The organism is Rhizobium sp. LARHSG275 (assembly GCF_052871115.1).
Genome location: NZ_JBIXJN010000034.1, coordinates 1 through 46,539, shown reverse-complemented (window position 1 = coordinate 46,539; position 46,539 = coordinate 1). Strand labels below are relative to the sequence as shown.

Sequence of the window (46,539 nt, the reverse complement as noted above, 5' to 3'; positions counted from 1 at the left end):
GCAAACCGTCTCGCGCAGCACAATGCGACGGAGCAGCACCGCCCCCCTTTATCGAGACGACGATCTCCAAACCGGCCCAACGAAAAATCATGCCCTACATCCATCGGCGACGCTCCCAAATCAAAACATCGCCAAAACAATCATACGGCCCGCAGTAAAGGAATCCGACCCCCGCAAACCGAGTCAATCCGTCGCACCGACTTATGTATATGCCCTAGCGCTACCCGAGGGCAGAACGGTGATACAATTTCTGTATCAGGACCTGCCGGCGTCCAAACGGTCGTGGTGGCTGATCGTCGAAAAGCATGGTGAGGTCGATCTGTGCTGGTACGATCCGGGATTCGACGTTGACCTCTATGTTTCGACCGACCTGCACACCATGACCGAAATCTGGATGGGGCTGGTCACGGTCGAGAAGGCCGGAGCGAAGGTCGCCTTGACCGGCGACCATGATATCGCAAAGAAAATGCAGACATGGCTGGGGCTCAGCCCCTTTGCGATCGAACCGAAGCGCGCGGCCTAGCAGAGGCGAGTGCTCCCCCCTGCATATCAGGCGTGAGGCATAGACTAAGCCACTGAAATATCTCCACTATTCCGATAGTGTGTATATGACATTGGTTTTAGGGGGCCGAATGGTGCCCAGGACCGGAATCGAACCAGTGACACGCGGATTTTCAATCCGCTGCTCTACCAACTGAGCTACCTGGGCTAACCTGCTTCCAATGGTTCTTTTCAAGAAAAGAACCGCGGGGCCTTGGTTCACCCCGGAAGCGAGCGGGGTTATAGCATCTTGTTCGCCCATGGCAAGCGTCAAATGACTCTTTTTTGACGGTCTTGCCGGCTTTGCGGATTCATGAGGAAAAATAAGAGCTTCGCGGGCGGAATTCTCTAGTTTTCCTCATCCGGATAGTCGGCCTTCGTCTCATCGTCGGCAACCGGAATGGCATAGGCGCCGGTCAGCCAACGGGAGAGATCGGCCTCGCGGCAGCGGTTGGAGCAGAAGGGGTAATGTTCGCGGTGGGAAGGTTTGCCGCATTCGGGGCAAGGGCGGGTCTTGCGTAGCGGTTCGACCTTGGCGGCGGCTTTCTTGTCTTCAGGCATATCGGTCCGTCCTAAAGCATGTCGCGTAAAAGTGTGTCGCGGTTTTGCGACAACGACATGCGTAAAAACAAAGCCTTAAAGCGCGACGCGCGGATCTGAAAGATCGTGGCGCGCTTTAAGCATCGGCCGGTCGGGCTTAGCCCTCGGGCCACCGGCTATGCACATCGAAGCCTTCGCCGGTCAGAAGCAGAATGGTTTCATAAAGCGGTAGGCCGACGACATTGGTGTAGGAGCCCACCATCTTCTGCACGAAGGTGCCGGCAAGGCCCTGAATGCCATAGGCGCCTGCCTTGCCGCGCCACTGGCCGGAGGCCAGGTAGTTCTCGATCTCGAAGCCGGAGAGACGCTTGAAGCGCACCTTGGTCTCGACGATCTTCTGACGGATCTTTCGATCCGGCGTCACCAGGCAAACGCCGGTGTAGACCATATGGTTGCGTCCCGACAAAAGATGCAGCGAGTTCAACGCCTCATCGGCGAACTCAGCCTTGCCGAGGATGCGCCGTCCAACGGCGACCACCGTATCGGCAGACAGGATATAGCTGCCCTTCCAGGTGATATCGCCCTTGATGGCGGCAAGGGCTGCTTCCGCCTTCTCAGCCGAAAGCCTGCGGGCGAGCGACCGCGGATGCTCCGATTTCTTCGGCGCCTCGTCGATATCCATCGGCATCAGGCGCGAGGGCTCGATGCCGGCCTGGTTGAGCAGGTCGACGCGACGGGGCGAGCCCGAGGCCAGAATGAGCTTGTATTTCAGCGCCATGGAACCTCGACCATCGGCAGACGGGAGTGGGGCAAGCTTATTTGAAACGGTAGGTGATACGGCCCTTGGTCAAATCGTAGGGCGTCATTTCCACAAGCACCTTGTCGCCAGCGAGAACGCGGATGCGGTTCTTGCGCATGCGACCGGCGGTGTGGGCGATGATCTCGTGTTCATTTTCGAGCTTCACGCGGAACGTCGCATTCGGCAGAAGTTCGGTGACAATTCCCGGGAATTCGAGGACTTCTTCTTTAGGCATATAAGTGTTTTCTTCCTGTGAGTTGAATAGGCAGCGCAGCGCGCGCCTTGAAATTTGGGCGGAAACTACACAATCAACGAAGCTTTGTGAACCTTGTTGATCAGGCTTTCCTTTATTTGTTTTCATGCCGATTGCGCGGCAATGCCATTTCGCTTGAGTAGCCGGCTTTCGATGAGGCCGGCCAGGTGATCGCGGACCTCGCGATAGCTTTGCAGAATCTGCTCGCGCGTTCCGCTCGCAACCGTTGGATCCATGGTCGGCCAGTAGATGACATCGACCGCACTCGACCGCGTCAGTTCGAGTGCTGCGTGATGGGCCTGCGGCGACAGCGTGATGATCAGATCGAAATAATCGTCCTCGAGCTCTTCCAGCGTCTGCGGCTGGCGGCGCCCGAGGGAAAGCCCGATCTCCTCGAGCACTGCATCCACGAAGGGATCGCGCTCGCCGGCGCGAACGCCAGCGGACCTGATATAAGTATTGGCGGGCAGAATACCACGGGCGATCGCTTCTGCCATCGGCGAGCGGATGGCATTCATCCCGCACATGAAGAGTATGGCGCCTGGCCGCTTTCCCTCTTCGATGTCGACGGCGCGCTCCATCGCCGTCATCCGCGCCAGTAGAGCACGCAGACCAGCGTGAAAAGGCGCCGGGCGGTATCGAAATCGACCTCTATCTTGCCGGCCAGCCTATCCTTCAGCGTCTGCGAGCCTTCATTGTGGATGCCGCGCCGGCCCATGTCGATCGCCTCGATGCGGCTCGGCGTCGACGAACGGATCGCTTCGTAATAGCTCTCGCAGATCATGAAGTAATCCTTGACGATCCGCCGGAAGGGCGTGAGCGACAGGATATGGGTGGCGACGCCGCCACCCTCTTCGGTGGTGATGGCGAAAACCAGCTTCGAATCGACCAGCGAGATGTTCAGCCGGTAAGGCCCGCCGGCATGGCCGAGCGGCTCGAACCTGTTCTCCTCGATCAGATCGAAGATGGCGACGGCGCGTTCATGCTCGACGTCGGGCGTCGAACGGCCGATCGTATCGTCAAGGACGACGTCGCAAAGCCGGAAATCGCCCTTCGCCATGCCCTCACCTTTCGAGGTTGAGGCGGATCGCGACCGATCGCGCATGGGCATCTAGGCCTTCGGAAACGGCAAGGGCGATCGCCGCCGGGCCGAGGGTGCGGAGCTGCTGCGGGCCGAGACGCAGGATCGAGGTGCGCTTGACGAAATCGAGCACCGAAAGACCGGAGGAGAAGCGCGCCGACCGCGCCGTCGGCAGCACATGGTTCGAACCGCCGACATAATCGCCGATCACCTCAGGCGTATGGGCGCCGATGAAGATCGCGCCGGCATTGCGAATGCCGTCGAGCAGCCGGTCCGGATCGGCGACGGCGAGTTCCAGATGCTCGGCAGCGATACGGTTTGCCAGCGGAATGGCCTGTTTCAGATCGGCAACGAGGATGACCGCGCCGAAATCGCGCCAACTCGCTGCCGCCGTCTCGGCCCTGGTCAGCGTCTTCAGCTGGCGTTCGACCGCCTGCTCCACCGCTTTGCCGAATGCGGCATCGTCGGTGATCAGGATCGCCTGGGAACTAACGTCGTGCTCAGCCTGCGCCAAGAGGTCGGCGGCGATCCAATCCGGATTATTGTCCTTGTCTGCAATGACCAAAACCTCGGAAGGGCCGGCGATCATATCGATGCCGACGGTGCCGAAGACATGGCGCTTGGCGGCGGCGACATAGGCATTGCCGGGGCCGGTGATCTTGGCGACTGGGGCGATCGTCTCGGTGCCGTAAGCAAGAGCCGCGATCGCCTGGGCGCCGCCGACACGATAAATCTCCGTGACGCCGACAAGCTTGGCGGCGGCAAGAACCGCCGGGTTGACGGCGCCGCCGGTGGCGGGAACGGCGATGACGATGCGATCGACGCCGGCGACCTTGGCCGGCACGGCGTTCATCAGCACTGAGCTTGGATAGCTCGCGGTGCCGCCCGGAACATAGAGCCCGACCGCTTCGATCGCCGTCCATCGCGAGCCGAGACCGACGCCCATATCGTCCTCGTAGATATCGTCCTTCGGCAGCTGCCGGCGATGATGGGATTCGATGCGCAGTGCCGCGAGCTTCAGCGCCCCCAACACTTCCGAAGGCACCGCCTCGACGGCGGCGTCGATTTCCTCTGATGTGACGCGCATCGGGATTTTGGCGTAATCGATGCCGTCGAATTTCAGCGAATATTCGGCCAACGCGCTGTCGCCGCGAGCTTTGATATCATCGATGATGGCGCGAACGACGATGTTCACATCCTCGGAGACTTCACGTTTCGTCGTCAGAAAGGCGGCAAAATGCTGCTCGAAACCTTCCGATGCCTGATCCAGCCAGATTGCCAAGGCCGATATTCCTTCTCAACTCGAAACTGCGATGTTCAAACTCAAGGCGTCAAGCACTAGCGGTGGCGAGGCTTGGCGACAGCCGCCCAGGCGCCGCCGATATCGGCCATCTGGACCTCGATGCATTCGACATCGAGCGCAATCGACGCCGTGCCCGACAGCGCCAGCTCGACCGTACCATCAGGCCCCTCGCCCTTCTTTTCGAAGCGCAGCGCCAGCAGCGACAGCACCTCGTCGCGTTTTCCGCGATCGATGCCGAGCGAACGGACGGCAAGCACGCGCTTGAAAACAAGGGCTGTGCGGCGGCGCTCGAAACCCCTGCGCTTGCGCTCGGCACCTTCCCAGACGAAACGATTGACGGCAAGCGCGAACTGCGCGTCGCGCGGCGACCAGTCGATGTCGCCGACCTTGAAGACGCTGTCCTGCATATGCGCGGAAATGATCGCAAGATCCTCGTCATCGAGCGCAACAAGTTTCAGGTCGGTCATTCCGTCTCATCCCATTGGCGGCCAAGGCCGGGCACCGCCGGAATGGCGATGCGTCAGACAAGGGAAATAAGGCGCCGCGGCCAATTACGCAACCAGGATAAAGGGCGCCTTAGCACCCTCTCCTCATTCGCTGATGCGCTCGACGATGGCGCCGCAGCGGGTCAGCTTTTCCTCGAGCCGCTCGAAACCGCGGTCAAGGTGATAGACACGGGAGACCGTGGTTTCGCCCTCGGCGGCAAGACCGGCGATGACGAGCGAAACGGAGGCGCGCAGATCGGTCGCCATAACAGGCGCGCCGCGCAGGCGTTGGACACCCTCGATCTTCGCAGTCTGGCCGGACAGCGAGATCCTGGCGCCGAGGCGGGCAAGCTCCTGCACATGCATGAAGCGGTTTTCGAAGATGGTCTCGGTGACATGCGAGACGCCGGAAGAACGGGTCATCAGCGCCATGAACTGCGCCTGCAGATCTGTGGGGAAACCCGGGAAAGGATCGGTGACGATATCGACCGGTCTGATGCCGGCGCCGTTGCGCTTGATGCGCATGCCGTTGTTGGTCGACGAGATTTCCGCACCGGCGCGGCGCAGCGTTTCAAGCGCGGTTTCGAGCAACGCCATGTCGGTATTTTCGAGCACGACGTCGCCGCCGGCCATGGCGACGGCCATGGCATAGGTGCCGGTCTCGATGCGATCCGGCAGAACGCGATGGCGAGCGCCGGAGAGCGAGGTGACACCTTCGATGGTGATCGTCGCCGTGCCGGCGCCGGTAATTTTGGCGCCCATGGCGTTCAGGCAGTTGGCGAGATCGACGACCTCAGGCTCGCGGGCGGCATTGCCGATGACAGTCGTGCCGCGGGCAAGCGTTGCCGCCATCATCACCACATGGGTGGCGCCGACGGAGACCTTCGGGAAGGTGTAGCGTGCGCCGATCAGGCCGCCGGCAGGCGCCTTGGCGTTGATATAACCGGCATCGATCTCCATGGTCGCGCCGAGCGCCGTCAGGCCCTCGATGAAGAGATCGACGGGGCGCGTGCCGATGGCACAGCCGCCCGGCAGCGAAACGCGGCAATGGCCTTCGCGCGCCAAGAGCGGCCCGATGACCCAGAAGGAGGCGCGCATCTTCGAGACCAGTTCATAGGATGCGGTGGTATCGACGATGGTGCGGCAGGTGAAATGGATCGTGCGCGCATAGGAGTCTTCCTGGCGCTCGCGCCGCCCGTTGACGGCGACGTCGACGCCGTGGTTGCCGAGGATGCGCATCAGCAGCTCGACATCGGCCAGGTGCGGCACGTTTTCGAGCGTCAGCGTGTCGCTGGTCAGAAGCGAGGCGATCATCAGCGGCAGTGCAGCATTCTTGGCGCCGGAAATCGGAATGATGCCATTCAGCTCATTACCGCCGACGATTCTGATACGATCCATGTGCGCTTACGGGCAGCGCCCGCCTTTCCTGAAAGTTCTGCCTTGAAATAAGGAGTGAGGTGTTTAGGGGATTTATCGACACGCTTCAATTCGCGACGGACGGAACATTACGATTCGTCCATTTTTGCGGCGGGCAGTCCATTTGTTTCGTCGGCTTGGCCGGAACGGCGGGCGCGGACCTGCTGTTTGCGTCTCCCCAGATTTTCCCTGAGCTTTTCGGCGGCGCGTTCACGGCGCAGTTTCGCCTGTGCCTCGATCGCCTCTTTACGGCTCTTCTGGCCGGTTTCGGTCTTGTCGTTCATGTGAGCAGAATTAGCTGAATTCGCGCCAATCCAAAAGTCCCTTGCATCTCTATCCACGCGAAGTTTGATTTTGCGGCTTGCGCTTGTCGTCAAGCTGTGGCAATAGCCGCCCCGTTCCCGCAATTGAGCCGCTCGGCTCCGCGGTCTGGTCCTGCTGCCGTAGCTCAGTGGTAGAGCACACCCTTGGTAAGGGTGAGGTCGGTGGTTCAATCCCACTCGGCAGCACCAGTTTTCCAGCAGGTAGTCCACATTGTTTCGTCTGCGCTCGTCGAAGCTCAATGACAAGTGGGAAGCAGTAGGCTCCGATGAGCACAATCGGGAATTTCGGTTACGTCGAGATAATAAGGCATGGACAGCGACAACTCCCACCGTTCAAGCAGATCGACAGTTACCTTCGGAACTCCGTCAGATATACCTTCCACATACCATTGCTCTAATGACTCTGCTAACAGCAAACTTGCGCGAAAGGCAGCTATGTCTATCGCACACACAATGCGGCAGATGGCACGGTCCATATATTTCCGCTGCATTCTCGGAACAACCTCAGTAGAAATACGCGTCAGGAAAGCATCTTCGGCTGATATCGCTGCACCGTGCGCGAGAGCCGGCGTAGATAGCGCCGAGCAGAGAAAAGCAGCCTGGATCAATTTTCGATCTAAAACCATGTCGGAGCCCCCTCAGCTTGCCGAACATGGTAGCGACGGCAGCGCGCCGGCGCTATACAACTTATTTGCGACCGGTAAAAATTCCTCTTGGCCTGCGTGCGCACGCAACCTCACCCGCAGGCAGACATTTCGTCTCATCAGCAATCAACGATTCACTATTGTTGACCGCAAAAATCACGCTAGAGTAACTATCGCAAAGTCTCCCCGGAGGAACTGGGAGATGTTGCGCTTCTTTTCTGTCGAAAATCGTGGAGGAGTGTCGATGGCAACTGAAAGATGGAACAGCCCGGTCAAGGTTGGTTTCGAAGATGCCGATGCGCGAACGGTCAATGGGCCGTTCGATGCGCTGAAGTGCCTGGCGGATCTCTGGCCGAGTGTGCGCGGGCTTCACTACATCAAGGCCCGCAGTGCCTGCCGGGCGGCGCTCGACGGGCGCAAGAGCGTGGAAGAAGCAAGAGCCGAGTTCCTGGCGGCCGCCGAAGAAGCGAAGCTGAAGCTGCATTAGCAGTTCGGCAAGGAATTTCGGCGATTTTCGCCTTCTGGCGCGCAAGCGTGCCGGAACGGGACAATGCTTTAATTTTGGGCTTTAATTTTGGTTTAACCCTGCAACAAATGCGTGCCGGGTTTTGGTGCAAAGGGCGTTGCGCCCGGTACAGGTGTATTCATAGAAGACGACCAGCCATCATGATGATGGTTAGAGGCTCGTCACCTCTGCGGAAACGCAGGCGAGCCTCGTCCGAGCAAAACGGACGCCTCAGCAGTCCGCGCCGCCCTCACTCTCCACTTCGATATAACCGACACCGATGATCGTGCCATCCGATGCGCGGATGAAGGACGGCAAATACTGAGGCTCTGCCGGCGTGCAGGCGATGGCCCCGGTATATTCGTTGAGGGCGATCTGGTCCTTCGGCAAAGCGGAATAATTTGTGCCGGTTTCCAGCGAGGCGTAGGCGGAGCCGGCAAAGACACTGCCTGAAATCAAGGTGATTGTCCAAAGGCGAAGAAGCAACGACATGAGGGTCTCCAGCGTTTAGATCCGGCATTTCAACACGCGGGAGAGCACTTGGTTCCCTTTATGCATCGCAAGGACAGGTGAGCAGAGGGCCGGGGCACCATCTTACGATTTCAGCGTCGCAGCAGGCGGCTGCGCACATAGCCTCGGCCGACGACGCTCTCGGCAATCTCGATCGCCCGCTCGACATCACCCCGCCGGCGTATGAAACCTTCCAGGATGACATATGAGCCCGATATGTCGACGATGATTTCCGCCACTTCGATATCGTCGGCGGCATGAAGGGCGCTCTCCACCGAGGCGCGTGTCGCCGCGTCGCTGTGATCCTGACGGCCGGATTCCTCATGGTTCGTGAATGCTGCAAAGCCGAGCACAGTGGCCTCTCCTGATGTCAGTTGATATCCGTTAACGCCTCGGCAAAGCATTTCGTTGCGGTGCGCTGGGCTATTTCCCGTCGACCCTGGCATGGACGATCCTTGGCGAAAGGCGCCGCGGCTTCCATATCTGGCTGCAGTCGAATGTGGGATGATGACGATGAAAGCGCTTCTGCCCGCCTTGTTTGCCGGGGCATTGCTTGCCGGCTGCTCCTCGGCCGATAGGCCGGCGCTGGAACCCATTCCGGGCAGCATCACCTATGGCGGCCAGCCGCGAACCAAGCTCAGCAAATCGCCGGTCGGCAGCGTCGTCTACAACCAGTTCTACAACGGAACCGGCCAGCGCGTTGAGGAAACCTATATCCTTCAGCCCGACCGCAGCCTGAAGCTGGTGCGGCGCGAGATCGGCCCGGATTTTCCCGACTGAGATTTTGCCAGCGCGCCAGATCGCTTGACAGGGAGGGCAATAGCGAACATTCAAGGAACATCTAATCTTTCCCCAGTGATTCTGCGGGAGCCCGACCGGACGGCTGGATGTATCTCGAAAAGCTCAATCCGCAGCAGCGCATGGCCGTCGAGCACGGCACGCTCATCGACGGCAGCCATATTGCCGGGCCGCTGCTGGTCATTGCCGGCGCCGGTTCCGGCAAGACGAATACATTGGCGCATCGGGTCGCCCATCTCATCGTCAAAGGCGCCGATCCCCGCCGCATCCTGCTGATGACTTTCTCGCGTCGGGCAGCCGCCGAGATGGCGCGGCGTGTCGAGCGCATCTGCCGCGATGTGCTTGGTGCAAATGCCGGCGTCATGGCGGATGCGCTTTCCTGGTCCGGCACCTTCCACGGCATCGGCGCGCGGCTGTTGCGCGATTATAGCCAGCAGATCGGCCTCGATCCGGATTTCACCATCCACGACCGCGAAGACAGCGCCGATCTGATGAACCTGATCCGGCACGACCTCGGCTTCTCCAAGACGGAAAGCCGCTTTCCCACCAAGGGCACCTGCCTTGCCATCTATTCCAGGGCAGTGAATTCGGAAACCGCGCTCGACCTCGTGCTGCGGGACGTCTTTCCCTGGTGCGCGGCGTGGGAGAAACAGCTGCGCGAACTTTTCGCCTGTTATGTTGAGGCCAAACAGAGCCAGAACGTGCTCGATTACGACGATCTGCTGCTCTACTGGGCGCAGATGGTCGGCGAGACTGTCATTGCCGAGGATATCGGCAGCCGCTTCGACCATGTGCTGGTCGACGAATATCAGGATACCAACCGGTTGCAGGCCTCGATCCTGCTGGCGCTGAAGCCCCAAGGCCAGGGGCTGACCGTGGTCGGCGACGATGCGCAGTCGATCTACTCCTTCCGCGCGGCGACGGTGCGCAATATCCTCGATTTTCCCGCCGCCTTCAGCCCGGCGGCCAATATCGTCACGCTCGATCGCAATTACCGCTCGACGCAGCCGATCCTCGCCGCCGCCAATGCCGTTATCGATCTCGCCTCGGAGCGCTTTACCAAGAACCTCTGGACCGAGCGGCAATCCTCCGAGCGGCCGCGCCTGGTCACGGTGCGCGACGAGGCCGAGCAGGCGCGCTACATCACCGACATGGTGCTCGACAATCGCGAGGAAGGCCTCACGCTCAAGCAGCAAGCCGTACTCTTCCGCGCCTCGCATCACAGCGGGCCGCTGGAGGTCGAGTTGACCCGGCGCAACATTCCCTTCGTCAAGTTCGGCGGGCTGAAGTTTCTCGACAGCGCGCATGTGAAGGACATGCTGGCCGCCCTTCGCTTCGCGCAGAACCCGCGCGATCGGGTGGCGGGCTTCCGGCTGATGCAGATCCTGCCGGGCGTCGGGCCGTCGACGGCGCAGAAGACGCTCGACCTGATGGCCGAGGATGCCAGTCCGATTTCTGCTCTTGCTGCCATGCCGGCGCCGCCACGCTCGGGCGAGGACTGGACGATGTTCGTTTCGATGCTGCAGGAGCTGAAGACCGGCAAGGCCGGCTGGCCGGCGGAAATCGGCCTGGCGCGGCAATGGTACGCGCCGCATCTGGAACGGCTGCACGAGGACGCAGCGACGCGGCAGGCCGATCTGCTGCAGCTCGAACAGATCGCCGGCGGTTATGCCTCGCGCGAGCGTTTCCTGACCGAACTCACCCTCGATCCGCCGGATGCGACCAGCGACCAGGCAGGCGTGCCGCTTCTCGACGATGACTACCTCATCCTTTCCACAATCCATTCCGCCAAGGGCCAGGAATGGACGAAGGTGTTCATGCTTAACGTCGTCGACGGCTGCATACCGAGCGATCTCGCCGTCGGCACCACCGCCGAAATCGAAGAGGAACGCCGGCTGCTTTACGTCGCCATGACACGCGCCCGGGATGGTCTCGACCTCGTCGTGCCGCAACGCTTCTTCACCTATGGGCAGAACTCGCAGGGCGACCGGCACGTCTATGCCTCCCGCAGCCGCTTCATTCCCGCGACCCTGCTGCAGTTCTTCGAGGCCTGCAACTGGCCGCAGGGGAAATCGGAGGCCGCTCAAGCGCAGGCGCGGCAGGTGCGCATCGATGTCGGCGCCCGCATGCGCGGCATGTGGCGATAACTGACTAGCGTTCAGAGTGAAAGCGGCGGCTCGGCCGGTTTCAGGAATTCCTCGAGCCTTGCTGACTCCACGGCCTCGACTGATGCCGGCGACCATTTCGGATTGCGGTCCTTGTCGATGACGGCGGCGCGGATGCCCTCGAAGAAATCCGGATTATCCAGCATCCGCAGACAGGCGCCGAGTTCGCGGCCGAGGCATTCTGCAAGCGAGGTACTGCGGCGGCCGGCTCTCAGCAGCCGCAAAGCGAGCTTCAGGCTGGTCGGTGAACGCGTCAGCAGCACCCGGCGCGTCTCGGCGGCGAATTCACCCTCCTCCTCGGCGAGTGCTGCCAGGATCTCCTCGACGCTGTCGAACCGAAATGCGCGATCGATCGTCGCTGCGTTCTGCTTGAGCCGCCCTTCTCCCGCGGGCTCCGAAAGCGCCTGCAGCGTGGCATCGACATCGCCGGATGAGCTGGCGCGCGGCAGGCCGGAGAGAGCGTCGACCACCTCGCCGAGCCGCGACGAGGCGATCTGAAGGTCAGCAAGGCGGGCGTGGATCGCATCGGCCGCACCAATATCGAGCCCTGTCAGGCCGAGCCATGTTCCGGCCTCGCCCGGCGCACGGGGCAGCAGCCAGGTGGCACCGACATCCGGGACATAGCCGATGCCGGTTTCGGGCATGGCCAGCCGCGTGCGCTCGGTGACGATGCGGTGGCGGCCGTGCGACGACAGACCGACGCCGCCGCCCATGGTGATGCCGTCCATCAGCGCGACATAGGGTTTGGGATAGGCGGCAATCAGATGGTTGAGGCGAAATTCCTCGCGCCAGAAGGTACCTGCGAGGCCATCGCCGGCGCGGGCGCTCTCATGCAGGGCGCGGATATCGCCGCCGGCGCAGAAGCCGCGTTCGCCCTCTCCCGTCATCACGACGCATGCCACCTCGGGGTCACCGGCAAAATCATGAAGGGAAGCAGTGATCGCACCGATCATCGGCAGGGTCAGGCTGTTCAGCGCCCGCGGCCGGTTGAGGCGGATGACGCCCGCAGTCCCCCGCTGTTCAATGATGACTTCGCCTTGCATGGTTCACCTCATTGTTACGACCATGAATAGACGACGACGTAGCTTCGCTCCAGTCGATTCAAGTCCGGTCGGGAGATTGGTTCAGGCAGACAGCGAATTGCGGGCGGAGGCTTCGGCCTCGCACCGGACGGCGTAATCGATGGCAAGTTCCAGCGGCAGCGGCCGCGAGAAATGATAGCCCTGCGCCAGGCGAACGCCCATCGCCTTCAATCCCTCGGCAATCTCTTCGCTTTCGACGCCTTCGGCGACGGAGGCAATGCCAAGATTCTGGCAGAGATTGGCGACCGAGCGCGTGATGTTCATGCAACGGGCGTCGCGATCGAAATTCATCACGAAAGACTTGTCGATCTTCAGCTTGTCGAAGGCGAGACGATGAATATGGCTGAGGCTCGAATAGCCGGTGCCGAAATCGTCAAGCGCGATCGAGATGCCGGCAGCGCGCAGCATTGATATCACCTGGTCGGCGGCGTCGAAATCGGAGAGCAGCGCCGTCTCGGTAATCTCGAATTCGATGCGCCTGGGATCGATGCCGGAGCGGGTGATCATGGCAAGCAGCGCCATCGAGGTCTCGTGATCGCAGATATCGCGCGCCGAGAGATTGAAGGACAGCCTGAGATGCCGTGGAATGATCGCCAGCGCTTCGAGCGCCTTGGCGAAGAGGATGCGTGTCATGCGGCCGATGACTGCCGTGCGCTCGGCAGCGGGGATGAAGGCGTCCGGGCTGATGCGGCCGAAGCGGGCGCTATCCCAGCGGGCAAGCGCCTCGTAAGCGACGACGCGGCCGCTCTTCAATTCGACGATCGGCTGATAGTCGAGTTTCAATTCCTTGGCGAAATCGTTCGCCTGCAGTTCGAGTTCGATCAGGTGGCGCTGCGTCAGGATCTTCTCGTGCTCGGCCGAGAAGAATTCGACGCCGCTGCTGCGCTTGCTCTTGACCTGGTAGAGGGCGAAATCCGCTTTCTCGTAGAGATCCTCGGCGGTATATGTGCCGATATCGGGATAGACGATGCCGCAGGAGCCGAAGACGCGGACCGAGCCATCGGGGATTTCGAAAGGGTCGCGGACGGCAGCACAGAGCGCCTGACCGAGATCGGCGATCGCCTGGCGTGTCATCGAGCAGGGGAAGATGATCCCGAACTCATCGCCGCCGAGACGGGAGACGATGCCCTCTTCGCCGACCCGCGCGACGAAGCGGCGGGCCGTCTCCTTGAGCACGAGATCGCCGGCGGCATGGCCGAAGACGTCGTTGACGGGCTTGAAGCCATCGAGATCGAGAATGCCGAGGACGGGCGGCGCGGACGGATTCTTCTGCAGCCGTTGTTCCAGCGAGAGAAAGAAGCTGCGGCGGTTGGCAAGGCCGGTCAGCTGGTCATGCAGGGCGTTGCGGCTATTGACGCGGTTCAGTTCCTCGGCTTCCGCCTGCTTCTGCTTCAGCTCCTCGGTCAATTGCACGAGACCGACGAAATTCTGGAAATAGCTGTTGATCACTCTGAGGAAGGGCAGGATCAGGAAGATGCCGCTGATGGCCGTCGCGACAAAAACGGGATTGCCCGAGAACAAGAAGGTCGCAATCATGGCCGAGAAGGTGATGACCGTGGTCAGCGCCGCCGCCATCGGCAGGTGCATCAGGCAAAAGATGCAGGAAATGCCTGTCACGACGAGGAAATAGGCGATCTGCCCCTGCTGGGAGGCATCGCCATATTGGTAGAGCGCGATCGCCCAGCCGCCGAAAGCAACAGCCAGCATGCCGGCCCCCGATATCGTCACCTTCATCAGCCTGTAGGCCCGCTCGGCGGTCACATCTTCCTTGCCCCGGATCTCCCACCAGCAGAGACGGAAGACACAGACGACGCTCAAGACCACCGGAATGTAGAGCGAGAGCCAAAGGGGGGCGGATTTGAGGTGGGTGATCGCCACCGCAAGAGCGTTGATGATCAGCAGGACGTAGAGAATGGGGATCTGCGACGACAAGGCCCGGAACTGCGCCGTCAGAAGCGTCGGATTGTCTTTTTGCAGCTGCAATGAGGCCAGAAAGTTCTTCATCTTCTCCTTTCCGTCGGCCAGAGCCAGCCAGAGAAAGCTTGATTTTTCCTTATTCACGTCGCGGCATGCGATCCCCGCAGGCGCGGGGACGGTAAACATGCTTCTGACATCAGAACGAAGCGGCGGCCAGTGCCCGGTGGATGCTATGCAGGTCGTCGACACTCTTGTTCGACAGGAACAGTTCCCAATCGAGCGAGCTCTGGACGATGGTTTCCAGCGAATCGTATCTGGGCTTCCAGTCGAGCACCTGCCGGGCGAGCGAAGCGTCTGCGACGACGCTTGCCGAATCGCCGGCGCGCCGCGGCGCCATGTGGATCTTGAAGGAATGCCCGTGCAGGCGGGTGACCATGTTCAGCACGTCGAGCACGGAATAGCCGCTACCATAACCGCAATTGGCAACGAGCGAGCCCTTGTCCCTGCGCAGGTGCTGCAGCGCTTTCAGATGCGCATCGGTGAGATCGCTGACATGGATGTAGTCGCGCACGCCGGTACCGTCATGGGTGGGATAGTCGATGCCGTAGACATTGACGCTGTCGCGCCTGCCGAGCGCTGCCTCGCAGGCGACCTTGATGAGGTGCGTGGCGCCTGAAGTCGACTGGCCGGCGCGGTGATGCGGGTCGGCGCCGGCGACGTTGAAATAGCGCAGCGCGACATAGTTGAAATCATAGGCGGCGGCGGCATCGCGCAGCATGAACTCGGTCATCAGCTTCGACTGGCCGTAAGGATTTTCCGGATTGAGCGGGGCCGTCTCCTTCACCGGCAGGTCGGTCTTTTGTTGACCGTAGACCGCCGCCGTCGAGGAGAAGACGAAGTTACGGATACCGGCCTTGACCGAAGCGCTCAGCAGCGCCCGGGTCTTGCCGGAATTGTTGTCGTAATAGGAGAGCGGATCTGCGACCGAGACCGGGACGACGGCGGAGCCGGCGAAATGGATGATCGCCTCGATGTCGTTTTCGATGAAGACCTTTTTCAATATGTCGGGATCGGCAATGTCGCCGAGATAGAAACGCGCCGCCGGCGCCACGGCCCAGCGAAAGCCCGTGGAGAGGCGGTCGAGCACGACCACGTCCTCGCCCGCATCGAGCAGCGCCCAAACCATGTGACTGCCGATATATCCGGCCCCGCCCGTCACCAAAACCGCCATGTCCCGCGTCCCTGCTTTCGTTTTTATAAGCAGGGGCATCAGGCGCCGGTTTTTCTTTCCAATTTTCTTATCGAACGGCCATTGGACGGCCCTTGAACGGGTATGTTTGGAGTCGTGGTTAGAGGCCGATTTCGGGCTTTGCTAGAGTTTTATCGATCCGGCGATTCCGGCACAAAATCGCGGCATTCGCGGCTGATGGCTGCCCCTCATCCGCCTGCCGGCACCTTCTCCCCGCTCGCGGGGCGAAGGGGGATCGCCGCAACCTCTCCATTTCTCGCTCCCTTCTCGTAAAGCACGTCCCCTCGCCCCGTTTACGGGGAGAGGGTTAGGGTGAGGGGCGGCCCTCGCCGATCTCCTGGGCCCTGGATGAAGACGATGTCAGAGCTTGAGAATATAGTCGCAGAGGCGCTCGGCCGCGATGGCCACCTGCGCGGGGTCGCGCAGGAAACAGGCGCGCAGGAAGAGTTCGCCGCCTCGGCCGAAAGCGGTTCCGGGGGCAAGGCCGACGCCAGTCTTGTCGACGATATCGAGCGCTGCACTGCGGCTATCGGCGACGCCGTCGATCTTCAGGAAGGCATAGATCGCGCCATCCGGTTTCAGCGTCTCGACGCGGTTGGTGGCGACAAGCGCATCGCAGAGAATATCGCGGGAGCGAGCCGCCTTGGCGATATTGGCAGCGACGAAATCGTCGCCTTGATCAAGGGCCGCAACGGCGCCCTTCTGCATGAATTGCGCCACACCCGAAGTCGAATACTGGATGAGATTTTCGAGCACCTGGCCCATCTCAGGGGGTGCAACGATCCAGCCGACGCGCCAGCCGGTCATCGACCAGTTCTTCGAGAAGGAATTGACGAAGATGACCTTGTCACCCTCTTCCATCACATCGAGGAAAGAGGGGGCTCGGCCGCCGGCAAAATAGTAGCGGGCGTAGATTTCATCCGCCATGATCCAGAGGTCGTGCCTGCGGGCAAGCGCCAGGATATCGCCGAGGTCCTGCTTCGTTGCCGTCCAGCCCGTCGGGTTCGACGGTGTGTTGATGAAGATGCCCTTTGTCTTCGGGGTGATCGCGGTTTCGATACGGTTCAGATCGACCGCCCATTTACCGCCTTCGAACTGCAGCTCGACACCAACGGAGCACGCACCGGATATTTCGAGAGCGGCGGCGATGTTCGGCCAGGAAGGTGAGAGGTAAACCAGTTCGTCACCCGGCGAGGTCAGCGCCTGCACGGCGATCTGGATCGCCTGCATGCCGGAACCGGTGACGTAGAAATGTTCGACTGGAAGCCGGATTCCGAAATGTCTGCTGTAATAATCCGAAAGCGCCTGGCGAAGCTCCGGAATACCGCGCTGCCAGGTGTAGAAGGTCTCGCCTGATGCAAGCGCCTCCATTGCCGCGCGGCTGATGAAATCGGGCGTCGGAAGATCGCCCTCGCCTACCCAGAGCGGCAGCAGACCCTCGCGGCCACGGGCGTAATTGACGACTTCGACGATCCCGCTTTCGGGCGCCGCCAGGGCGCGCGGGCTGAGGCTGCTGACGATCGACATGCACATCTCCGGTTTCCGCCTTCATAGCGGATTTGCACCGGCAAATTCCATGATAACAAGTGATGGCTTATCGATTTTCGTGATGATTGAGCGCCGCTCGGAGCGGACGGGCTCCACCCCGGATCAAGCCGTCGGGCGCTTGGCGAGAAGATCGCGGATTTCCGTCAGCAGTTGAACGTCTGCCGGCGGTGGTGGCATCTCTTCCGGTGCGGCCTTTTCCTGGCGCTCGACCTGCGCACGCATGGTGTTCACGCCCTTGACCATCAGGAAGATGATCCAGGCGAGAATGAGGAAGTTGATGAGCACGGTGAGGAAACTGCCATAGGCAAAGACCGCTCCCTGAGCGCGGGCGGCGGCAAGCGTCGGTGCGTTGACGGCCGACGAGAGCGGGAGGAAGTAATTCGAAAAATCGAAGCCGCCGAAAATGGCGCCGACGATCGGCATGATGAGGTCATCCACCAAAGATTTGACGATGCCACCGAAGGCGCCGCCGATGATGACGCCGACTGCAAGATCCATGACATTGCCGCGGGCGATAAAGGCCTTGAACTCATTGAGCATCGGAGTCCGTCTCCCTTCGATACAGTTGTTTTTATTAGCTACATCTTCATTGCAATTAATCAATCGTCAATCGCAATTCTCCGCCTGAACCTCACCCGTCTTTGACTTAAGGCCTAGACGGCCAGGAATTTCCAAAGCGTCTGAAATAACTTAAGCTGAGCCACGTTGCGGAGGTCCCGGCGGGTTTTCCGCCGGCGGAGGGTCAATGCTTCCAGGCTGGGTCATATTCGCGTCTGCCTTCGGCTATCTGCTCCTGCTTTTCGCCGTGGCAAGCTATGGCGACCGCAAGAACCGCGGCCAGGGCACGCGGCAAGGCGGCCCGGGCAGGCTGGAAGGCGGATGGCCGGTGGTCTACGCGCTGAGCCTTGCGATCTACTGCACCTCCTGGACCTACTTCGGCAGCGTCGGGCTTGCGGCGCAGCGGGGTCTGGAATTTGCCGGCATCTATATCGGCCCCATCCTGGTCTTCACGCTCGGCATGCCGCTGCTTCGCCGCATCATCGAGCTCGCCAAGGCGGAGAAGCTCACATCGGTTGCCGACTTCGTCGCCGCCCGCTACGGCAAGAACTCGACGGTCGCAACGATCGTCGCATTGATCTCGCTGATCGGCGCCATTCCTTATATTGCGCTGCAGCTCAAGGCGATCTCCAGCACCGTCAGCGCCATGGTCAATCCGTCCGATTACGGCATCGGCAGCGGCAATCTCTATTTCCTCGACCTGCCGCTCGTCGCAACGCTGGTGCTTGCCTGCTTCGCCATCATGTTCGGCACGCGGCATACGGATGCGACGGAGCATCAGGATGGCCTGATCCTCGCCGTCTCGATGGAATCGGTAGTCAAGCTCGTCGCCTTCCTGACGGCCGGCGTCTGCGTCATCTGGTTTCTCTTCGATGGCCCGAGCGATCTCTGGCGCAAGACCGTCGACAATGAGTTGGTGATGTCGGCGCTCAGCTACCATACGCCGATCAGCCGCTGGATCACCCTGATCCTATTGTCGGCCTTTGCGATCATCCTGCTGCCGCGGCAATTCCACGTGACGGTCGTCGAAAACCGAACTCCGAAACAGCTGAAACTCGCGGGCTTCCTGTTTCCCACCTATCTCATATCGATCAATCTCTTCGTGCTGCCGGTGGCGATCGGCGGGCTGCTGACCTTCGGCGGCAGCGGCAATGCCGATTTCTACATGCTGTCGCTGCCGCTTGCCGGCCAGATGCCTCTGATTTCACTGATCATCTTCATCGGCGGTTTCTCCGCGGCAACGGCGATGGTCATCGTCGATTCCGTCGCGCTGTCGATCATGGTGTCGAACGACATCATCATGCCGATCTTCCTCAGGCGCAAACTCGCCGGCCGCGCCAGCCAGCGCGACAATTTCGCCAAGACACTGCTTAACATCCGCCGCAGCGCCATTTTCGCTGTGTTGCTGTTCGGCTACGCCTATTACCGTTCGACCGACAGCACTGCCGGCCTTGCCTCGATCGGCCTTCTTTCCTTTGCCGCGATCGCGCAAATCGCCCCGGCGCTATTCGGTGGGCTGATCTGGCGGCGGGCGAACGCGCGCGGCGCGATCCTCGGGCTGACCTCGGGTTTCGTCATCTGGATCTACCTGCTGTTCCTGCCCTCGCTCGGCGGCCCGGATTACTCCTATGTGGCGAGCGCCGTGCTCGGCTTCATCTTCCCCGGCACGACATTGTTCACCGCAGCCGACGCCGATCCGCTGGTCAATACGACAGCGATGAGCCTGCTCGTCAACACCGCCTTCTTTATTGTCGGCTCGCTCACCCGCAACGCCAGACCGCTGGAACGCATCCAGGCCGGCATCTTCGTCAAGCGGCATTCGCGCTCGCAATTTGCCACGCGCGGCTGGAAGACCCGCATCAGCGTCGGCGATCTCAAGGCGGCGATCTCGCGCTATCTCGGCGAAGAGCGCATGCAGCGCTCACTGACGACCTACGAACAGAGCTCCGGCCGCAAGCTGGAGGACGAGCAACCGGCCGACATGGCGCTCATCCATTTCAGCGAACAGCTGCTCGGCAGCGCCATCGGCTCGTCCTCGGCTCGGCTAGTGCTGTCATTGATCCTGCAGAAGATCGAGGATGCCTCTTCCGACACCGCCTGGCTGCTCGACCAGGCGAGCGAGGCACTGCAATATAATCAGGACATGCTACAGACGGCACTTTCGCAGATGGACCAGGGCATTGCGGTCTTCGACAGTTCCAACCGGCTGACGATCTGGAACCGGCGCTTCCGGCAATTGCTGGATCTGCCGGAAAGTGCCGGCCAGGTCGGTTTTCCCCTGTCCGATATCGTCACCACGCTCAGCCAGCGCGGCGACATTGCGCCCGGCGATCTCAGCCAGACGGTGCGACATTTCCTGACGCTCGACAAACCCTTTTCGCTGGTGCTCGGCGGCGGCGAGCGGATCATCGAGGTGCGTTCCAATGCCATGCCCGACAAGGGCATCGTCGCCACCTTCACCGACATCACCCAGCGCGTGAGTGCCGACCAGGCACTGAAACAGGCGAATGAGACTCTGGAGCAGCGCGTTGCCGAACGTACGGCCGAGCTTACCCGCGTCAACCACGAACTCGGCGAGGCACGCGCCGCTGCCGACGAGGCGAATATCGGCAAGACACGCTTTTTTGCCGCCGCCGGCCACGATATCCTGCAGCCGCTCAATGCAGCCAGGCTCTATTCCTCGGCGCTGGTCGAGCGCATGGCGCAATCCGACAACAGCCTGATCGTGCGCAACATCGATTCCGCGCTGGAATCGGTCGAGACCATTCTCGGCGCGGTGCTCGATATCTCCAGGCTCGATACCGGCGCCATGCGACCGCGGCTTGCCTCCGTCGCGCTCTCCGACCTGCTGAAGCGTATCGAGACCGATTTCGCGCCGATCGCCCGCGAAAAACAGCTGAAGCTGGTGGTCATGCCGACATCGCTACGCGTCCGCTCCGATCCCAACCTGCTGCGCCGGCTGGTGCAGAACCTCGTTTCCAACGCCATCAAATACACGATCAGCGGCAAGGTGCTGGTCGGCGCGCGGCGGCGCGGCAACCAGGTGATCATCCAGGTGATCGATTCAGGCATCGGCATTCCGCCATCGAAATTCCGCACCGTGTTCAAGGAATTCGCGCGACTGGACGAGGGCGCGAAAACCGCCTCCGGCCTCGGGCTCGGCCTTTCGATCGTCGACCGCATCGCCCGCGTGCTCAACCATCCGGTCGAGCTGCACTCGACGCATGGCAGGGGCACGGAATTCCGAATCACCATGCCGCTCGACGTCTCGCGCCCAGCCGAGACGCTAGCGGCAGTCACGCCCGCCGACCGTCCGGGGCAGCCGCTGAGCGGGCTGAAAATCCTCTGCATCGACAACGAGCCGAAGATCCTCGAGGGCATGCGGCTGTTGATCAGCGGTTGGGGCTGCGAGGTGGCGGCGCTGGATTGTCTCGCCGACGTGATATCAAGCGACGGTCGCGACGGGCCGCCAGATATCGTCATCGCCGATTATCACCTCGGCGACGGCACCGGCATTGCCGCTATCCTGCATCTGCGCCGGCAGTTCGACGCCGATATTCCCGCTTTACTGATCACGGCCGACCGCACGCCGGAGGTTCGTAGCGAGGCCGAGCGATACGGCATCGCCGTTCAGCACAAGCCGGTGCGGCCGGCAGCACTGCGCGCCTATATCACCCAGATTTCCGGCCTCAAGCGCGCCGCCGCGGAGTAAGAGATCCGCTCAGTCCGTCGCGCCCATGACACGGGCGACCAGATCGCGCACGCGCGCTGCATCCGGCACGTCAGCGAACAGGATGCGGTACATGATCGGCGCCACGACCTGGTCCATGACGCGATCGACATCCGGAAAGACCTCGTCGCGGGCCTTTGCCCTCTCGGCGATGACGCCGATCTGCTGGCGGGTAAATTCAGCGCATTTGCAGGCATTTGCGCCCGCCTGCGCCGCCAGCACGTCGCGGATCATCTCGCGGCCCGGGCCGGAGGACATTTCCTCGGCATATTGCTCGGCCCAGGCTTCGAGATCGGCCTTGCCATTGCCGGCATCGACCGGCTGCATATCCGGGCGCAGCCGATCGACGGCGACATCGGCGAAAAGCTCCTGCAGGTCGCCCCAGCGGCGATAGATGGTCGATGGCGTCACCCCCGCCTTGCCGGCGATCAGGGGGATCGTCACCTCGGCGCGGCTCATCTCGGTCATCAGCTCACGAACCGCCTTGTGCACCGATGCCTGAACCCGGGCGCTTCTGCCGCCCGGACGGAGATTCTCTTTCACTGTCATGCGGGCAACCCGACTTTCTCTCCTTGATGCCGATGGTTCAAAATCTTTGACAGACCTATTAACGCAAAGAATTTGCTTTTACGAAATGCCTGCTCTACATAAGCTAACGCAACGGCTTAGCTTTAAGGAGCTTATATATGTTCGTCGCAGCCAAATCCACCGAGAATTCGCCGCGCCCCTCGATCGGCTTTCATGCGCTGACGCTCGCGACCTTCTTCGGCGCCTCCGCGGCGCCGACGCCGCTCTACCGGATCTATCAGGAAAACTTCTCCGTCTCGCCGGTGCTGATCACGGTGATTTTCGCGGTCTACGCCTTCGCGCTGCTGGCGGCGCTGCTGACCGCCGGCTCAATCTCCGACCATCTCGGCCGCAAGCCGGTGATCTTCTTCGCTCTCGTGCTCGAAATCGTCGCCATGGCGCTCTTCGTCGTCGCAAGCGGTCCCGGCTGGCTGATCGCAGCACGGATCGTGCAGGGGTTGGCAACGGGAATCGCCGGCGCCTCGCTCGGGGCGGCGCTGGTCGATGTCGACCGGGCAAAGGGACAGATCGTCAACTCGATCGCACCGCTTTCCGGCATGGCGGTGGGCGCGGTCGGCACCAGTGCCTTGATCCAATACGGCCCCTTCCCGATGCATCTGATCTATGCGCTGCTGCTCGTCGCCTTCACGCTGCAGGCAGCGGTCATCTGGCTGACACACGAGACCGGTGGCACGCGGCCGGGCGCGCTCGGCTCGCTGATACCGCGGGTCACCATTCCCCAGCAGGTGAAGCGGCCGCTCTCGCTGGTGACGCCGATCAACATCGCCAACTGGACGCTTGCCGGCTTCTATCTCTCGCTGGTCCCGTCCTTGGTCGCCACCACGACCGGCAGCCGGGCGCCACTGACCGGCGGGGCCGTCGTCACCGCGCTGATGGTGAGTGGGGCAATCGCCGTCTATCTCAGGCGCAGCAAGACGGCATCGGCTAATCTCGCTTTCGGCGTATCGGCCAAGACGCTCGGTATCCTGACGGTCGTTGCCGGCGTGCATCTCGCCAATGTGCCGCTGCTGCTGATCGGCACGATTTTCACCGGCGCCGGTTTCGGCACCAATTTCCTCGGTTCGATCGGCACGATCATGCCGCTCGCCAAACCGGATGAGCGGGCCGGGCTGCTGTCGGCCTTCTACGTCCAGAGCTACCTCGCCTTCAGCCTGCCGGCGATCCTGGCCGGGTTCCTGGCGAAATCGGCCGGTTACGCACTGACGACGGACATCTATGCGACGGCGATCCTGCTTTTGATGGGCGTCGGACTGATGAGCATTCGCGCCGACCGACGGAAGATCGCGGGGAGTGCTGCCTGACAGTCTTCACGGCTTAAGGTCGAGCAGCGCCCGGCCGCTGCCATCCATGGCGAAGGGCACCGAGGCGTGCTGATGGGCAACCAGCCAGCGGCCATCCTGCTTGACGAGGCCGAGTGTCTGGCGGAACCAGAGGTCGACCGCAGCGCCGTCGGTCTTGGTCCCGGTCATGCGCATCAGGCCGCTCCAGAAAGCGACATCTTCGCCAACCGTCAGCCTGGCATCGCGCACATCGCCGCCGATCGGGCCTTCCCAGGTATCGAACCAGGCCTGCAGGCCCGCCTCGTCCTTGCCGTAGTAGACAAGCGGCGGCGCCAGCGAAAACTCGACCTCATCCTCGGTCTCGTAGGAAAGCGCATCCTTGGCGTTTTTTTCGCCCAGCGCCTTGGCGCGCATCATCAGCATGGCGATGATCGCCTCTTCCTCGATCTTGGCGTTCGCTTCGTCTTTCACGATCGTTCTCCTTCACCGTTATGGACAGAGGACGAAGGGAGGACGACGTTCCGACATCAGCGATAGAACCGCTGCGCACTTTTGGAATTGCGTCAGAGATAACTCGTCACTGCCGGTTCGTTCCACCAGGCATCGTGCCTGCCGTCGGCATAACGGATAGGCAGTGCTGCCAGTTCCTCGGGGCTGATATCATCGAGGCAGGCGATGTTGATCGAGACATAGGCGCCGCCGATCGCTTCGACATAACCGTCGCCATAGGCCGGCACACCGCAGGTGCAACAGAAGCGATGATGACCGCTCATGGTATTGAATTGATAGTCGGACGTTTCCGCCTGGTCGCACATCAGTCGAAAATCCTCCGGCTTGACGTTGGCGCCCCAATAGCGGCGCTTGGCGCAGATCGAACAATTGCAGCGGCCGGTGCCCTCCTCGAGGTCTATGTCCACCTCGTAGTGCACTTTGCCGCAATGGCAGCTTCCCTTATAGGTTTTCTTCACGGTGCTCTCCTCCTTCGGCGTTGCCTTCAGTTTCCGCATATGACAATATGTTGTCATTATGGATGAGATACAGAATCGACAACATGTTGTCAAACAAAAACGACCGGAGCGAACGATGGAGGGGGACGCTTTTTCCGCTTTCGCCATCACCGCCCTTCGCCTCGCCGGCCATCTGACGGCGGCCGGCGACCGGCTGGCAAAGCCGGCAGGACAGACGAGCGCGCGCTGGCAGGTGCTGGCGGCGGCGCGACGCGGCGGCATGTCGGTGGCGCAGATCGCCCGCGCGCTCGGCGTCGCCCGCCAGGGCGTGCAGCGGCTCGCCGACGTGCTGGAGAGCGAAGGGCTGATCGCCTATGCCGACAACCCGCAGCACCAGCGCGCCAAGCTGGTGCGGCTGACGGAAGAAGGGGCGGCGCGGCTCGGTGTCATTGAGACCGCGCAAGCCGGTTGGGCCGATGAGCTCGGCACGGCGTTTACGTCAGCGGAACTCGATGCGGCACGGTCGGTGATGGCGCGGGTCATGGAGATGCTGGAGGCTGGCGAGACGGCAGGAGGCTGAGCGCGTTACCTGTCTTGCGAGGCTTGTTGTCGCCGGTGACGTGTTCAGCTTGGCGAAGCGAAAGATTCTTTAAAGTCGTGCCGTGGCCGCGCCCCTCTGCCCTGCCGGGCATCTCCCCCACAGGTGGGGAGATCGGCAAGAAGCCATGCCTCGCCCTCAATTTACGATTCACGTGACGGCCAGTTGTTTGGGGAAGCCATCGCACCCATCCAATCTCCCTCCTTGTGGGGGAGATGCCCGGCAGGGCAGAGGGGGGTGTCGCGGACGCATTTCTCGGGAAAGGGCACAACATCAGCCAACCAGATACAAAAAAAGGCCGGGTGAACCCGACCTTCCCTGCTATCTCAACGAACCGTGCCAGTACATCCGTGGTCACGATCCGGAGATGATATTTGGAGCCTTGAAGGCTCAGGCCGCCTGGAGGCGGTCTGCCGACATCTTGCCGGACTTGTTGTCGCGGACGAGCTCGTAAGACAGCTTCTGGCCATCCTTGAGATCGCGCATGCCAGCGCGTTCAACGGCGGAGATGTGGACGAAAACGTCGGCTGCGCCGTCATCCGGCTGAATGAAGCCGAAGCCCTTGGTTGCGTTGAACCACTTTACGGTACCTGTGCTCATGACGATATCCTTTTCGAATCGTTCATTAAAGATTGCAGCTCGGATAAATGCCAAGCGGCGATGAAAACCGATTTTGGAGGAAGTTCGCCAGGAACGACACGAGGCCGTTTCAAAGTTCATCTAGCAAGATCGATGCGCGCACATGTAATCGGAAATTGTGTCGGTGACAAGGCCGCAGCGAGGGAAAGGCGAATTCAGCTGGCGAGGTGAAGTCGAATAATTCTTGAATGTCGTGCCGTGGCCGCCCCCCCCGGGCCCGGCAGGGCAGAGGGGGGCGTTGCGGCACGATACAGAGACCTAAGCCGCCTTCCCCACCTTCGCATAGGGGTCGAACCGGCCGTAGAACGTCTCGCCCTTGGCGGCCATGTCCTTCAGCAGCGGCGTCGGCTTGAAGTGGCTTCCGTAGGCATCAGCTAACTTTTCCGCCAATTCTACGAAAGCCTTTGCGCCCATCCCATCGATATAGCTCAGCGCCCCGCCGGTATAGGGCGCGAAGCCAAAGCCCAGGATCGAACCGACATCCGCTTCGCGCGGATCGGTGACGATGCCTTCCTCGACCGTGCGAGCGGCTTCCAGCGCGATGGTGACGAGGAATCGTTGTTTGAGGACGTTGACGTCGACCTCATCCGCCTGCTTCTGCGGGTAGAAGGTCTTGAGGTCGGGCCAGAGGGACTTCTTCGCCGGCTTCGGCGGATAGTCGTAGAAGCCCTTGGAATTCTTGCGGCCGAAACGGCCCTCCTTTTCCACCATGCGGGAGATGAGTTCCATATGCCTGGGGTCGATGGCCTTTTCGCCGAGATCGGCAACCGTCGCCTTGAGGATCTTCAGCGAGAGGTCGATGGCGACCTCGTCGTTGAGCGCCAGCGGTCCCACAGGCATGCCGGCCATCTTGGCGGCATTCTCGATCATCACAGGCGGCACGCCCTCGATCAGCATGTCGTAGCTTTCCGACATGTAACGCAGCACGCAGCGATTGACGAAGAAGCCGCGGGTGTCATTGACGACGATCGGCGTCTTCCTGATGGCCGCGACATAATCAAGAGCAACGGCCAGCGCCCTGTCGCCGGTGTCGCTTCCGAGGATGACCTCGGTCAGCATCATCTTCTCGACAGGCGAGAAGAAGTGGATGCCGATGAAATCGGCCGGGCGTTTCGAATTCCTGGCGAGACCTGATATCGGCAAGGTCGAGGTATTGGAGGCGAAGATCGCGCCTTCCGGCAACACCGCTTCGACCGCCTCGATGACCGCTTTCTTCACCTCGCGATCCTCGAACACCGCCTCGATGACGAGATCGGCATTGCCGAGGTCGGCATAGCCTGCCGAGGGCGTGATGCGGGAGAGCAGTGCAGCCGCCTCGTCCTGGGTAAGACGTCCCTTACCGATAGAATCCTTGACCAGGCCTTCCGAGACGGTCTTGCCCTTCATCGCCGCTTCGATATCGCGGTCGATCAGCGTCACCGGAATGCCGGCGGCGGCGGTGACATAAGCGATCGAGGCGCCCATGAAGCCGGCGCCGACGACGCCGACATGTTTCAGCTCGGTCTTCGCGTGACCTACCGGGCGGCGGGCGCCCTTGCCGAGCTCCTGCATGGAGATGAACAGCGAACGGATCATCGAGAAGGCTTCGCGGGTCTGCAGCACCTCGGTGAAGTAACGCTGCTCGATCTTCAGGCCGGTGTCGAACGGCACCTGCAGGCCTTCGTAGACGCATTTCAGGATGGCAAGCGCTGCAGGATAATTGCCCGATGTTTCCCGGCGCAGGATCGCCGGAGCTGCCGGCCAGAGCTGGGCGGAAGCCGGCGTCCAGATGCCGCCGCCCGGCGCCTTAAAGCCCTTCTCGTCCCATGGAGCGATCGGCTTCAGGCCATCCTTGATCATCTGCTTGGCAGCAGGGATCAGCTGATCCGGCTCGACCACCTGATGCACGAGGTTCATCGCCTTGGCGCGGGAGCCGGTCAGCGACTGGCCGGTGGTCATCATCTGCAGCGCATCCTGGGCGTTCGCCAGCCGCGGCACACGCTGCGTGCCGCCGGCGCCGGGGAAGATACCGACCTTCACTTCGGGCAGCGCGATCTTGACGCTCTTGGCATTGGAGGCGACGCGGCCGTGGCAGGCGAGCGACAATTCGAAAGCGCCGCCCATGCAGGTGCCGTTGATGGCGGAAACCCAGGGCTTGCCCGAGGTTTCGAGCTTGCGGAACAGGCCGCTCATACGACCGACCAGACCGAAAAGGGTCTGCACGGCCGTTTGCGGGCTCTTTTCCTTCTCCTCCTGATAGGAGCTGAACATCGACTTGATCATCGACAGATCGGCGCCGCCGGAGAAGGAGGATTTGCCCGAGGTGACGACGACACCCTTGATGGCGGCATCGGCGGTCGTGGCGTCGATGATGGCGTCGAGTTCGGCCATCACCTCGGCGGTGAAGACGTTCATCGATTTCCCGGGCATGTCCCAGGTGACGAGAGCGATGCCGTCGGCATCGGTTTCGAGCGTGAAATTCGTGTAAGTGCTCATCTTGGGAATTCCTCTCCCTGAATTCTCTGGCGGTGAAGCCCCTCCCCCTTGTGGGGAGGGGGTTTCCTTGGCGAGAAGACCCCTCCCCTCGCTTTGCTCGACCCTCCCCACAAGTGGGAGGATTTCGGTCCCGTCAGACCCTCTCGATAACCGTTGCGGTGCCCATGCCGGCGCCGATGCAGAGCGTCACCAGAGCGGTGTTGAGATCGCGGCGTTCAAGTTCGTCCAGCACCGTGCCGAGGATCATCGCGCCGGTGGCGCCGAGCGGATGGCCCATGGCGATAGCGCCGCCATTGACGTTGATCCTGTCGTGGTCGATGTCGAATGCCTGCATGTAGCGCAGCACCACGGCAGCAAAGGCCTCGTTGAGTTCGAAGAGGTCGATGTCGGCAAGGTTCATGCCCGATCGTTTCAACAGCTTCTCGGTGACATCTACGGGTCCGGTCAGCATCAGGGCCGGATCGGAGCCGATATTGGCGAAGGCCTTGATGCGAGCGCGCGGCTTTTTGCCCATGCTCTGACCGCCGGCCTTGGAGCCGAGCAAGACGGCACTGGCGCCATCGACGATGCCGGAGGAGTTGCCGGCATGGTGGACATAGTTGATGCGCTCGATCTCAGGATGGGCCTGGATGCCGACGGCCTCGAAGCCGCCCATCTCGCCGGGCATCTGGAAGGACGGATTGAGGGAGGCGAGCGCCTGCATGTCGGTGCCGGGACGCATGTGTTCATCCTTTGCCAGGATCGTCAGGCCGTTCTGGTCTTTGACCGGGATGACCGACTTGTCGAACCAGCCCTTTTCCCAGGCTTGGGCGGCACGCTTCTGGCTCTCGACCGCATAAGCGTCGACATCGGTTCTGCTGAAGCCGTATTTTGTGGCGATCAGATCGGCCGAGACACCCTGCGGCATGAAATAAGCCGGGAAATTTACCGACGGATCCATGAACCAGGCGCCGCCGGACATGCCGAGGCCGACGCGCGACATGCTTTCGACGCCGCCCGCAATGACGATGTCGTCGGCGCCTTGGGCGATCTTGCCGGCTCCGAAATTGACGGCATCGAGGCCGGAGGCGCAGAAGCGGGAGATCTGCATGCCGGGCGCCTTCGTGGAGTAACCGGCTTCGAAGGCGGCGGCCTTGGGGATGACGGCGCCGGCATCCATGACCGGATCGACGCAGCCCATGATGATGTCGTCGACCGTGCTCGTGTCCAGCCCGTTGCGGTCGCGGATCGCCTCCAGGGTCTTTGCCGCGAGGCGGACGGAAGGCACCTCATGCAGGGCACCGTCCTTCTTGCCGCGGCCGCGCGGCGTACGCACGTGGTCGTAAATGAAAACCTCGGTCATCGTCTCATCTCCCTGACGGCAATCTATCTTGCCTCAAATCTTGGAAGGAGGAGATAAGACCCCTCCCCAGCCCTCCCCACAAGGGGGAGGGAGAACCGGCTCAAAACGCTTCGGCGGCCAGTTCCATCATCGTGTCGGCGCCGACTTCGATGCGGGCCTTGCGAAGTGCGGTTTCCGGCATCAGGCGTTCCATGAAGAAGCGGGCGGTGACCAGCTTGTTCTTCAGGTAATCCTCGCGGGCGGCATCGCCGGATGCAAGCCCATCCTCGGCGGCTTTGGCCATCTTCGCCCACATATAGCCGAGAATGACGAGGCCGAAGAGGTGCATATAATCGGTCGAGCCGGCCCCGGCATTGTCGGGCTTGGCCATGGCATTCTGCATGAACCACATGGTCGCGCCCTGGACGTCGTTCAAGCCCTTCTTCAGATGCTTGGTGAAGAAGGAGAGCTTTTCGTTCTCGCGGTTCTCCTCGCAGAAATCGCCGATCTCCTTGAAGAGGGCCATGGCGGCGCGGCCGCCGTTCAGCGCCAGCTTGCGGCCGACGAGATCGAGCGCCTGGATGCCGTTGGCGCCTTCATAGATCATGGCGATGCGGGCATCGCGCACATACTGGCTCATGCCGTGCTCTTCGATATAGCCGTGGCCGCCGAAGACCTGCTGGGCCATGACGGCATGATCGAAGCCCTTGTCGGTCATCACACCCTTGAGGATCGGGGTGACGAGGCCGAGAATATCGTCGGCCGTCTGGCGCTCCTTCTCGTCGCTGGCGCGGTGGGCGATATCGGACTTGAGCGCGGTCCAGAGCAGGAAGGCGCGGCCGGCCTCGTTGAAGGCGCGGATGGTCATCAGCGTGCGGCGAATATCCGGATGGACGATGATCGGATCGGCCTTCTTCTCCGGCGCCTTGGGGCCGGACAGCGAACGGCCCTGGATGCGGTCGCGGGCATAGCTGGCGGCGTTCTGATAGGCGATCTCGGAAATGGCGATGCCCTGCAGGCCGACCATCAAACGGGCTTCGTTCATCATCACGAACATGGCGTTGAGGCCGCGGTTTTCGGCGCCGATCAGGAAGCCGGTCGCCTCGTCGTAATTCATCACGCAGGTGGCGTTGGCGTGAATGCCCATCTTGTGCTCGATGGCACCGCAGGAGACAGCGTTGCGGGCGCCCGGCGCGCCGTCCTTGCCGACGAGAAATTTCGGAACGATGAAGAGCGAGATGCCCTTGGTGCCCTCGGGCGCACCCTCAATGCGGGCCAGCACCAGATGGATGATATTGTCGGTCAGGTCGTGCTCGCCGGCGGAGATGAAGATCTTCTGGCCTGATATTTTGTAGCTGCCGTCAGCCTGCGGCACCGCCTTGGTGCGCAGCATGCCGAGATCGGTGCCGCAATGCGGCTCGGTCAGGTTCATGGTGCCGGACCACGTGCCGTCCACCATCTTCGGCAGATAGGTGGCCTTCTGCTCGTCGGAACCGTGGACGAGGAGTGCCGCGATCGCGCCTTGCGTCAGGCCCGGATACATCATCAGCGACATGTTGGCGGCCGACGTATATTCGCCGACGGCGGTATGCAGCGTATAGGGAAGCCCCTGGCCGCCGAATTCCTCCGGCACCGCAAGGCCGATCCAGCCGCCTTCGCGATAGGCTTTATAGGCTTCCTTGAAACCCTTCGGCGTCGAGACGCTGGCATCGTCGTGGCGCGTGCAACCTTCCTGATCGCCGGAATAGTTCAGCGGAAAGAGAGCTTCCTCGGCAACCCTTCCGGCCTCGCCGAGGATCGCTTCGATCATATCGGGAGTCGCGTCGGCAAAACCCGGCAGATTGTTGTAGCGTTCGAGGCCCAGCACGTCGTTCAGGACGAAGAGCGTATCGTTCACCGGGGCCTTGTAGACTGGCATCTCTCAAATTCCTCCCATCGACTGACCGGATTGCTCCAGCCTCGGGCACTGTCTTACAAAATGTTGACGTTTGCGTAAACGTCAAATTTTGCACCTTGGCCGCCTTTTCATGAAAAAATTCGAACGCGCGAATCCGTTGGGCGATGAAAGTATGACGCGTGACGCGTCACGCATGGCAGGCAAGAGACGCCATCTCATCTTCCTTGTCCATCGCAGAACGGCGTATAAACGGAAGCGTCGTTCAAGCGGCAATCGGGGCAATGTTTGAGGAGGGCCGCATGATCAGTTTCGAAGCGATAAGGCAGCGTGCGGAGGAACGAAAGGGCGGAGCGGCCGCGTTGCAGGCCTTGCTGGAGAATCACCGACCGGATCACGAGCGGCTGCGCGCCATGCCCGACGATCGCATCCTGGCGGACATGACCAGGCGCATCTTCTACAGCGGTTTCGTCCAGAAGGTGATCGACAGCAAGTGGCCAGGTTTCGAGGCAGCGTTTTCCGGTTTTGATCCGGCGATGCTGAATATCGCGCCCGACGACTATTGGCACGCCCTCACCTCGGATGAGCGGATCATCCGCAACGGCGCCAAGATCATGTCGATTCGGGCCAATGCCGCCTTCATCAGGGAATTGGCAAAAGAATATGGCAGCGCCGGCGTCTTCTTCGCCGACTGGCCTGAGGATAACCAGATCGGCCTTCTCGACCTGCTGAGCAAACGCGGCAACCGGCTCGGCGGCATGTCCGGACAATATTTCCTGCGCGGCATCGGCCGCGACAGCTTCATCGCCACGATCGACGTGCTCGCCTGCCTCCGATCGGCCGGCGTACCGCTCTCCTCCTCCGGCACAACCAAGAAGGACCAGCAGCTGATCCAGCAGGCCTTCAATGACTGGGCGAAGGAAACGGGCCTTTCCTTCATCCATCTCTCGCGCATCAGCGCCTATTCGATCGATTCAGCGCACTGAAACTCCGGTCGGGTGGTGGCGCCGACCGTTCGGACTTCCTAAGTTTTTCGGACGATCCATCGAGGAAGACATCATGACCGACTTTCCCTATGAGAGCGCGCTTATCGTCGGTGCGGGATCCGGCATCAGCGCATCGCTTGCCCGGCAACTGTCGGCGCAGGGAGCCAAGGTCGGGCTTGCCGCCCGCAATATCGAGAAACTGCAAGGGTTGATCGAGGAGACCGGCGCCACCGCCTTTACAACAGATGTCTCGCAACCTGCGAGCGCCGCAGCACTCTTCGAAACGGCTGCCGCTTCGATCGGCGGGCCTGACGTGGTGATCTTCAATGCAAGCGCCCGTCAGCGCGGCCCGCTCGCCGAACTCGATCCCGCCGATGTCGAGAAGGCGATTGCGACCACCGCTTTCGGCGGTTTCCTGGTGGTGCAGCAGGCGGCGCGGCGGATGATCCCGCGCGGCCGCGGCGCAATCCTCATCACCGGCGCGTCGGCAAGCGTGAAGGGCTTTGCGCAATCGGCACCCTTTGCGATGGGCAAGTTCGCGCTGCGCGGCCTTGCCCAGAGTGCTGCCCGCGAACTCGGGCCGATGGGCATCCATGTCGCCCATTTCGTCATCGACGGCGCGGTGCGGTCGCAGACCCGGCCGGACCGGGTGGAGAAGCCGGATGGCACGCTCTCGCCGGATGCGATCGCCCAGACCTATATCGACGTGCTTCGCCAGCACCGCAGCGCATGGTCGCTGGAGGTGGAAGTCCGGCCCTGGACGGAGAGCTTCTAAGTCTCCCGCCCTGGCCGCGGCCTGCCGCCGCAGGGGAAGCAACTTTCGCGACACTCTCAGACAGGTTAGGCTTTGCCGTCAAGGCTAGAACAGGATGATTTTAGGCCTGTTCGGCCTAACATCTGAATCCTGTTCTCAATTAAAGAGTTAGAGCATGATGTCGTCCGAAAACCGCTCACACTTTTCGGCATCATGCTCTAGCTGGGAGGATACCGATGCCACGTCTGGACCATGTCACCATCGAGACCCGCGATGCGCCCGGGATGATCGGCTTCCTGGAGACCGTGCTCGGCGTTAGCGAGGGCTATCGGCCACCCTTTGCCTCGCCCGGCCACTGGCTCTATCTGGACGAACGCCCGGTCATCCATCTCAGCCTGACATCGCGCAGCACCGATTTTCCGCCCGGCATCTTCAACCATGTCGCCTTCAGCCTCTACGAATTCGGGCCGGCGCTGGAACGCATCAAGGCGGGCGGCTATCGCTACGAATATTACGATATTCCCGACACAGAACTCGGTCAGGTCTTCGTCTACGGACCCGAAGGCGTGAAAATCGAACTGCAATATCCCCGGCCCGCCTGAGCGCGCGCGTGGCCATTCGATGTGACGCGTTCGGGGGCAATTGCCGCCAAGAACGGCGTTTTGAACACAAACGTTAAAAAATTCCCATCGGCATTAACGGCTTGTTTACCACGTTTCGTGAAAGGTGCGGATTGAGCAGTAGCGATCCGCATTCCTTTCCCCCGTCTCGCGTTCCCTTAGGATGCCGCTACATCGTTCAGCTTGAGGAAAGTCTAATTGACTATCGTCTTATGAATGGTGCGCTCTGGTCCGCGTAAAGAGGCGGGCAGTAGACGGAAAAGCCAAAGATCGAGCTCTGACGAGGGGTCGAGCAGTCGAAGCGAGCAAGAACATGAACGGATCGCGATCAAATCCTTCCCGACAGTCCGACAGGACCTCGCTCGATGCGTTGAACCGCACGATCGAAGGGCTGGAGGCGCGCATCGAAGGGCTGATGGGCAGCGGGCGCGAACAGCGGCCACGCACGGCACCGGCCGAGCGCGATCCTTATGCCGGCTCCCATGCTCCCCGGCCCGCAAAGGCCCCACCCGAGCCGCGGCCCGATCCGCTCGCCGAAATCCGTCAACGCCAGCGCGCGCTCGAAGCCAGCCGCGAACGGCCCTACGCACGCCAACAGGCCCCGCAGCTTCGCGAACCTGTGCCGCGCGCCGCCGCTCCAGCGCCGGCGCCGGCCTTGCGCGCCGGCGACGATACGATGACGGAGATTGCCCAGGCCCTCGTCAACCTGCGGCAGGACCTGAAGCGCGACATTTCCGAGGGCGTCACCCGTGAGATGAACGCGCTGCGCGCCGAGCTGCGTGAGATCAAGACAAATGCTGGCGACGGCCGTTTCGCCGACGACATGCGCGCCGACATGGGCCGCCTTGCCCAGAGCATCACGCAGCTGACCGGCCGCTCCGCCGCGCCGGAGGCCACAGGCCTTCGCGAGGATTTTGAAGAGCTGCGCTCGCTGATGGACGGGCTGGCGCGCGAGGATTCGCTGCGCCATATGGAAAACCGCTGGGACGGTTTCGAAAACCGGCTTGCGGCGCTCGATACCGAAGGGCTGCAGGAAGAGCTCGTTTCGCTTGCCTATCGGCTCGACGACATCAAGCGCCATATCGGCGGCATGGGCGAAAGCCCCGCGGTTCGGGCGCTGGAAGACAAGCTCATCTCGATCGCCACGGCGATGGAGCATTTCGGCAACATGATCCAGCCGCACGACCGGGTAATGTCCGAACAGTTCGCCGCCATGGACATGCGGCTCGACGAGATCAGCCGGGCGATCGCGGCAAGCGGGCGCACAGCCACCACGAATGATCCGGGCCTGATGCAGCGGCTGGAAAACCGGCTGGAGGCGCTGGCCGATCAGATCGAACTGATGAGCCATGATGCGGCCAGCCGCGTGAACCCGGCCGATGAGCTGGCGATGCGGCTTGAGGCGCTGACGGGACGCGTCGAGGAGATGACGAAGGCGGAAGCGACGTCGCGGCTCGACGAACGGCTGGAACATCTTTCCTATCTGCTGGAGCGCACGCAGGAGACCGCACCGCAGCCCGACCTCACCGGCACGCTTTCCGACATTTCCCGCAAGATCGACGCGCTTGAGAACGGCGCCGTCAACGACGTGCTGGCGCAGCGGCTCGACCATCTCGCCCGGCGCATCGACGAGATGGCCTATCAGCAGCAGGCGCCGGCACCCGCCGCTGTAGCCGACGACAGCGCCTTCCTGCGTCTCGAAGGACGGCTGAGCGACATTGCCGCCCGCCTGGAGGAAAGCACATCGGCAGCGCCGACCGATCCGCGCGCGCTGAAGAACCTTGAAGACCAGATCGCCAATCTTTCGGCGCTGATGAGCGCGCCGCGCGAGAGCGCTGCGATACCCCCGGAATTCGACCGGCGCATGGGCGCGATCGAAGACTATATGGCGACAAGCGACGAATATATCATCGAGGCCGCACGCCAGGCGGCAGAGGCTGTCGTCGAAGCCTATTCGCGTCATGGCGGCCCGCAGGGTGTCATGCCCGCCGCCGACATGTCGGCGCTGACGGCGCTGGCCGAGGATCTGCGCCACCTCGAGGATCTCAGCCGCGACAGCGAGGAACGCACGCACAAGACTTTTCAGGCGCTGCACGAGACGCTGGTGCATATCGCCGACCGCCTCGACGGCATGGAAGATCGCGGCCGGCCGCTCGTCCAGATGCCGGTCGCCGACGTCGATTTCGATGTCGATCCCTATGCGCTGATGGTGGCCGAAGCCGAGATGAACAGGATGCCGGCCGCTGCCCAGACAGCGAAGGCTTCTCCCGTTATCCGCACGGCCGAGATCGCAGCCGAGGCTGCCGCCCCGGCTCAAGCCGCCGCCATGAGCGGAACGAGCGTGATCGCCATCGAAGCTGCGACGAGAACGACGGAGGCTGCGACAGCGGCGCAGGCGCCGGCAAAGGCCAGCCTGCTCGCCAGTCTCGGCAAGCGGCTGCTGCCCGGCACGAAAGCCGAGAGCCGGGCGACCGAACGTCCGATGATCGATCCCGCGCCGTCGATCGATCCCACCGACGTGGTGCCGACGGATGCGGCAAACGAACTGCTCGAGCCGGGCTCGGGCGCACCTGACGTGAAGAAGATCCTTGAACGGGTTCGCGCCAGCCAGAGCGCGGCGCGCGGCAAACCTGCCGGCGAAACCGATCGCGCCGATTATATTGCTGCTGCGCGCCGGGCGGCGCAGGCGGCCGCGATGGAAGTGGACGCCAATCCGAAGCAGGCGGCCGTCAAGGCCGAGAAGAAGGGCGCGACTGCCGACAAAGCCGGCAAGGCTTCTGACAAAACGGGCAAGACCAGTGCCTTTTCGCGCTACCGGCGGCCGATCTTGCTGGCGGTCGGCGCCGTGCTGCTCGCTATCATGGCCTTTCCGCTTGCCCGAACGCTGACGAGCGGCGAGCGCGCGCCGCAGCCGCCAGCGGAAGTCTCGGCGCTGACGGGTGCTGCGGAAAACCCGGCGCCGGCCTTGCCCGAAGCGACACCTGCCCAGCCGGATGCCGCCGCTCTCGAAACGACCGCTCCGGCAGCAACTGTACCGCCCGCCGCCGAACAGCCGCAGCCGCAAGCAACCCCGCCGGTCGGCGGCGACCATCTGACCGATATGACGCCGCTTGACGGCGAAGGGGCAGCGACGCTTGCCGCTCCCGGTCCGTCCGGCGCGGCACAGGAGACATCGGGCTTCGTTCCCGCACCCGCGCCGCAGGCGACTATTACCATTCCCGACACCGTCCAGCCGAAATCGCTTGCCGATGCGGCGAGCGGCGGCGATGCGCTGGCGCTGTTCGAGATCGGCGCGCGTTATTCCGACGGCCGCAACGGCATGACAGCCGATCAGAAGCAGGCGGCGAACTGGTACCAGCTTGCGGCCGACAAGGGCTTTGCGCCTGCGCAATACCGGCTCGGCAGCATGTACGAGAAGGGCAACGGCGTCGAACGCGACATCGCCAAGGCGAAGGGTTTTTACGAGCAGGCGGCAAACCAGGGCAATGCCAGCGCCATGCACAATCTTGCTGTTCTCTACGCCTCCGGCGCGCTGGGCCAGCAGGATTATGCCACGGCCGCCTCGTGGTTCACCAAGGCAGCGAACCTCGGCATCACCGACAGCCAGTTCAACCTGGCGATCCTCTGCGCTAGGGGCAACGGGGTTCCGGCTGATCTCGAAGAGTCGTACAAATGGTTTGCGATCGCCGCCAAGGCCGGCGACAAGGATGCGGCGCAGAAGCGCGACGAAGTGGCCAAAGCCATGAAGCCCGACCAGCTCGAACGGGCGCGCGCCAAGGCCGATCTCTGGAAGCCGGAGCCGGTCGACCACCGTACGAACGCCATCGACATTCCCGACGAATGGGCCGGCACTGGCGCGAAGACGGCGACCGTCGACATGAAGAAGGCAGTCCGCAACATCCAGGCGATCCTCAACAATAACGGCTTCGACGCCGGAGTTCCGGACGGCGAAATGGGTGCGAAGACCGTGACCGCGATCAAAAACTTCCAGAAGTCCGTCGGCCAGGAGCCGGACGGCAAGGTGACCGACGCGACGGTGAAGGCGCTGCTCGAACGCAACAAGCAGGGCAGCAAGGCGATCTGAGGCGCGTCGTCATCTTCGTCCGGGAGATCGCCGACAGCGGCCCCTTGTATCTGCCTGCCGGCACCTTCTCCCCGCTCGCGCGGCGAAGGGGGATCGCCGCAACCTCTCCGTTCCTCGCTCCTTCTCGTAGGGCACGTCCCCTCGCCCCGTTTACGGGGAGAGGGTTAGGGTGAGGGGCAGTCGTCGGCGCGAACTGAAGGAGTCGGCCGATTTTGTCAGCAATCCGGCCTGGCGGCACTATGCCGCAAGGCTTTTTCCAATTTTGCCGCAGCCTGTCACAAAACCTGAAAAAAGCCGGATTATGCCCGGACATATCGATCCGCGCATCCGGCGAATCCTGTGCCACCGATCTCTCCGTCAATCTCTATGGCTAATCACGGGGCCGATCGAAAGCCTCTGGCAATGATTTCACAGTATGGTGCGCATTCGAACGGGGACGTGACAAGAAACCGCCCGGCAGGAGCGGTCATCATTCGGGGTCGGCTGTGACAATCTATCTGCCCATCGCAGAATTGTCGGTGAACATTTTCATCATTCTCGGCATGGGGGCGGCCGTCGGATTCCTGTCTGGAATGTTCGGCGTCGGCGGCGGTTTTCTGATCACCCCGCTGCTGATCTTCTACAACATCCCCCCGGTCGTCGCGGTCGCGACCGGCGCCAACCAGGTTGTGGCGTCGTCGATATCTGGCGCGATTACCCATTTCCGGCGCGGCTCGCTCGACGTCAAGCTCGGCACGGTGCTGCTGGTCGGCGGTCTTACCGGTGCGACGGTCGGCATCTGGATCTTCTCGCTGCTGCGCGCCATCGGCCAGCTCGATCTGATCATCTCGCTGATGTATGTCGTCTTCCTCGGCACCGTCGGCGGACTGATGCTGCTCGAAAGCATCAATGCCATGCGGCGGGCAGCGCGCAACGAGCCGCCCGCACCGCGCAAGCCCGGCCACCAGCACTGGGTGCACAAGCTGCCGCTGAAGGTGCGTTTCAAGAAATCGAAAATCTATCTCAGCGTCATTCCGATCGTCGCGCTCGGCTTTGCGATCGGAATCCTTACCTCGATCATGGGTGTCGGCGGCGGCTTCATCATGGTGCCGGCGATGATCTACCTGTTGCGCATCCCGACCAATGTCGTCGTCGGCACCTCGCTGTTCCAGATCATCTTCGTGACCGCCTATACGACGATCGTGCAGGCGGCGACGAACTTCTCCGTCGACATCGTGCTCGCCTTCATCCTGATGGTGGCGGGTGTCGTCGGCGCGCAATATGGCGTGCGCGTCGGCCAGAAGCTGCGCGGCGAGCAGCTGCGCGCCCTGCTCGGCCTGCTGGTGCTCGCCGTCGGCCTGCGTCTGGCGATCGCGCTGGTGGTGGCGCCGGCCGACGTCTATTCGGTGGTGATGGGAGCGGGCAACTGATGCGCCTGGTTGTTTTCGTCATCGCGTTGTTTTGCCTGCTGCCGGCCTCTGCCGGAGCGCAGTGGCTGCCAGGGCAGGCAACGGAGGCGGTGCGTGAAGGGTTGGAAATCGGCACGTCGACCAGTGAAATCGCCATCACCTCGGATTTCCACGGTGCGGATCTGACCATTTTCGGGGCGCTCTCGAACACCGACCAGTTGCTGCTCGCCGTCGGCCAATATGACGTGGTCGTGGTGCTGGAGGGGCCGCGCGAGGATGCGACGGTGCGCAAGAAGGAACGCGTCTTCGGCATCTGGGTGAATACTCGCTCGATGACCTTCGAAGCGGTGCCGCATTCCTATTCGATGTCGAGTTCACGGATGATCGACGACATCGTGACGCCGCTTGACCTGACCGATCAGGAAATCGGCATCGATCACATTCCGCTGACTCCGGTCGGCTTCGTCGGCGACGGCAGCAATCTCGGCGAGTTCCGTGACGCCTTCCGGCGGCTGCAGCAGGGCGGCGGGCTCTACGACCGCAACCCAAGCGGCGTGCGGTTCGTTTCCTCCAACCTCTTCAAGGCGAGCCTGCGTTTGCCCGCGAACATTCCGAACGGCGTGCACAGCGTGCGCGCCTATCTGTTCAAGAGCGGTCTTTTCGTCGCCGAGAAGTCGCTGCCGCTGCGGGTCATCAAAACCGGCATCGAGCAGACGATCACCGATGCGGCGCATGATCAGCCGATCCTCTACGGCTGCGCGGCCGTGGCTCTAGCCGTGATCACCGGCTGGGGTGCCAGCCTGATCTTCCGCAAGGACTGATCTGCCGCCAAGGCTCGACGCTCCATTTCCTCTCGATTTCTTCTATCGATTTGAGTCCGGCGTCGAGCCCACTTTGCGGGAGCTGCTACGCGGATGTTTTGGCGGCAGCTCATCCACGCTTCACAAAAAAACCGCTTGCATATTGCTATCAGTTTATCTAGCTTTCAACTAGTTGCTAAACGCAATCGGTTTTACCTTGGTTGGCAATTCAGAAGGAGGAAGGAAATGAGGAAGCTTGTTCTATGGAACCTGATGACGCTCGATGGTTATTTCGAAGGCACGAAGCCGTGGGATATCGACTTCCACAATCTCGCCTGGGGGCCTGAATTGCAGCGCTATGCCGAACAGTTCGGCAGGGAAGGCGATCTGCTGGTCTTCGGCCGCAAGACCTATGAGGGCATGGCCTCGTACTGGCCGACAGCCGAGGGCGAAGGTGAGATCAAAGCCTATATGAACGGCATCGCCAAGATCGCCGTGTCGCGGACGATCACCGAGCCCGGCTGGAACAATGCACGCGTCGTCAGCGATCCGATCCCCGAATTGACGCGGCTGAAGCAGGAGGACGGCAAGACGATCTTCATCTTCGGCAGTGCCGAGCTTGCCGACAGCCTGCTAAAAGCGGGGCTTATCGACGAAATCAAGATTTGCCTGGTGCCGGTCATCCTCGGCGGCGGCAATCCGCTTTTCAAACAGGCGGAAGGCCAGGTGCCGCTGAAGCTCGTCGAATCCTCGACGACGGAAGGCGGCGCGGTGATCCTGCGCTACGAGCCCGTCAAGGCTTAGTGGATGCGAGGCCGTCCAGTGGTCAGGCCAGGGTATCGATCCCTGGTCGATAAGAGAGCAGCCTGAGAAGTTCGCATTCGACTAAAAACCGGTTTTTAACATTTACGAGTTAGTAATCTCTCGGAAACGAGAGGTTTTGTCATGCGTACTCGTATCGTTCTGACGGCCGTGGGTCTCGCGCTGCTTGCCGGCTGCGCGACGGCGCCGAAGCAGACGAGGAACATCTGTGCCGTCTTCGACGAGCGCGACGGGCTCTTCTCCAGCTGGCAGAGCGCCGCCGAACGAACGGAGAAGAAGTACGGCGTGCCCGTGCCGATCCTGATGGCGACGATGTATACCGAATCCGGCTTCCAGCCCTATGCGCGGCCGCCGCGCACCAAGCTGTTCGGCTTCATTCCCTGGACCCGGCCGTCGACGGCCTACGGCTATTCGCAGGCGCTCGACGGGACCTGGGATCACTATCAGTCGCAGACCGGGAACTGGACGGCGCGGCGGGCGAATTTCGCCGACGCGATCGATTTCATCGGCTGGTATCATTACCAGAACAGCGTGGAGACCGGCATTCCGCTGAACGATGCCTATAATCTCTATCTCGCCTATTATTCCGGGCCGACGGGATACAAACGCGGCGACTGGCGCTCGAACGGGCAATTGCAGCAGACGGCGCAGAAGTTTGCGCGGATGGCCGGGACGTATCAGCGGCAGTTGCAGGAGTGCGATTGAGTTTAGGTGGTGCCGTGCCAGTGCCGGGCATCTCCCCCACAGGTGGGGAGATTGGCTGGGCACACGGGCTTCCCCAAACAACGAACGTCCAGCACGGCGAAACGGTAGATGGGCAGGAAGTTCAAGCCACTAGTGATCTCCCCACCTGTGGGGGAGATGCCCGGCAGGGCAGAGGGGGCTGAAGCCCGCCGACCTGGAATATAAGGCGCTACCCCCTCAAATTCCCATACCGCACCGAATAAATCCGATCTCGCCCCAACAGATGCGCCACCAGCGAAGCCTTGTCGAACAGGCCCTTCATCGCCTGGTGCCCGAGATCCAGACCGCCGCTCATGACGCCGAAGGCCGGCATCAGCAGGCGGGCGCCGTCGGTGGCAAAGCAGGGGCGGCGGACGGATTTTTCGCGGCGGCGGACGGTCGCCGACGGGTGCAGGTGGCCGGCGATTTCGCCGCTCTGCAAGCCGTTCTTCGGCTCGTGCCGAAAGGTCAGGCCGGCATAATGCATCTCGTCGGCAGATGTGCCCGGCAGATCGACGATGCCATCCGGATCATGATTGCCGTTGATCCATATCCATTCGCGACCGCGCGCCATCTCGACGATCAGGGCGCGAAAATTCTCCGGCAGGTGCTTGGAACCGATGCGGTCGTGGAAATTATCGCCGAGCGAGATGACGAGCTTCGGATCATAACGCGAGATGACGGCGGCAAGCACGGTCAGCGTCGCCAGCGTATCGTAAGGCGGCAGCATCATGCCGCGGCGCGCAAAGGCTGCGCTCTTTTCCAGATGCAGGTCGGAGACGACGAGCAGGCCGGTATCCGGCAGATAGAGGGCGCCGAGCGGATCGCAGACGGCGGCAATGCCATGGATTGCCGTTTCGACACCTGATGTCGCGGCCAATCCCGATATGTCGCGCGCCAGCGCCAGGCGGTTCATCACTCTCTTATTCCCAAATACATCAGTCAGGCCCAATTTTTCATCAGGCGAGTGCTTCGGCGATCAGATCGTCCGCCGCTTCGGCGAGCAGCGCGTCATGGGCCTCGCCCGGCACCGCCTCGCGTCCGATTTCCAGCATCACCGGCACGGCGAGCGGGGAAATATGGTCGAGGGCGCGGTGGGTGATGTGGCCCCTGATTCGTCTCAGCATATCGCCAAGACGGCCAATATCCAAAAGTCCCGTCGCCGCATCCTGCCGCGTCGCCTGCAGGAGAATGTGATCCGGCTCGTGGCTGCGCAGCACGTCGTAGATCAGATCGGCGGAGACGGTGATCTGGCGGCCGCTCTTTTCCTTGCCCGGATGACGGCGCTCGATCAAGCCTGCAATCACGGCGCAATTGCGGAAGGTGCGCTTCAACAGGAAAGATTCGTCGAGCCAGGCTTCGAGGTCGTCGCCCAGCATGTCCTCGTCGAAGAGGTCGGAGAGATTGAGCCGGCCATTGCGGATCATCAGCCCCATATCCTCGAGGCCCCAGATGGCCAGGGAATAGTCGGTGGCGACGAAGCCGAGCGGCTTGCCGCCGATCCGCTCCAGCCTGCGGGTCAACAGCATGCCGAGCGTCTGGTGGGCGAGACGGCCTTCGAAGGGATAGGCAACCATGTAGGCGCGGCTGCCGCGCGGGAAGGTTTCGATCAGGAACTCATCGCGTTTCGGCAGCATCGACTTGTCGTCCTGCAGCGACAGCCAGTCGCGCACCTGCTCCGGCAGGTGGCGCCAGCGATCGGGATCGGCGATCATCGCCCGCACCTGCTCGGCGAGATAAGTCGACAGCGGAAACTTGCCGCCATTATAGGAGGGGATCTTCGGATCGAGCGAAAAGGCCTGCGAGGCAAGGCACTCATTTTCGCGGATGCCCTCGAAGCGCAGCACCTTGCCGGAGAAGAGGAACGTATCGCCGGGCGACAATTGCTCGAGGAAATATTCCTCGACTTTCCCCAGAGTGGCGCCGCCGCGGCCGATCCTGCCGCCCTCGCCGCGCTTGACCATGCGGATATTCAGCATCGGGCTTTCGACGATGGTGCCGAGGTTGAGGCGATATTGCTGGGCGACCGCCGGATTGGAGACGCGCCAACGGCCCTCCGCGGTCTTGCGGATGCGGGCGTAACGCTCGTAGATCCTGAGCGCATAACCGCCGGTCGCGACGAAATCGACGATACGTTCAAAGGTCTCCCAGCTGAGATCGGCATAGGGCGAGGCGCTGATGACTTCATCGTAGAGTTCCAGCATGTCGAAAGGCTCGGCGCAGGCCATGCCGAGCACATGCTGGGCGAGCACGTCGAGCGCGCCGCGGCCGACCGGCGGGGTATCCTGCGCGCCGATATAATTGGCGTCGAGGGCTGCCTGACACTCCATGACCTCGAAGCGGTTGGCCGGCACCAGGATCGCCTTCGACGGCTCGTCCATGCGGTGGTTGGCGCGGCCGATGCGCTGGGCAAGGCGTGAGGCGCCCTTCGGCGCGCCGACATGGATGACGAGATCGACATCGCCCCAGTCGATGCCGAGATCGAGGGTGGAGGTGGCAACGACCGCACGCAGCCGATTTTCGGCCATCGCCGCCTCGACCTTGCGGCGCTGGGCGACATCGAGGGAGCCGTGATGAAGGGCGATCGGCAGGTTGTCGTCATTGATCGTCCAGAGCGCCTGGAAAAGCATTTCGGCCTGGCTGCGGGTGTTGACGAAGAGCAGCGTCGTGCGATGTTCGACGAGCTGGCGGTATACATCCGGAATTGCATATCGGGCGGAATGGCCGGCCCAGGGAATGTGCTCTTCGGTCGACAGGATCGAGATATCGGGTTTGGCGCCGCCTTCGACGACGACGAGCCCGGCATGATGCTCGCCGCCCTCCTCCTGAGCGACCAGCCATTTCTGCAGATCCATGGGCTCGGCGACGGTCGCCGACAGGCCGATGGTCTGGAGACCGGGGGCAAGGCGGCGGAGGCGGGCAAGGCCGAGCGAAAGCATATGGCCTCGCTTGGAGGTGACGAGCGAATGCAGCTCGTCGAGGACGACATATTTCAGGTCTTTGAAGAAGCGCTCGGCTTCCCGGTTCGCCAGCAGCAGGGCGACCTGTTCCGGCGTGGTCAGCAGAATATCCGGCGGGTTGAGCTTCTGGCGCTGGCGCTTGGCGTTCGGCGTATCGCCGGTGCGGTTTTCGACGGTGACCGGCAGACCCATCTCCGCAACCGGCTTCATCAGGTTGCGCTCGATATCGATGGCAAGCGCCTTCAGCGGTGAGACATAGAGCGTATGGATGCCGGTGAAGGCGGAGCCGGGCGGGATCCTGCCGCGGCGGGTGAGATTGGTCAGCGAGGGCAGAAAACCGGCGAGCGTCTTGCCGGCGCCGGTCGGCGCAATCAGCAGCGTGCTTTCACCGGCCTCGGCGCGGGCAAGCAGTTCCAGTTGATGGGTGCGCGGGCGCCAGCCTTTTTCCGCAAACCAGCGGGTAAAGGTGGAAGGCAGCAGGGTACGGGTGTCGGAATCGATCTGGTCCACGCCCTGAAACTAGTGAAATGCGGGGGAAAAAGAAGAGCGATTGACAAAAGCAATAATCATGGATATTTTTTATCCATGAATTGAGGAGGCCAGGCGAATGAAGATGGGCGATGGGGTCGAGCAGGCTATTCACAGCGTTGCGATGCTTTCCGGCCTCTCCGAAGGCGGCGTGCTTTCGGCGGCCGCGCTGGCGGAATTCCACGGCGTCTCGACGAGTTATCTGCTGAAGCATCTGCAGGCGCTGTCGGGCGCCGGCATCCTCGATACCGTTCCGGGGCCGAAGGGCGGATATCGGCTGGCAAAAGCGCCGAAGGAGATTTCGTTGCTCGACATCGTGATCGCAGTCGAAGGACCGGCGCCTGCCTTCCGCTGCGCCGAAATCCGCCAGCGCGGACCGAACCCGGTCTCCGATCGTTTCTTCGCCTCGCCCTGCACCATCAGCGCGGCGATGCTCAGAGCCGAACGGGTCTATCGCGCCGAACTTGCCAAGACGAGCATTGCCGATCTCGGCATCGAACTGAACGCTCTCGACGACGGATCGATCGCAGCGAGAGGCTGCGCTTTCCTTGAAATCCATGAACGCAAGACGGCTCGTTGAGCCGCCAACAAAGGAGAAACACAATGCAACCACGTTTCAACTTCGCCAAAGCCGCTCCCGATGCCTACAAGGCTGTCGCCGCGCTCGAGCAATATGTCCAGTCCTCCGGGCTGGAGCGCCGCTTTATCCACCTGATCAAGCTGCGCGCCTCGCAGATCAACGGCTGTGCCTATTGCGTCGACATGCATGTGAAGGAAGCCCGCCACGATGGGCTCTCCGAACAATGGATCAACCTGATGTGCGTCTGGCGGGAATCGCCGGTCTATGACGCGCGCGAACGGGCGCTGCTCGGCTGGGTTGACGCAGTGACCAATATCGCCAAAACAAGCGCTCCGGATGCCGATTACGAGGCGCTGAAGGCACATTTTTCCGAAGAAGAAATGACGAAGATTACGGTGGCAATCGGCGCGATCAATATCTGGAACCGGCTTGCCGTCGGCTTCCGCTCGCAGCATCCGCTCGATGCGGTAACGAAGGCCGCGTGATCGAGATCTGTTTACGGGGAATTCATTCCGGCAACCGACCCGAAAATCTCGGGTCGGTCGAATATCGGGTCACTCGTGATCCCTGGTGGCCCGTACGGCAACGGCGTCAAACCGATTGCCCGAGAGGTCGACGCTGTTGAATAGGTCGCGGACGACTTTCGCAATTTCTTCTGCGGAAGCGCCCTTGGCGTATTCTTCCTGCATACGGCGTCTGACAAGTTTTTCCAAATCTGACATAGTTCACCTCATCAAATCCGGCGCGAGATGAATTTGGCGCCGAGACCGATCCCAGGCAAGTTACGTTTTGTTTAGAATGGCTTACCGAATTGTAACGTTAGAGCCTTTCCTGCGGCACGCATCGTAGAGGCAGCGTGAGACGCAGTCCCCTCTCCCCGTTTTTACGCTAGGGCATATACATAAGTCGGTGCGACGGATTGACTCGGTTTGCGGGGGTCGGATTCCTTTACTGCGGGCCGTATGATTGTTTTGGCGACGTTTTGATTTGGGAGCGTCGCCGATGGATGTAGGGCATGATTTTTCGTTGGGCCGGTTTGGAGATCGTCGTCTCGATAAAGGGGGGCGGTGCTGCTCCGTCGCATTGTGCTGCGCGAGACGGTTTGC

At 61.8% G+C, this 46,539-nt stretch carries 42 protein-coding genes, 2 tRNA genes and 1 pseudogene; 18 read left to right on the top strand and 27 right to left on the bottom strand.

Annotated elements, in window-relative coordinates:
- Positions 1-523 (top strand): annotated as a pseudogene (locus ACIPSK_RS31060) (hypothetical protein); the annotation flags it as partial.
- A 110-nt stretch (positions 524-633) separates the two neighbouring features.
- Here the strand turns inward: ACIPSK_RS31060 and ACIPSK_RS31055 are convergent.
- The 10 genes from ACIPSK_RS31055 to ACIPSK_RS31010 form a co-directional block, all read right to left on the bottom strand.
- Positions 634-709: transfer RNA gene (locus ACIPSK_RS31055), tRNA-Phe, on the bottom strand.
- Between the two features lie 179 nt (positions 710-888).
- On the bottom strand, positions 889-1,101 hold the full coding sequence (yacG, locus tag ACIPSK_RS31050; RefSeq protein ID WP_012755993.1) for a DNA gyrase inhibitor YacG: 213 nt from the start codon (positions 1,099-1,101) through the stop codon (positions 889-891).
- Positions 1,102-1,237: 136 nt separating this feature from the next.
- Positions 1,238-1,858 carry a Maf-like protein gene (locus ACIPSK_RS31045; protein ID WP_003556345.1) on the bottom strand — a complete coding sequence of 207 codons (621 nt, stop codon included), beginning with the start codon at positions 1,856-1,858 and terminating at the stop codon, positions 1,238-1,240.
- Positions 1,859-1,895: 37 nt separating this feature from the next.
- Positions 1,896-2,114, bottom strand: coding sequence for a translation initiation factor IF-1 (gene infA, locus ACIPSK_RS31040; protein ID WP_003545338.1), 219 nt, complete (start codon positions 2,112-2,114; stop codon positions 1,896-1,898).
- 122 nt (positions 2,115-2,236) lie between these two features.
- Positions 2,237-2,722 (bottom strand): arsenate-mycothiol transferase ArsC, encoded by a 486-nt coding sequence (locus ACIPSK_RS31035; protein ID WP_170262281.1) that lies wholly within the window; start codon positions 2,720-2,722, stop codon positions 2,237-2,239.
- On the bottom strand, positions 2,719-3,192 hold the full coding sequence (locus ACIPSK_RS31030; protein WP_003545319.1) for a UPF0262 family protein: 474 nt from the start codon (positions 3,190-3,192) through the stop codon (positions 2,719-2,721). Before ACIPSK_RS31030 ends, ACIPSK_RS31035 begins: the two co-directional genes overlap by 4 nt.
- A gap of 4 nt (positions 3,193-3,196) precedes the next feature.
- The gene (hisD, locus tag ACIPSK_RS31025; RefSeq protein ID WP_162119245.1) at positions 3,197-4,495 is read right to left on the bottom strand and encodes a histidinol dehydrogenase; all 1,299 of its coding nucleotides are present in this window, start codon (positions 4,493-4,495) and stop codon (positions 3,197-3,199) included.
- A gap of 56 nt (positions 4,496-4,551) precedes the next feature.
- Complete coding sequence (locus ACIPSK_RS31020; protein ID WP_162119244.1) at positions 4,552-4,983, bottom strand: DUF2948 family protein; 432 nt, start codon at positions 4,981-4,983, stop codon at positions 4,552-4,554.
- Positions 4,984-5,106: 123 nt separating this feature from the next.
- The gene (gene murA, locus ACIPSK_RS31015) at positions 5,107-6,399 is read right to left on the bottom strand and encodes a UDP-N-acetylglucosamine 1-carboxyvinyltransferase (protein WP_017966944.1); all 1,293 of its coding nucleotides are present in this window, start codon (positions 6,397-6,399) and stop codon (positions 5,107-5,109) included.
- A 107-nt stretch (positions 6,400-6,506) separates the two neighbouring features.
- Positions 6,507-6,701 (bottom strand): hypothetical protein, encoded by a 195-nt coding sequence (locus ACIPSK_RS31010; protein WP_162119243.1) that lies wholly within the window; start codon positions 6,699-6,701, stop codon positions 6,507-6,509.
- A 153-nt stretch (positions 6,702-6,854) separates the two neighbouring features.
- Between ACIPSK_RS31010 and ACIPSK_RS31005 the strand changes: the two genes are divergently transcribed.
- Together ACIPSK_RS31005 and ACIPSK_RS31000 are read left to right on the top strand one after the other, a co-directional pair.
- Positions 6,855-6,929: transfer RNA gene (locus ACIPSK_RS31005), tRNA-Thr, on the top strand.
- 699 nt (positions 6,930-7,628) lie between these two features.
- Positions 7,629-7,871, top strand: coding sequence for a DUF982 domain-containing protein (locus tag ACIPSK_RS31000; protein WP_162119242.1), 243 nt, complete (start codon positions 7,629-7,631; stop codon positions 7,869-7,871).
- A gap of 249 nt (positions 7,872-8,120) precedes the next feature.
- Here the strand turns inward: ACIPSK_RS31000 and ACIPSK_RS30995 are convergent, their stop codons facing one another.
- A complete protein-coding gene (locus ACIPSK_RS30995) occupies positions 8,121-8,381 on the bottom strand; it encodes a hypothetical protein (protein WP_162119241.1) in 261 nt (86 codons plus the stop codon).
- 110 nt (positions 8,382-8,491) lie between these two features.
- Positions 8,492-8,752, bottom strand: coding sequence for a BON domain-containing protein (locus tag ACIPSK_RS30990; RefSeq protein ID WP_162119240.1), 261 nt, complete (start codon positions 8,750-8,752; stop codon positions 8,492-8,494).
- 160 nt (positions 8,753-8,912) lie between these two features.
- Between ACIPSK_RS30990 and ACIPSK_RS30985 the strand changes: the two genes are divergently transcribed.
- A complete protein-coding gene (locus ACIPSK_RS30985) occupies positions 8,913-9,179 on the top strand; it encodes a hypothetical protein (protein WP_162119239.1) in 267 nt (88 codons plus the stop codon).
- 107 nt (positions 9,180-9,286) lie between these two features.
- A complete protein-coding gene (locus tag ACIPSK_RS30980; RefSeq protein ID WP_162119238.1) occupies positions 9,287-11,344 on the top strand; it encodes an ATP-dependent helicase in 2,058 nt (685 codons plus the stop codon).
- Between the two features lie 11 nt (positions 11,345-11,355).
- Here the strand turns inward: ACIPSK_RS30980 and ACIPSK_RS30975 are convergent, their stop codons facing one another.
- The 5 genes from ACIPSK_RS30975 to mscL all read right to left on the bottom strand — a co-directional run bounded on the left by ACIPSK_RS30975 (position 11,356) and on the right by mscL (position 17,698).
- The gene (locus tag ACIPSK_RS30975) at positions 11,356-12,405 is read right to left on the bottom strand and encodes an enoyl-CoA hydratase/isomerase family protein (RefSeq protein WP_162119237.1); all 1,050 of its coding nucleotides are present in this window, start codon (positions 12,403-12,405) and stop codon (positions 11,356-11,358) included.
- Positions 12,406-12,486: 81 nt separating this feature from the next.
- Positions 12,487-14,448, bottom strand: a complete 1,962-nt coding sequence (locus ACIPSK_RS30970) for a putative bifunctional diguanylate cyclase/phosphodiesterase (RefSeq protein ID WP_162119236.1) — start codon at positions 14,446-14,448, stop codon at positions 12,487-12,489.
- Positions 14,449-14,557: 109 nt separating this feature from the next.
- On the bottom strand, positions 14,558-15,592 hold the full coding sequence (gene galE / locus ACIPSK_RS30965; RefSeq protein ID WP_075224277.1) for a UDP-glucose 4-epimerase GalE: 1,035 nt from the start codon (positions 15,590-15,592) through the stop codon (positions 14,558-14,560).
- 378 nt (positions 15,593-15,970) lie between these two features.
- Positions 15,971-17,137 (bottom strand): pyridoxal phosphate-dependent aminotransferase, encoded by a 1,167-nt coding sequence (locus ACIPSK_RS30960; protein ID WP_162119235.1) that lies wholly within the window; start codon positions 17,135-17,137, stop codon positions 15,971-15,973.
- Between the two features lie 123 nt (positions 17,138-17,260).
- Positions 17,261-17,698: a large conductance mechanosensitive channel protein MscL gene (gene mscL, locus ACIPSK_RS30955; protein ID WP_162119234.1), complete on the bottom strand. Its 438-nt coding sequence runs from the start codon at positions 17,696-17,698 to the stop codon at positions 17,261-17,263.
- Between the two features lie 205 nt (positions 17,699-17,903).
- Here mscL and ACIPSK_RS30950 point away from each other — a divergent pair, with 205 nt between their 5' ends.
- A complete protein-coding gene (locus tag ACIPSK_RS30950; protein ID WP_162119233.1) occupies positions 17,904-21,428 on the top strand; it encodes a PAS domain-containing hybrid sensor histidine kinase/response regulator in 3,525 nt (1,174 codons plus the stop codon).
- Positions 21,429-21,437: 9 nt separating this feature from the next.
- Here the strand turns inward: ACIPSK_RS30950 and ACIPSK_RS30945 are convergent, their stop codons facing one another.
- Entirely contained in the window at positions 21,438-21,995 is a 558-nt protein-coding gene (locus ACIPSK_RS30945; protein WP_162119232.1) for a TetR/AcrR family transcriptional regulator, read from the bottom strand.
- A 137-nt stretch (positions 21,996-22,132) separates the two neighbouring features.
- Between ACIPSK_RS30945 and ACIPSK_RS30940 the strand changes: the two genes are divergently transcribed.
- Positions 22,133-23,335 (top strand): MFS transporter, encoded by a 1,203-nt coding sequence (locus ACIPSK_RS30940; protein ID WP_162119231.1) that lies wholly within the window; start codon positions 22,133-22,135, stop codon positions 23,333-23,335.
- 6 nt (positions 23,336-23,341) lie between these two features.
- Here ACIPSK_RS30940 and ACIPSK_RS30935 read toward each other — a convergent pair whose 3' ends face one another.
- The gene (locus tag ACIPSK_RS30935; RefSeq protein WP_162119230.1) at positions 23,342-23,785 is read right to left on the bottom strand and encodes a nuclear transport factor 2 family protein; all 444 of its coding nucleotides are present in this window, start codon (positions 23,783-23,785) and stop codon (positions 23,342-23,344) included.
- Positions 23,786-23,877: 92 nt separating this feature from the next.
- Positions 23,878-24,282, bottom strand: coding sequence for a GFA family protein (locus tag ACIPSK_RS30930; RefSeq protein WP_162119229.1), 405 nt, complete (start codon positions 24,280-24,282; stop codon positions 23,878-23,880).
- 58 nt (positions 24,283-24,340) lie between these two features.
- Between ACIPSK_RS30930 and ACIPSK_RS30925 the strand changes: the two genes are divergently transcribed.
- Positions 24,341-24,841, top strand: coding sequence for a MarR family winged helix-turn-helix transcriptional regulator (locus ACIPSK_RS30925; RefSeq protein ID WP_162119228.1), 501 nt, complete (start codon positions 24,341-24,343; stop codon positions 24,839-24,841).
- A gap of 408 nt (positions 24,842-25,249) precedes the next feature.
- Here ACIPSK_RS30925 and ACIPSK_RS30920 read toward each other — a convergent pair whose 3' ends face one another.
- The 4 genes from ACIPSK_RS30920 to ACIPSK_RS30905 form a co-directional block, all read right to left on the bottom strand.
- Positions 25,250-25,459 (bottom strand): cold-shock protein, encoded by a 210-nt coding sequence (locus ACIPSK_RS30920; protein ID WP_003545273.1) that lies wholly within the window; start codon positions 25,457-25,459, stop codon positions 25,250-25,252.
- Positions 25,460-25,756: 297 nt separating this feature from the next.
- Positions 25,757-27,973: a 3-hydroxyacyl-CoA dehydrogenase NAD-binding domain-containing protein gene (locus ACIPSK_RS30915; RefSeq protein WP_162119227.1), complete on the bottom strand. Its 2,217-nt coding sequence runs from the start codon at positions 27,971-27,973 to the stop codon at positions 25,757-25,759.
- A gap of 133 nt (positions 27,974-28,106) precedes the next feature.
- Complete coding sequence (locus tag ACIPSK_RS30910; protein ID WP_162119226.1) at positions 28,107-29,315, bottom strand: acetyl-CoA C-acetyltransferase; 1,209 nt, start codon at positions 29,313-29,315, stop codon at positions 28,107-28,109.
- A 100-nt stretch (positions 29,316-29,415) separates the two neighbouring features.
- A complete protein-coding gene (locus tag ACIPSK_RS30905; protein ID WP_162119225.1) occupies positions 29,416-31,212 on the bottom strand; it encodes an acyl-CoA dehydrogenase C-terminal domain-containing protein in 1,797 nt (598 codons plus the stop codon).
- Between the two features lie 278 nt (positions 31,213-31,490).
- Here ACIPSK_RS30905 and ACIPSK_RS30900 point away from each other — a divergent pair, with 278 nt between their 5' ends.
- The 8 genes from ACIPSK_RS30900 (at position 31,491) to ACIPSK_RS30865 (ending at position 41,347) form a co-directional block, all read left to right on the top strand.
- Positions 31,491-32,174 (top strand): DNA-3-methyladenine glycosylase I, encoded by a 684-nt coding sequence (locus ACIPSK_RS30900; RefSeq protein ID WP_162119224.1) that lies wholly within the window; start codon positions 31,491-31,493, stop codon positions 32,172-32,174.
- A gap of 73 nt (positions 32,175-32,247) precedes the next feature.
- Positions 32,248-32,949 carry an SDR family NAD(P)-dependent oxidoreductase gene (locus ACIPSK_RS30895; RefSeq protein WP_162119223.1) on the top strand — a complete coding sequence of 234 codons (702 nt, stop codon included), beginning with the start codon at positions 32,248-32,250 and terminating at the stop codon, positions 32,947-32,949.
- 215 nt (positions 32,950-33,164) lie between these two features.
- Positions 33,165-33,530, top strand: coding sequence for a VOC family protein (locus ACIPSK_RS30890; RefSeq protein WP_017966914.1), 366 nt, complete (start codon positions 33,165-33,167; stop codon positions 33,528-33,530).
- A gap of 331 nt (positions 33,531-33,861) precedes the next feature.
- Positions 33,862-37,632, top strand: a complete 3,771-nt coding sequence (locus ACIPSK_RS30885; protein ID WP_162119222.1) for a peptidoglycan-binding protein — start codon at positions 33,862-33,864, stop codon at positions 37,630-37,632.
- Positions 37,633-38,117: 485 nt separating this feature from the next.
- Entirely contained in the window at positions 38,118-39,041 is a 924-nt protein-coding gene (locus tag ACIPSK_RS30880; RefSeq protein WP_162119221.1) for a TSUP family transporter, read from the top strand.
- Positions 39,041-39,841: a TIGR02186 family protein gene (locus ACIPSK_RS30875; RefSeq protein ID WP_017966910.1), complete on the top strand. Its 801-nt coding sequence runs from the start codon at positions 39,041-39,043 to the stop codon at positions 39,839-39,841. The genes ACIPSK_RS30880 and ACIPSK_RS30875 overlap by 1 nt, the downstream gene beginning before the upstream one ends.
- 225 nt (positions 39,842-40,066) lie before the next feature.
- A complete protein-coding gene (locus ACIPSK_RS30870) occupies positions 40,067-40,624 on the top strand; it encodes a dihydrofolate reductase family protein (RefSeq protein ID WP_162119220.1) in 558 nt (185 codons plus the stop codon).
- A 141-nt stretch (positions 40,625-40,765) separates the two neighbouring features.
- A complete protein-coding gene (locus ACIPSK_RS30865) occupies positions 40,766-41,347 on the top strand; it encodes a transglycosylase SLT domain-containing protein (protein ID WP_003545252.1) in 582 nt (193 codons plus the stop codon).
- A 208-nt stretch (positions 41,348-41,555) separates the two neighbouring features.
- Here ACIPSK_RS30865 and pdeM read toward each other — a convergent pair whose 3' ends face one another.
- Positions 41,556-42,281, bottom strand: coding sequence for a ligase-associated DNA damage response endonuclease PdeM (pdeM, locus tag ACIPSK_RS30860; RefSeq protein ID WP_162119247.1), 726 nt, complete (start codon positions 42,279-42,281; stop codon positions 41,556-41,558).
- A 43-nt stretch (positions 42,282-42,324) separates the two neighbouring features.
- Entirely contained in the window at positions 42,325-44,835 is a 2,511-nt protein-coding gene (locus ACIPSK_RS30855; protein WP_162119219.1) for a ligase-associated DNA damage response DEXH box helicase, read from the bottom strand.
- 97 nt (positions 44,836-44,932) lie between these two features.
- Here ACIPSK_RS30855 and ACIPSK_RS30850 point away from each other — a divergent pair, with 97 nt between their 5' ends.
- Both ACIPSK_RS30850 and ACIPSK_RS30845 read left to right on the top strand, forming a co-directional pair.
- Positions 44,933-45,433 carry an RrF2 family transcriptional regulator gene (locus ACIPSK_RS30850; RefSeq protein WP_162119218.1) on the top strand — a complete coding sequence of 167 codons (501 nt, stop codon included), beginning with the start codon at positions 44,933-44,935 and terminating at the stop codon, positions 45,431-45,433.
- Between the two features lie 23 nt (positions 45,434-45,456).
- Positions 45,457-45,918, top strand: coding sequence for a carboxymuconolactone decarboxylase family protein (locus ACIPSK_RS30845; protein WP_162119217.1), 462 nt, complete (start codon positions 45,457-45,459; stop codon positions 45,916-45,918).
- A 69-nt stretch (positions 45,919-45,987) separates the two neighbouring features.
- Here the strand turns inward: ACIPSK_RS30845 and ACIPSK_RS30840 are convergent, their stop codons facing one another.
- A complete protein-coding gene (locus ACIPSK_RS30840) occupies positions 45,988-46,155 on the bottom strand; it encodes a hypothetical protein (RefSeq protein WP_157628318.1) in 168 nt (55 codons plus the stop codon).
- Between the last annotated feature and the right edge of the window lie 384 nt (positions 46,156-46,539).

What these genes read in the sequence shown, in the direction of transcription:
- murA (WP_017966944.1), bottom strand. Translation starts at nt 6,399, where the DNA reads ATGGATCGTATCAGAATCGTCGGCGGTAATGAGCTGAATGGCATCATT.
- ACIPSK_RS30910 (WP_162119226.1), bottom strand. Translation starts at nt 29,315, where the DNA reads ATGACCGAGGTTTTCATTTACGACCACGTGCGTACGCCGCGCGGCCGC.
- ACIPSK_RS30845 (WP_162119217.1), top strand. Translation starts at nt 45,457, where the DNA reads ATGCAACCACGTTTCAACTTCGCCAAAGCCGCTCCCGATGCCTACAAG.
- ACIPSK_RS30885 (WP_162119222.1), top strand. Translation starts at nt 33,862, where the DNA reads ATGAACGGATCGCGATCAAATCCTTCCCGACAGTCCGACAGGACCTCG.
- ACIPSK_RS30915 (WP_162119227.1), bottom strand. Translation starts at nt 27,973, where the DNA reads ATGAGCACTTACACGAATTTCACGCTCGAAACCGATGCCGACGGCATC.
- ACIPSK_RS30890 (WP_017966914.1), top strand. Translation starts at nt 33,165, where the DNA reads ATGCCACGTCTGGACCATGTCACCATCGAGACCCGCGATGCGCCCGGG.
- ACIPSK_RS30940 (WP_162119231.1), top strand. Translation starts at nt 22,133, where the DNA reads ATGTTCGTCGCAGCCAAATCCACCGAGAATTCGCCGCGCCCCTCGATC.
- ACIPSK_RS30920 (WP_003545273.1), bottom strand. Translation starts at nt 25,459, where the DNA reads ATGAGCACAGGTACCGTAAAGTGGTTCAACGCAACCAAGGGCTTCGGC.
- ACIPSK_RS30950 (WP_162119233.1), top strand. Translation starts at nt 17,904, where the DNA reads ATGCTTCCAGGCTGGGTCATATTCGCGTCTGCCTTCGGCTATCTGCTC.
- ACIPSK_RS31035 (WP_170262281.1), bottom strand. Translation starts at nt 2,722, where the DNA reads ATGACGGCGATGGAGCGCGCCGTCGACATCGAAGAGGGAAAGCGGCCA.
- ACIPSK_RS30840 (WP_157628318.1), bottom strand. Translation starts at nt 46,155, where the DNA reads ATGTCAGATTTGGAAAAACTTGTCAGACGCCGTATGCAGGAAGAATAC.
- ACIPSK_RS30975 (WP_162119237.1), bottom strand. Translation starts at nt 12,405, where the DNA reads ATGCAAGGCGAAGTCATCATTGAACAGCGGGGGACTGCGGGCGTCATC.
- ACIPSK_RS31030 (WP_003545319.1), bottom strand. Translation starts at nt 3,192, where the DNA reads ATGGCGAAGGGCGATTTCCGGCTTTGCGACGTCGTCCTTGACGATACG.
- ACIPSK_RS31020 (WP_162119244.1), bottom strand. Translation starts at nt 4,983, where the DNA reads ATGACCGACCTGAAACTTGTTGCGCTCGATGACGAGGATCTTGCGATC.
- yacG (WP_012755993.1), bottom strand. Translation starts at nt 1,101, where the DNA reads ATGCCTGAAGACAAGAAAGCCGCCGCCAAGGTCGAACCGCTACGCAAG.
- ACIPSK_RS31045 (WP_003556345.1), bottom strand. Translation starts at nt 1,858, where the DNA reads ATGGCGCTGAAATACAAGCTCATTCTGGCCTCGGGCTCGCCCCGTCGC.
- ACIPSK_RS30985 (WP_162119239.1), top strand. Translation starts at nt 8,913, where the DNA reads ATGAAAGCGCTTCTGCCCGCCTTGTTTGCCGGGGCATTGCTTGCCGGC.
- infA (WP_003545338.1), bottom strand. Translation starts at nt 2,114, where the DNA reads ATGCCTAAAGAAGAAGTCCTCGAATTCCCGGGAATTGTCACCGAACTT.
- galE (WP_075224277.1), bottom strand. Translation starts at nt 15,592, where the DNA reads ATGGCGGTTTTGGTGACGGGCGGGGCCGGATATATCGGCAGTCACATG.
- ACIPSK_RS31000 (WP_162119242.1), top strand. Translation starts at nt 7,629, where the DNA reads ATGGCAACTGAAAGATGGAACAGCCCGGTCAAGGTTGGTTTCGAAGAT.
- ACIPSK_RS30865 (WP_003545252.1), top strand. Translation starts at nt 40,766, where the DNA reads ATGCGTACTCGTATCGTTCTGACGGCCGTGGGTCTCGCGCTGCTTGCC.
- ACIPSK_RS30875 (WP_017966910.1), top strand. Translation starts at nt 39,041, where the DNA reads ATGCGCCTGGTTGTTTTCGTCATCGCGTTGTTTTGCCTGCTGCCGGCC.
- ACIPSK_RS30945 (WP_162119232.1), bottom strand. Translation starts at nt 21,995, where the DNA reads ATGACAGTGAAAGAGAATCTCCGTCCGGGCGGCAGAAGCGCCCGGGTT.
- ACIPSK_RS30970 (WP_162119236.1), bottom strand. Translation starts at nt 14,448, where the DNA reads ATGAAGAACTTTCTGGCCTCATTGCAGCTGCAAAAAGACAATCCGACG.
- ACIPSK_RS31010 (WP_162119243.1), bottom strand. Translation starts at nt 6,701, where the DNA reads ATGAACGACAAGACCGAAACCGGCCAGAAGAGCCGTAAAGAGGCGATC.
- ACIPSK_RS30905 (WP_162119225.1), bottom strand. Translation starts at nt 31,212, where the DNA reads ATGCCAGTCTACAAGGCCCCGGTGAACGATACGCTCTTCGTCCTGAAC.
- pdeM (WP_162119247.1), bottom strand. Translation starts at nt 42,281, where the DNA reads ATGAACCGCCTGGCGCTGGCGCGCGACATATCGGGATTGGCCGCGACA.
- ACIPSK_RS30995 (WP_162119241.1), bottom strand. Translation starts at nt 8,381, where the DNA reads ATGTCGTTGCTTCTTCGCCTTTGGACAATCACCTTGATTTCAGGCAGT.
- ACIPSK_RS30900 (WP_162119224.1), top strand. Translation starts at nt 31,491, where the DNA reads ATGATCAGTTTCGAAGCGATAAGGCAGCGTGCGGAGGAACGAAAGGGC.
- ACIPSK_RS30980 (WP_162119238.1), top strand. Translation starts at nt 9,287, where the DNA reads ATGTATCTCGAAAAGCTCAATCCGCAGCAGCGCATGGCCGTCGAGCAC.
- ACIPSK_RS30895 (WP_162119223.1), top strand. Translation starts at nt 32,248, where the DNA reads ATGACCGACTTTCCCTATGAGAGCGCGCTTATCGTCGGTGCGGGATCC.
- ACIPSK_RS30870 (WP_162119220.1), top strand. Translation starts at nt 40,067, where the DNA reads ATGAGGAAGCTTGTTCTATGGAACCTGATGACGCTCGATGGTTATTTC.
- ACIPSK_RS30960 (WP_162119235.1), bottom strand. Translation starts at nt 17,137, where the DNA reads ATGTCGATCGTCAGCAGCCTCAGCCCGCGCGCCCTGGCGGCGCCCGAA.
- mscL (WP_162119234.1), bottom strand. Translation starts at nt 17,698, where the DNA reads ATGCTCAATGAGTTCAAGGCCTTTATCGCCCGCGGCAATGTCATGGAT.
- ACIPSK_RS30850 (WP_162119218.1), top strand. Translation starts at nt 44,933, where the DNA reads ATGAAGATGGGCGATGGGGTCGAGCAGGCTATTCACAGCGTTGCGATG.
- ACIPSK_RS30925 (WP_162119228.1), top strand. Translation starts at nt 24,341, where the DNA reads ATGGATGAGATACAGAATCGACAACATGTTGTCAAACAAAAACGACCG.